This is a genomic window from Shewanella sp. 1180_01 (assembly GCF_052850535.1).
Genome location: NZ_VXCT01000005.1, coordinates 57,672 through 115,342, shown reverse-complemented (window position 1 = coordinate 115,342; position 57,671 = coordinate 57,672). Strand labels below are relative to the sequence as shown.

Here is a 57,671-nt window from a genome sequence, read left to right as displayed (position 1 = left end):
ATTAGTCAAGGCTGTAGTACACTGTGCTACAGCCTCACTTATTTTAACAGGAGTCACAATGGCAGTTATCGGTCGGATCCACTCGGTGGAATCCTTTGGCACAGTCGATGGTCCAGGCATACGGTTTATCACCTTTATGCAAGGCTGTTTAATGCGCTGCCAATATTGCCACAACCGTGACACTTGGGATCTTGATGGCGGAAAAGAAGTTCTGGTCGATGAGTTAATGAGTCAAATCATCAGCTATCGGCCTTTTCTCGATGCCAGCAATGGTGGTGTTACGGCCAGTGGTGGTGAAGCCATTTTACAGGCAGAATTCGTCGCCGAATTATTCACAGCCTGTCAGCAAGAAGGTATTCATACCTGTTTAGATACCAATGGTTTTGTACGTAAGTACACGCCAGTGATTGATGAGTTACTCGACCACACTGACTTGGTCTTGCTCGATATCAAGCACATGGACGATGAAAAACATATTGAGTTAACCAAAGTCAGCAACCATAGAACATTGCAATTTGCGCAGTATTTGGCAGAGCGTAATCAAGCGACTTGGATACGGTATGTGGTGGTGGGCGGATTTACCGACGATGAAGCATCGGCATTACAACTGGCCGAGTTTATCAAGCCCATGAAAAACATTGAAAAGGTAGAATTGCTACCCTATCACGAATTAGGTAAACACAAGTGGGAAGCCATGGGCGAAAGCTATCAACTCGATGGTATATCACCACCGAGCCGAGAAACCATGGAAAAGATCAAAGCCGTATTTGTTGGGCAAGGGATTAACGCGATTTATTAATCCACAGTAATAGAAAAGCCAAAACGGATAACAGCGGCAACGGCCTAAAGTTCTTCCCAATAACTGGCATCTAAACGCTCAAAGGCTATTTTTAAAATCAGTGCCATATCGAGATAACAGGCTTTAGCGCCTAAAGTTTGGCAATTGATACCCATGGACGACAACTTCGCACTCAACTGGTTACTCCAGTCGAACAGCGTTAACGGTAATGGATGGCGCGCTCGCCAACCTAACCACAGCAGCCCCTGTAACGGTAAGCTGATGAAAAATAAACCGAGAGTGACAGCTTGGGGCAGAAATGCCCAACCGTGAATATACAGCTGGCTCATACTCACAAAAAACGCCAACACTGGCATCACCAGTATGGCGAGCTGAGTAGCTCGGACGACCCGATACTCAGGGAAATAAAAACCCAGTTGTCTAACCATAGGCCAAGTCTTCATATATTGATGACCATCACCTAAGGTTTTGAGGATCTTAATGCTCAATTTTAGACACCAACTACAATGGAATACTGCTTTTACCATAGCACAATCTGGCGAATCGCCCCAAGACTGTTATGGTAAAAACACCGCAGATCCTAATTTTTTTGAATCGTTATATTAAACACAATGGCAAAGGGTTTACACATGTCAAATAATCTGGTTTTAGTTCTCAATTGCGGTAGCTCTTCTCTCAAATTTGCCGTCATTGACGCGCAAACAGGTGACGATCAAATTTCTGGCTTAGCCGAATGTTTTGGTTTAGAAGACTCGCGCATTAAATGGAAAATCAACGGCGAAAAACATGAAGCGGCCCTAGGCGCATTTACGGCTCACCGTGAAGCAGTTGAATACATTGTTAATAAAATCCTTGCGGAACAGCCTGAATTAGCTGCGAAAATTCAAGCCGTTGGCCACCGTATCGTTCACGGCGGTGAAAAGTTCACTCGCTCTGTGATCATCGACGAAAGCGTGATCAAAGGTATCGAAGATTGTGCTTCACTAGCCCCCCTGCACAATCCTGCTCACCTTATCGGCATCCGTGCAGCCATTGCCTCTTTCCCTAAATTGCCACATGTTGCTGTATTTGATACCGCTTTCCACCAAAGTATGCCAGACAGAGCTTATGTCTACGCCCTGCCTTACAAGTTATACCGTGAACACGGTATCCGTCGTTATGGCATGCATGGCACGAGTCATTTATTCGTTAGCCGTGAAGCGGCAAAAATGCTCAACAAGCCCATTGAAGAAACCAACGTTATCTGTGCTCACTTGGGCAACGGCGCGTCAGTCACGGCTATCAAAGGCGGCAAAAGTGTCGACACGTCTATGGGTTTAACCCCATTAGAAGGTTTGGTCATGGGCACACGTTGTGGCGATATTGACCCTTCAATCATCTATCACTTAGTTCATCAACTGGGTTACACCTTAGAAGAAGTGAATAACCTGATGAACAAGCAAAGTGGTCTGCTGGGTATTTCCGAGCTGACTAACGATTGTCGTGGCATCGAAGAAGGTTACGCCGACGGTCATAAAGGCGCGACCTTAGCCTTAGAAATCTTCTGCTACCGTTTAGCCAAATACATCGCCTCTTACACTGTGCCACTGGGCCGTTTAGATGCAGTCGTCTTCACCGGCGGCATTGGTGAAAACTCAGACTTAATCCGTGAAAAAGTACTCAACATGCTGGAAATCTTCAATTTCCGTGTTGATAGCGAACGCAACAAAGCGGCACGTTTCGGTAAGAAAGGCATCATCACTCAAGATAAAGGCACGATTGCCATGGTGATCCCAACGAACGAAGAATGGGTTATCGCCGAAGATTCAATTAAACTGATCAACAAATAAGAATGACCTAAGCCGTTTGCTCACCCAAACGGCTTTACGCTTTACATAGCCATACTCACAAGCAAATTTGCAGAAACTCTTCTGCCAAAAACCATCGAAACTAGAGGTTTTTATGTCTCGTAATATTATGTTAATCCCCATAGGTACCGGAGTCGGCCTGACCTCCTTAAGCCTTGGGATGGTTCGCGCACTGGAGCGCCACGGAGTTAAAGTTCAGTTCTTTAAGCCGATTTCCCAACTTAGACCTAATGATAACGGCCCAGAACGCTCAACCACTATTCTGAGCAAATCGCCGACGGTGAATCCGTTAGAGCCCTTCGACATGGCCCATGCCGAAGCCTTAATTCGTGCTGACCAAACCGACGTATTAATGGAGCAAATCATTGCCCGTGCGTCCGATTGCGCCAGCAACACTGAGACCTTAATTGTTGAAGGTTTAGTGCCAACCCGTAACCATCCCTTTGCCGACGATGTGAACTATGCCATCGCTAAAGCCATGGATGCAGACGTGATTTTTATTGCCACGCCGGGTAGCGATACTTCAACTGGGTTGATGAACCGCCTTGAAATCGCCTACAACTCTTGGGGCGGAAAAAAGAACAAACGCCTGATTGGCGCTGTAATCAACAAGATTGGTGCCCCCGTTGACGACGAAGGTCGCGCGCGCCCTGATCTCTCTGAAGTCTTTGATCACCAAGGTGTTCAACGCTCTGATGCGGCCAGCATGTTCCAAATGCCAGGTAAAAGCCCACTGCGTATTTTAGGCAGCGTGCCATACAACCTCGATCTTGTTGCACCACGCGCCTCGGATCTGGCGAAGCATTTAAGCGCACGCATTCTTAATGCCGGCGAAATGCATACTCGTCGTCTGCGTAAAGTGACGTTCTGTGCCCGCAGTATCCCTAATATGGTGACCCATATTAAGACTGATTCATTACTTGTGACCTCAGGCGATCGCTCAGATGTCATTGTATCAGCCTGTCTTGCGGCCATGAACGGCGTGAAAATTGGTGCCCTACTGTTGACGGGTAGCTACGAGCCAGAGCCAGAAATTCTTAAGCTGTGTGAGCAGGCCTTTGAAACAGGTTTACCTGTGTTCTTAATCGACAGCAACACTTGGCAAACCTCGCTCAACATTCAACGTTTCGACCATGAAGTCCCCGTAGATGACGCGGTTCGTATTGATCTGGTGCAGGATTATGTGGCCAGTCACATCGACCAAACTTGGATTGAAAGCGTCACTAAAAACTCGCCCCGTGAGCATCGCCTGTCACCACCCGCTTTCCGTTACAAACTCACGGAATTGGCGCGCGCCGCCCACAAGACTGTGGTGCTGCCAGAAGGTGATGAGCCACGTACCATTAAAGCGGCGGCCATTTGTGCCGAACGCGGTATCGCTCGCTGTGTGCTTTTAGGTAAAAAAGATGAAATCCTGCGTATCGCCGCACAGCAAGATGTGGTTCTGGGCGAAGGCGTGATCATTATCGATCCAGAAGAGGTGCGCGACAGTTACGTAGAACCTATGTTGGAACTGCGTCGCAGCAAAGGCTTAACGGAAGTCGTTGCCCGTGAACAGTTAGAAGACAACATGGTGCTTGGCACTATGATGCTGGCGCAAAACGAAGTTGACGGTATTGTATCTGGCGCGGTTAACACCACAGCCAATACCATTCGTCCACCACTGCAATTGATCAAAACGGCACCGGGCTCAAGCCTTGTTTCGTCCATCTTCTTTATGTTGATGCCAGATCAAGTGCTTGTTTACGGTGACTGCGCAATTAACCCAGATCCCAATGCAGAGCAATTAGCCGATATCGCCATCCAATCAGCGGAATCAGCAAAAGCCTTCGGTATTGAGCCAAGAGTGGCGATGATCAGCTACTCAACCGGTAACTCAGGCACAGGTTCAGATGTGGATAAAGTGCGTGAAGCAACGCGTATCGCCAAAGAAAAACGTCCAGATCTGATTATTGATGGTCCATTGCAATACGATGCGGCGGTTATGCCAAATGTTGCTCGCTCTAAGGCACCTGATAGTCCTGTCGCTGGCCAAGCCACCGTTTTCGTGTTCCCAGACCTCAATACCGGCAACACGACTTACAAGGCTGTACAGCGAAGCGCGGACCTGATCAGTATCGGTCCTATGCTGCAAGGTATGCGCAAACCTGTGAACGACTTATCTCGCGGCGCGTTAGTCGATGATATCGTCTACACTATCGCCCTAACGGCAATTCAAGCAGCACAAAACGACGCAGCTAAAGGCTAACACAGCGAAATCTGCATAGCGTTACGCGCAAAAAGCACTGGTACTGACCGGTGCTTTTTTTATGCTCAAATTTAGCTTAAGCAAGGCTATCGCGCTGCGACAATGGCTCAATAGCAAAGCCAACATGGCAAAAATACGCAGACTAAATACGAGGAGAAACGAATTAAGCGGTGTGAATAAGGTGAGCAAACAGCGAAAAATATCCACAAGTTAAAGTGGAACATGGCGGAAAACTGAAAAGCGTCACTTTTTAACCAGCAGATAAAGCAAGATAATATCAGTGACTTACAAAGTATCACTGAAGTCTTCAACATAGTTTTCCACAGTTTCTGTGGATAACCTTTTTATATGCCTTCTAACTATATGCCACACTCAATAGGCTTGAGTCAACGCATTTTCCCAATAGATCGCAAATAACGACAAAACTTGTGCATTAGAGCTAAAATCGCGATACTCAGAACAAATTCCAATAACTAAAATTTATGCGAACTCTATTATTTATCTCCCTGCTGTTCCTCTTTGGTTGTGGCGATCCATCGACGGAAAATCAACGCCAGTTATCGCCCGAAGAAGTGAGCTTAGGCTTTTTTAAAGCGATTTATGTCGATCGCGATGTTGAACAAGCCAAGCAATTTGTCGATGAGCCAATTAAACAAGTGCTCACCCATTACTATATTGCCGCCGCAGTGCAGCGCAATATGCTCGGCCTGTCGATGACCAATGTTGAAATGGAAATTGATGATATCGATATCGACTTTTTCCGTAAATTTACCAAAGATGTCATTGTCGTGATCAAAATGAAAGGGCTTAAAGGCGGTCAGCCGTGGATTGATGACAGGACCATACGTCTTCACAAGATTGGCAGTAAGTGGACTATCGTCGAGCTGATGCCAGAAAAGCGCAAAGTAAACGGTTAATCTCCCTTCCCGCTCGCCACTTTTATTGTGCATGTCTTGTCATGTGCTCAATCCTAGCGCCGATTTCAGCTAAAAAAATAGCAACCCTAAGGTTGCTATTTCAATGTGCTTGTTTTGTTACGTCCGACTCATAAGTACCGTCAGTCTAATCGTTATCGATTAGGCCTGGATCACTTCTTCTTCGCTTTCAGCAGGTAAAGACGTCAGTACATCGTCTTTCACTTGATAATAAGCATTTTCGTATTCATGAACTTCCATAACAACTCCTGCTTGATTGGGTAAGGTCGCAGAGGCATGTCATTCTATGCTGACATTTTGCCTATGAGGAAAGGGATATATTCCGTGGGCAGGAGTATAACAAAGCCAAAACTATAATTACAGAAAACTTTCAGTTTTGTTTCTTCCTCGATGACATTTAAGGCGTGTTATCACTTATAAAGCTTAAAACCTGTACCGAAAGCTGAAAGCCTTTCATCTTTGACGATGATATTTAGCCGCCCATGACGCCATTTAAATGCTGCCCTATATGCACAAACGCTATTAACAGAAATCGCTTACAAACAATGAATCTAGGGAAGTGTGACGCTAGCTGCTATCAATTAAGTAATGACGCGAGTAGGAGGTAAGATATGAACGCACTTATTGAGCTTGAAGCCACCACACTAACGACATTATTTAGCCACGGCGATATATTAGGGATCCGCATGTTTATGGAACACATGAATATGCCATTAGATGTTCAGGACAGGCTTTATGATGAAATTTCCGCCCTCAAACACTTAGATCAACATCAAGTCAGTAAAGTGATTGAAACCTTTGGACAATCGCAGCTCTCTGAACGATTAAGCTACTGACGGAGCGTTTAAGCGAATGATTGGGCGATTATATAACTGAGTGATAATTTACTGAGTAGCCATTTGCTCAGTAACAATTTGCTCATAAACAAGTGACCGCGTAGAAAGCTAAACACTTAACCTAATCTAACTGCAAGCTTGTCTTGAGTTTGCACATCCATATTTGTTGCACTTTTAAAATCAGCAATTAAATTTTCCATTTAGCTTCATTAAAAACCGACAAAAAAGGCCAGTTAAAACTGGCCTATTAAGCTAAATCAAGACTAGGTTTGAGCCGATAAACGGTAACGCAGCACCTTAAGCGACTTCTCTTCAGACACATCCATAAATGCTGGCGGATTGGCTAAGCGCTCTATGTATTCGAGTGCTGGCGCCGCATCTGCGACCTGCTGGCGTAGGAAAGTGGTATCGAGCTCGGGTGCATTGAGGCAGAGTAACACTTCACCATTATCGGCAAGTAACTCAGGTAAGCGCCTGATTAAACGTACATAATCCTTAGTCGCGACAAAACTGCCCTTTTGATTGCTCGGTGGATCGGCCACAATAATGTCGTAGGGACCGAGCTTTTTCAGTTTGCCCCAAGATTTAAAAATATCATGGCCTAAAAAACGTGCTCCCGCACTAAAGCCATTCAGCAAATGATTCTGTTTGCCTATGCCTAATGCGCCTTTGCTCATGTCCATATTGACCACTTCATCGGCGCCGCCTTGCAATGCCGCCACCGAGAAACCACAGGTATAGGCAAATAAATTAAGCACTTTTTTATAGCGGGCATTTGCTCTCACCCACTCGCGGCCGTTGGCCATATCGAGGAATAAACCGTGGTTTTGTCCGCGCATTAAATGCACCTGAAAGCGTGCGCCATTTTCACTAACAATATGCGGCTCAGGCACTTCGCCTTGCAGCACTTGAGTAAAGGTCTCGCCCGCACTGCGGTATTGGTAGACTAAATTCAGTTGGCTATCAGCACGAATGGCCTGCCAACGCGCCGCAATGGCCTGCTGGCATGTGGCTAAATCGTCATCGGCTAAGGGAGTGAAACTGGTCAGCAATAGCACTGGCGCAAACCAATCTAAACATAGGTGTTCACAACCCGCGTAGTGTCCTCCGCGGCCGTGAAATAACCGCACTGCATCATCACCTAATTCAATTGTCGCTAGCGCTTGTATAAAACTTTGCATCTTCTATTACTTACTCTCTGTTGTACTTATATCGGCGTCATCGCCATCGGAACTTGAGTTTTCCGTGTTGCTGGCCACGAACTTATCGTCAACATCGTCCGATAATAAAATGGCTAACCAGTTACCACTTTTACTCGATTCGAGGGCAATTTTAACCACCATAGTCAGCGGCACCGACAGCAACATGCCGACAGAACCTAGCAACCAGCCCCAAAAAATTAACGATAAAAACACCACTAAAGTCGATAAGCCTAAGCCGCGGCCCATAAATTTAGGTTCAATCATATTGCCCATCACCATGTTGGCACCAACATACAAAAGCGCAGTACCGCCCGCTGCCGCAGGGCCAAGCTGAATGAAGGCTAATAACACCGCAGGAATGGCGGCGATGATAGAACCGATATTGGGAATGTAATTAAATAGGAAGGCGATCACCGCCCATAGCATGGCGTAATCCACACCAATAATGGTTAAACCGACACCGACGATAACCCCGGTCGCTAAACTCACTAGCGTCTTGATCACCATGTACTGATTAACCGATTGCAAAAAGCGGTCAATCTGCTTGAGGCGCATATCGGGATCGTCCAGCGCCAAATGCAATTTTTTGGGTAACGATTGGGCTTCAAACAGCATAAAGACGATGGTTAAGATGATCAGAAATAAATTCGCCATCACATTGCCAACACCCGACAGCATATTCGTCGTCATAGACAAGGCCATGCCAGGGTCAAAATACGCTAACACTTGATCCTTCGAAATCTGAATATTGAAGGAATGTAACTTATTTAATATCCAAGCAAATTGCTCGACTAACTGCACCCGATATTGGGGCAATTGCTTGGAGAACTCATTAACTGAACTACCGACAACCGAGGCTAACCAGAGGCCCATCAGCACAATAAAGCCCATCAAGAGGAGCACCGCAAGCCATTTAGGCACACGGAATTTTGTCATTAAACCAATCGCGGGATTACAAATCACCGCCAAAAAACTGGACAGCACAAACGGCACCACAATCGGGCTCGCCGCCTTAATCCCTGCCAAAATAATCACTACAAAGGCCATAACCGCAAAGCCACGGTAAGCAGCGGAGGGCGCATTAGGTCGCGTCATTTATTAAAAATCCTTCTTGATCTTAGATAAAATTGTTAGGCTAACCCGAGAACACACTTAACCTCAGAAACCTTAGCTTAAGATAGCCATTTGCCATTATGAAACCAGAAACCGCGATTATACGCATTAAAAACTTAAGACTTCGTACTTTTATCGGCATTAAAGAAGATGAAATTCAAAATCGCCAAGACGTGATCATCAATGTCGTGATCCATTATTGTGCCGAGCGTGCCCGTAACAGTGATAATGTTGAGGATGCACTCAATTACCGCACTATCACCAAGAAGATCATTGAGCTGATTGAGAATAACCGTTTCTCATTACTCGAAAATCTTACCAGCCAAACGCTGGCCATCGCCAGTGAGCATCCTTGGGTTGAATTTGCCAGTGTCGAAATCGACAAACCCCATGCCCTGCGCTTTGCTGATTCAGTCTCTATGGAGTTGTGTTATCAGAAATAATCTCGCTAGAAATAGCCAGATTAAGTGATCGTTGCACACCGTATTTCGGTATATATCCTCAGAGCTCAACCGATAAGAGAGGTTCCATGAATATACTGATCACTGGCGCAAGCGGCTTTATTGGCCGCCAATTAGTCGAACGATTGGCGCCCCATCATCAACTGACGTTATTAACGCGTTCAGTGCAACAAACGCAAAGAATACTCGGTAATCAGCACCATTACCTTGAGAGCCTCGATGCGCTGAGCGACCTGAATCATATCGACGCCATAGTGAATCTTGCGGGCGAGCCGATCGTCGCTAAGCGCTGGAGCAAAAACCAGAAGCAGCGGATTTGTGATAGCCGTTGGGATATCACGGCAAGATTAACTCAGCTAATACAGCAGAGTAGTAATCCGCCTAAGATCATGGTGAGTGGTTCGGCAGTGGGTTATTACGGTCGACATGATGATAAATTGCTCGATGAATCCAGTGGTGCCCATGTTGAGTTTAGCCATGACATCTGCCGAAAATGGGAACAAGAAGCGCTTAATGCAAATACTGAACAAACCCGCGTCTGCATTATCCGTATCGGGATTGTGTTAGGAAAAGGCGGCGCATTAGAGAAAATGCTACCGCCCTTTAAGCTCGGACTCGGTGGCCCAATTGGTCATGGACGTCAAGGCATGAGCTGGATCCATGTGCAAGATCTCATCTCCCTTATCGACTTTTTACTCAGCCAAGAACATTGCAAAGGCGTATTCAACGCAACGGCCCCCAACCCAGTCAGTAACGCTGTGTTTACCAAAGCGCTTGGAAAAGCACTCAATCGCCCTGCCCTTATCACGACCCCGCCGCTTGCATTACGCTTGGCTATGGGTGAAATGTCGGAGCTGCTGACCGAAGGACAGTTTGTTTATCCTAAACGCGCCCTCGAAGCCGGTTTTCACTTTCAATTCAGTGACCTCGACAATGCCTTAACCGACGTGTTAGCCAAATAGGCTAGCACGCTGATGCTAACAATCCCGCGGAATCATGCTGTAAACATCGACATATTCGGGCGCTAATGCGCACGAATTTCGGTGCTAAGGCTTGCTAGATGTTGACGTAAGCACAAGTGCCACTTTAGCAACACTAGAAAAACAATATCATAACATCATGATTTGTAATGTGATTTAGCGACATTACGACACTTTTCTGCTAAACTCGCCTCCATTCGGTCATAGGAGGCACGCATTAATCGCCTCAACCTTGACCACAGATAGACTCAGCAACACCTCATAAATAGACAGTTATTTATGCTCAAGAACAGGCTATTTAATCTGCTGTTCTTGGCCTGTAAACCATAAAACGAAACACACTCGCGCTCACTCATCCTTTAAATTTTTATCGGATTGACACTGATCTGTCCTCGACATCAAGCGCTTAACATCCAGCATTAGCAGGTACTTAATAACAAGATGGGTGACTCCTCAATGGGCATTGTGCTCACTGAAATGCCCACACTAAGACAGTTTGTAAGGAATTTTCATGCACACGACCTATACGATTGGCGAGCTAGAATCATTTTTAATTGCCATTTTCGTGCTGTTTATCGGCCACTCCATCAATCGCCATGTACGTGTCTTTAGGCAATATAATATCCCCGAACCCATAGTGGGTGGCCTCGTTGTCGCCGCGGGTGTCGCATTTCTTCACTTTCAAAATATCAGTCTCGACTTCAGCTTATCGCTGCAAAATACCTTAATGCTGATGTTTTTCAGCACGATTGGCCTCTCGGCAAACTACAAGCTGTTACTCAGCGGTGGTAAAAAAGTCTTTATCTTTCTGGGTGTTGCCTCGATTTATATTGTTATCCAAAATGCCGTCGGCGTGAGTTTAGCTAATCTGTTAGGGCTAGACCCGATTATGGGCCTTATCGCAGGGTCAATTACCCTGTCGGGTGGCCATGGAACGGGCGTCGCTTGGTCACAAACCTTTGCGGAAAACTACGGTATCAACACTTTAGAGTTTGCTATGGCCGCTGCGACCTTTGGCTTAATCATGGGCGGAATTATAGGTGGCCCCGTTGCGCAGCGATTAATCGGTAAACATAATCTTGTTTCTCGCTATGGGATTGGTCGCAAGCATCACAGTGAACATCCGCATTTAGTGACTTACGATCAGTTAGAAGAAGATCAAGTCACAGCCAAAACCATATTAGAAACCCTGTTTGTACTGCTGCTGTGTGTTGCAGGCTCAAAATGGCTCACGCTGTGGATCAGCCAATCGGGCATAGCTTGGCTCAAAATGCCCGACTTTGTTTATGCTCTCTTCCTTGGCGTTATCATCGCCAATATCACCGAACTCACCCGCGGCTATAAGCCCCATACTGAAAGTATCGATGTCATAGGCACAGTCGCTTTGTCACTGTTCCTTTCTATGGCTTTGATGACCTTAAAGCTATGGGAGATTTTTGATTTAGCCATCCCGCTGCTCGTCATCTTACTGGTGCAAACCGCAGTACTGGCGGTGTTCGCCTATTTCGTGACATTCAAAGTGATGGGCAGTAATTACGATGCGGCGGTGATCACTGGCGGCCACTGCGGCTTTGGTATGGGCGCAACACCTACGGCGGTAATGAACATGGGCGCGCTCGTCTCGCGCACAGGGCCGTCGCCCCAAGCCTTTATGGTTGTGCCTATCGTCGGGGCTTTCTTTATCGACATCGTTAACTTGATTGTCTTGCAGGGCTATCTGAGCTTTATGAAGTAGTCGCTTTTGAAGACGTTGCTTAAAGTAAAGCATCATTGAATCAACCAGCTAACAAAAGGGCGCCTCATTCGGCGCCCTTCTTTATGGTACAACATCACGTAGACTAGAATCCGTGCATGCTAAAACTCGCGCATAAGGCGCTCAGGTCGAGGCAAGTAATGATCAGCATAATCAAGGGAGAAAACCACTGAGCTTGAACGGCCTACAATCTCATCGCGTGGCACAAAGCCAATGACCCGAGAATCAGCGCTGTTATCTCGATTATCACCCAGCGCTAGGTAATGCGCGTCTGGCACAGTGACAGGTCCAAAATTGGCGAGCTTTGAGGGGACAGGATTAAGGCGAATACTGTGGGCCATACCGATTAAGTTCTCCTGCATTTCGGTGACATCAGCGGGAGCATAAGGACTCAATGCTTGGGATGAGTAACTAAGGGGTTCGCCATTCAAATACAAACGATTATCCCGCATCATCACAGTATCGCCTGGCACAGCAATCACCCGCTTAATGAGTTTTTTATCGGCCTTTTTCGAATCGAACACCACGATATCACCGCGGGCGGGATCCGCAAGTTTGACTAAGGCGATATGGGTAAATGGCACCCTAAGATCGTAGGCTATCTTGTTTACCAGAATGCGATCGCCCTCGACGATAGTCGGCAGCATAGAACCCGATGGCACTGTATTCCAATCGGCCACAGCGCTCCTGAACACTAACATTAAGCTGATAAACAGAAAAAAGGAGCGGTTCTCCTTAAGCAGTTTGGTTATTCCTTTGAACATATATTTCCTCTCTATGGCATGTATAAGCTAGTCGCTGTTCTCAGTTAAATAGACCCATTGCGTTACACTAAGTTCTGTTGCTACCTGCTTAAGCACAGATCAATTTGTAAGCCGATGTAAAGACGCATGTTCATATTCATATTCATATTCATATTCATATTCGAGTCATGCTCAAACTCAGCAGAATCAGCAAGACAATAAAAAAGCACTGAGCTTATGCTGCATCAGTGCTTTTTATTGTTAACGCTGTCTACTTAAGTCATAAACTTATAGTGTTAGCCCATGCAAGCAACCACTAGCTGCCCGCCTTTAATAGCTCAGAGCAAGATTGGCTAAGCAATTGTCGGCAACGCCACACCCCAAGTAAGGCCACGATTAAGGCGCCAGAAACAGGGGCGATTCCCCACCAAGGCCAGTGCATATACACATTAAGCTCAAACACTTGCGTCTTAAGTAGATATAACGCAAATTCGGCCACTATGACGGCTAACACGCCTGCAATACCGCCAAGCAAGGCAAACTCTAAACCCGTTGCACTGCGCAATAGCCATCCCGAAGCGCCAAAGGTACGCAGCACCGCCAGTTCCCGCTGCCGAGTTGCCATGCCGGCTTCAGTCTGTGCAATCAAGACTAACGCACTGGCCAGTAAAACTAAGGCCAGCACTAAGGTGAGCGACAGCGACACTTGCTCTATGATCTGCCGTAACTGCCCCACCATAGCGCCCACATCGATGATCGATATGGTCGGGAATTGCTGAATAAGCGCAAGGATCACAGCATCCTTAGGCGTACCATCGGCACTCAGCGCTTGGCCGTTTGTTGACTGGTCATTCGTAGCTTGCTGATCATTCAGATAGAAACTCGCCATCGAGGTATAAGCAAAGGGCGCGAGAGCTTCTTGGGTGAAAATCATAAAGAAGTTCGGCTGTAGCGTTTCCCAGTGCACGGCACGAATACTGGCAACCTTAACTGTGAGCTCTTGATTATCAATCACATAAGTCAACTTATCGCCAATGCCAATACCTAAACGGTCCGCCACGCCAGATTCCACCGACACTTCATCGGCCGCTTGATTAAAATGCCCCTCTAACAGTTCGTTATTGGCTGGTAGCGTATTGCGCCACGTTAGGTTTAACTCGCGGGAAATACCCACTCGGCCCTTTTCACCCGCTTCAGACTGTTCATTCGAAATCAGCGCTTCACCGTTAATTTGAGTTAAACGGCCACGGATCACAGGATAAATGTCCGTCGCAACAATGCCCTTAGCCGTCATAAAATCATTTAAGGGCTTAGCATCGTCGGGGGCGATATTAACGAGGAAGTAGTTAGGTGCATTTTCGGGCAACTGTTTTTGCCACTCGTTGAGCAAATCTTGTCTTAATGCCAGAATCGTCAATAACAATACCAGTGCGGCGCTAAATCCCACCAATTGCACCGCATTTTGCCGCGCACGACGTCTGAGCCCTGCCAGTGCCAACTGTAAGGGATTGGTGGTCTTCATACCGACACTGTGGCCTAAACGTATCATCACAAAGCCAAGCACACTTAACAGCACACCGAGCAGCAACACGGCCGCGACCACAGTCAGGGTCAAAGCCCAACTTTGGGAATACAAATAGCCCAGTAACGCCATCGCCCCTAAGCTCAAAAGTAGATGCAGCCACATCCCTAGCTGTAAGCCTTCTAACTGACGCTGTAGCACTCGTAGTGGCGGAATAGCCAGTAAGCGCATCAGTGGATAAGCCGAAAACATAAAGGCGCTGATAAGTCCTGTGCTTACACCAAGCAGTAATGGCCGAGTGAGTGGCGGCGAATAGGCGGCAATTTCGGGCGGCAATAAATAACTGATCCCAAAATCGAGTAACACACCACCGATAATGCCAAGCACAATCCCCATTAACGTCACTAAAAATAAGTGAGTGCCGAACAACAACCGAATTTGCTTTGACGAGGCGCCAAAGGTTTTCAGCATGGCCACCACATCGTAATGGCGCTGACAATAACGCTGGGCGGCAATGCCTATCGCGGCGCAGGCCAGTGCAATGCCCATCAAACTAGCTAGCAGTAGGAAGCGCTCAGCTCGCTTAACTGCTCCCGCAATCGGCGAGTCACCGGATTGCACATCGACCCAGCGCTGGGTGCTATTGAGAAGCGGTTTAACACTTTGCTCAAAGGCCGTAAGCGAGGCTTCATCGCCAGCAAATTGATACAGATAGGTCACGCGGCTGCCCGGTTGAATCACTCCCGTTTTGGCGACATCTTCCATGCGCATCAATACCACGGGCGATGAAGCAAAAGGATTAAAGCCCGCGTCGGGTAAGCGGCTTATTTCATTGCTGAGCACAAATTCGCTGTTACCTAGTTCGATGGTTTTAGGATAACCGAGGAGTCCACCTAAGCGAGTCTCAAACCAGATTTCACCCGCTTGAGGTAAAGTCTTGGTTTTACCGCTGGTGAGTTCAATGTCACCCTTGAGTGGATAACCCGTTTCAACGGCGCGAACTGTGACTAACTGAAACTTATCACCCGAATAGACCATGGAATTAAATTGCATGTTCGTCACATGCTTAAGCCCAAGATCTTCGGCATTGGTTAAAATCGCCACATCAATTTTAACCGGCGAATCGATAATCCGATCGGCGGCAATAAACTGTGAAGCTTGGCCAGTGATCGCCACTTGCAGGCGCTCACTCACCCGCGCTAACCCACTCACAGACAGTACCGCGAGCGTAATAGCGAGGATAATCAATAACAATTGCCCTTGCTGTAACTCGCGCTTAAACAGGCGCCATGCCAGACTTAACTCCATTGTTAAGCCTCCTTAGCATCGGCGAGCGGTGCTGTATGCGCCGTATCTTCCTGTAAATGGCCGTTATCCATAACCAGCTGCCGCTCACAACGCTTGGCCAATAGTAAATCGTGGGTGACGAGGATAAGAGTGGTGTGGCTTTCTTGATTCAGCTCAAACAACATATCGGCAATTTTATGGCCGTTAACGCTGTCCAAGTTACCCGTGGGTTCATCGGCAAACAGCACTGTGGGCTCACAAATAAAAGCACGGGCAATCGCCACCCTTTGCTGCTCTCCGCCCGATAGCTGTTTGGGTAAATGGGTCAAACGATGGGATAAACCGACCCGCACCAGCATGGCTTGGGCTTTTTCCTTGGCATTGCTCACGCCCGCAAGCTCGGCGGGTAACATAACGTTCTCCAGCGCGGTTAAGGTATCCACTAACATAAAGGATTGAAAAATAAAGCTGACCTTCTGTTTACGCAGCGCGGCTTTTTGCTCTTCATTCAGTGGGGATAACGCCACACCATCGAGCCAAATTTCACCAGAGGTAGGCGTATCAAGTGCCGCAAGCAGCCCGAGCAGGGTAGACTTGCCCGAACCCGACGGGCCAAGAATAGCCACACTCTCACCTTGCTTGACATCTAAGTTAATGCCCTTGAGGATAGTGAGCGTTCCTTCCTGAGTAGTCACTGATTTTTCGAGGTTAACAACATTGATGGCACTGTTTTTTAAGATGACGTTAGACATAGGATCCTTCTTATATAAATCGTTCTGGTATCAATCGAGAGCGAAGACCCTGGGGGCATTCATCCTATTGAGTGTATTCATGGCCACGCCAGCGCACGCGGCAAAGGTGTTGATCCTCGGCGACAGCTTAGGCGCTAGCTACGGCATGGCAGAGCAGTCAGGCTGGGTGGCGCTGCTGCAAAAAAATCTGCCCGAACATCAATTTACAAATGGCTCAGTGAGTGGCGAAACCACAGCGGGCGGCTTACGCCGATTACCCGCCTTACTCGATTCCGTCGCCCCCGACCTTGTGGTCGTTGAACTGGGTGGTAATGATGGTTTACGTGGATTCCCCCCAACGCAACTTAAAAATAATCTAATCCAAATCATTACCCTAGCCAAAGATAGCGGCGCAAAAGTGCTGCTGACCGAGATCATGGTACCGCCTAACTATGGCCCTCGCTACACCCAAAAGTTCACCCAAGTGTATCAAGACATATCCAAAACACAGGATATCGTGTTGATCCCCTTCTTTATGCAGGATATCGCGCCCCATCCAGAATTAATGCAGCGGGATGGCATTCACCCCAACGAAAAGGCGCAGGCGCAGATAGCAACTTGGATGCAACCATGGATAGAAGATGCGTTAACCCAATAAAATAGCTGCTATTTTAAGCTGTCGAACCGCTTACTTAGCTAAACTCATGCTCAACGGATAAAAACGTGTTCTAACGCAAGATTAACCCTATAGATAAACAGTAAAATTCGTGTTAGCAAATGGTTAACTCAAACAAGGAGTCAATATGTCCCTTAGCCATCAGCAAAAAGTGTACATACCCAAGGAAGCCCGTACCAATCAATACATCACAGCCGAAATCAAGGTGACGGATGAACTACTGAGTCAATATCCTGATTATCAAAGCTGTTATCAAACCTTAAGCCGTTTGATATTTAATTTGGCAGAACAACACGATCTGCGTAATGTCCACGTGATCACTAACGATAAACTGCCTGTTGTCCGTTACCATACCGAAGCCTATTGCTTCCAAACCACTGAACAAATTCTATTTTTTTATAATCCAGCCTATCACGAAGCCCAAAATTTATTCTCGCAAGAAAACTATCGCGCCCGTAAACTGCGCATTGTCTTCCTTGCCACGGGTGAAGATATCCGCAGTAATTCCGCCAGTTTCCACATCAGAGTGCGTGAATTACTGACAGAATTGATGCCTTTAATGCCGATAAGCGATCTTAAAGTTAAGGTCCGCGACCATCAGCATTTATCCTATGATCTGTTCGCAAAAGCCAAGGGCTATAAAGAAACCTATGGCTATAAACTGCGTGCCATCGGCCCAAGATATAAAGCCAGAAAGTGCGAGTTACCAGAGAACGTCAGCTCTCTCACTTATGTGACAGTAAGCTTGCCACTGAGCCGCAAACTTAAGCAGGGTTTATTACCTGACTCGGCAACCGACTTTACGCCGTTATATCAACATCTTGAAGATTGCTTCCTCAAAGCGGCAGCCAACAGACAACTGACGCGTCTTGCCATGATAGCAAATGGCTTAACCCCGCTGGTGCGTAACAGTAAGTTTGAAAAACTCGACAGCAAAGCCGAAGTACAAATGATAGGGTTCGATCCTAATGCGACTGAGCAGCAAGTGATCCGTCGCTGGAATGCCGATAACTTAGTCGAAGCCGCGCACTTCACCATAGTCGCGGGCACCAAAGACTGTGATGATTCAGGCTTCGGACGCTTTATGAACAATGTCGAAACAGCCCTGAAGGCCTTCGCCGCAGATATCGGTGTAGACCCAGAGCGTGAAGATCTCGTCGTACGCTTCCATCAACATATCAGCTATCAAATCTGATTAACGCGACATTCGATTCGCTAAAACCCAAAGGGCGCATTAAGCGCCCTTTTCTTTCTGAATGTATTCAAGCTGATATCGGGTGATAACCTAGCTTTTCAACCAATGCTTTATGATAGTCACCACTTTATCGTAATCATCATCAAAGCTATGGCCACCGTCTAACTCCATCACAGTCACATTCGGCTGTTTTACTACTGGGCACAAATGCTTAGGGGCATCATCGTCTTTGCCGTATAAGCACAGCATAGGCACTGTCGTCTGCTTATTCACCTCGGGCAACGTCAGATAGCTCGCGGACTCATTGCTAGAAGTAACGATTTCACTCATATGCACTTCAAAATCCGACGTCTGCGACGGTGACAATAACACCCCGCCGAGGATCTTATGTCGATACTTAAGTGGCAGCTCATTAAGCACAAAAGGAATGATTTCGGCGCCAAAGGAATAGCCAACCAATACCACCTTTTGTGTGCCAAATTCGGCCTCGAACTTATCAATAATGGCCATAGTATCTTGAGTCACGTCCTTGGGATCTTTTTGTTTCCAGTAGTATTTTAGCGAACTCCACCCCACCACTGGCCAGCCCTGCTGTTGCAATAACTGGCTCACACCTTGATCTAAATTAGCCCAGCCACCATCGCCACTCATAAAGATGACTAAGGGCGGCTTTTTCGCACTCGCTTTGTCATTTGCGCTGCTAACGACCGGCAGAAGTGTCAGACCGAGTGAGTCAGCAAAGTCATCAGCTAAGACACTAAAGCTACTGCAAAACATCATCATAAGGCTGAGTATTTTCACAAAGGATTTATTCATCGTTCACCTACTTTTTAAATACACCGGTTGCACCACGACTCGTTAATGTCACTAAACTGCCCACCACAATTGGCAGAGATAATCCGCCATAACAAATCAAATACTTGGCCTCCCACGTTGGATTAAACTTATCCTTGTATCTTCTAAGCCCCTGAAAGTTATAAAACTTATTACCCTTCTTATACACAACCTTCGCTAGCTTAGTCCAAAATGGCACTAACGCTCTGTCGGTCAAGCCTGACATCGGCGCCATCCCGAGATTAAACCTCTGATAGCCTTGCTGTTTTCCCCATAGCAATAGTTCAGTAAACAGAAAATCCATGATGTTACTGCTCGATAATTTAGGCTCGTAACGCATTAGATCGACAGAAAATTCAACCTGAGCAGCACTAGCCCAAATATTTGAAAACGCCACGAGCTCACCGTTTGCATACACTAATGCCATAGGTGTCGAGCACAGATAAGCGGCAGAGAAATAGCCGACCGAAAACCCCTTTTCGCGCCCTTGCTTCGCCTTTAACCAAGTCGATGATATGGCTTCTAATTGCGGCAGTATGGCCCTCACTTGACTCGCCTCAATCACAGCAAAACTCAAGCCTTCACGCTGCGCCTTGGCATGACTCTGGCGCAAACTCCGATAGCGACTCGACGGTAAGTCAAATTGGTCGAGCTGAACAATCGCCTCATCGCCTAATTTATATAAACCTAATCCTTGCTCTAAAAAGCTCGGCAGGTATTTTTGCGTCACTTGATAAAACACCGGCCAACCATCGTAGGCATCGCATAACTCCCTAAACTGCCACAATAAATCATCAAATTTATGTTGATTACCAATTGGATCACCCATTACCACCCAGCAATGTCCAGCCCTTGCATACATAAGAAAGGCGTCTTTATCCTCGTTAAATAGGATTGATTTATCTTGCACTAAGGCTAAATAGCCATGACTGCTCGGCGACTGCGCGACAATCTCCATCGCCTGCTTTAATGAAGGCGTGTCCAGTTGTGGTGATTTAAGCTGAGTTCGTGACGAGAAATAGCGCACGGCAAAGGCAAGCACGATAAAGATAGCAATCGCTCCTCCTCGCAATGCTCGTGATACATGGCTATCGGGGGAGAAGGTAAACCAGAGTGAATGATCATAATCAACATCTTGATAGGAGAAAAATAATACCCAAATCATCAAGAATAAGGCGGCAGAAAGTGATAACAGCCAACCCAAAGAGTATTTAATCCCGACGACTGAACCCTTTCGATAAAACAAATTCTCACATGGCAACATCAATGTGTAAACTAATCCGATCGCGAGTGATATTTCCCATTCCGCGCCCTTAAGCATAATAAATAACATGCCCACCAACAGCAGCTTTTTCGTTAATTCAAAGGCATTATGGTAGCGTTTAAATAACCCATGGGATAACAACAATAGCAAGACACCACTCACACTCAAAATGATGCTCGATATTTCGATGATCGGCAGCGGTACTAACTCGCCCAACCAGTGATACTTATGAATAATAGAATGGTTAACCACTGACAAGAGTAATAATAAACCTGAGCTAAATACACTGATACTCAGTAGCGGTGGTAACAGTTGGCGGATAAATGCAATTCGAGTATTTAATTTTACAATTTTATCTTTATTTGACCGCGCGATCGTAATAACAAAGTATGCCAAAGAGATTAAAAATGGAATAATGTAATAAATGATCCGATAGATAATAATGGCGCCGAGGATTTTCTCAACCGGTAAATATTGCGATAAGGCCACAGTCACGACGGACTCGAACACCCCAATACCACCCGGCACATGGGCAAGCACCCCAAGCGCATTCGCAACAAAGAAAATACTTAAGACCTGTATATAGCCCAAATTTTCTACCGCGGGCAGTAAGCTATAAAACAAGGTTCCTACGACAATCCAATCAAGTGAAGACACCAACAACTGTCTTAAAGATACAGATAACAGAGGTGGCGTAATTTCAAAGCCACGAAAGTTAAATGGCTTTTTCCGCAGCACACTCATCAGTAAATAGCCTAATACACTGAGCAGCATGCCAATACCGAGCACTGTCGTTAATGAAAATAGCCATGTTGGCAAAGGTAAGGCTGATAATTGTTCAGAGGGAAAGCATACCAGTGCAATACCACAAATAAAAAAGAGTCCGAGGAAGAATGTCACTGAACATGAAATGACTATTTGAGTGATTTTATTACCACTTAAGCCAAGTTCGGAATAAAACTTATATCTTATCGACGTCCCCGTTAACAGAGAGAACCCAATAGTATTGGAGAACGTAAAACCCAGAAAAGAAATAGGGACTATTTTACGATAAGGTATCTCCTTATCGATATTCCGAACGGCAATAAAATCGTACAAGGTTAATAAAGAGTAACTTTCCACTGTGAGTAGTGCTGCACATAACAACTCAACAAATGAAAATCCTTTAACCTCTTTAATAATGTCACTTAATTGATATTCTTGCTCTAAATTATAAAGCAAGAGTAATGAGACAGTGAATATTATAAGGCTAATAAACACCCGCACTCGTCTCCCCATGTTAATCTCCAGCACCTAAGACTGATTCAGCTAAGGTTATTTAACGTCAACATTGAAACAGCATTAAAAATTAATTAACTTTAGTTTAATTTGTAACACCACTTTATCGACGGGATTTTTAACATAGGGATTTTTCATTCGCAATGGATTTACGCATTTGCTGCATGACGTTTTATTAATGTGCTTAACAAGCTGATAGCAATAGTGAGTTAATGATTTTAAATTGAGGGGGGGATAATATAAAAGCCAAAAAAATCTGCAATAGATACGCAGCTTTGGGCGTTAAGCGAAACAAAAAAGTGTGAATACTCAAAAAAGTATCCACACTAGATTCCGTTACATTGGACGGTTTTTCTCGATAAGACGATTAAAAATGGCATTCACAGATAAAGATGCGCCATGGGCAATTTTATCGGCAAGTTTCTTTCTCACCTGATAACGCATCTTATACACAGTGCGCTCTGCGGCAAGTGACATAATTACATCATCACTGGTCGAAATCGCATCAACTAACCCTAATTCAATGGCTTGCTGGCCGTACCAATGCTCGCCCGTGGCTACTTTCACTAAATCCAACTCAGGGCGATATTTACCGACAAACGCTTTGAATAAGATGTGGGTTTCTTCGAGTTCTTCTTGAAACTTCTGTCTTCCCTCATCGGAGTTTTCACCAAACACTGTCAAAGTGCGTTTAAAATTACCGGCGGTATGTTGCTCATAATCAATTTCATGCTTTTTCAGCAAACGATTAAAGTTAGGCAGTTGAGCAACAACACCAATTGAACCAACAATTGCAAAAGGCGCAGCATAAATTTTATTCGCAACACAGGCCATCATATAACCGCCACTGGCAGCCACTTTATCAACGCAGACTGTTAGCGGAATATCGGCTTGGCGTAAACGGTCAAGCTGGCTGGAGGCTAAACCGTAGCCATGCACCATACCGCCACCACTCTCGACATTAACAACCACTTCATCGCCTTTTTCCGCGATAGCTAAAATGGCACTAATTTCTTCACGCAGTGACGCAACCTCAGCGGCATCGATACTGCCCTTGAAATCGATCACGAACACTTTGCCCGTGCTAGTATCATCAGCAGCTTTGTCTTTCGCCTTTTCTTCTGCCTTTAATTGCTTTTCATAGGCTTTGAATTGCTTCTTTGAAAGGAGTTCTTCTTTTAAGCCATGCTTCAGTTCTTCTAACTCTTCAGACAGGTTAGTGATCCTCAGCTCGCCCTTATCTGACTTATGTTTAACAGTGGAAGCCAACACCACAACAATAACCGCAACGATTGCGACCACTATAGTGACGGCTTTCGCCAAAAACATTCCATACTCGTATAAAAATTCCAAAGTGCTCTCCGTTAGGGCGTTACATCAATCAGTCAATTGCGCGCTATTCTAACAGCCTAAAGGCCCATAAAAAAACCCAGCATTCGCTGGGTTTTTCCGATTAAGCGCAGATTAGTTAGGACAAGTCGCAATGACATCACTGTTTGTCACTAAAATCGTCGCATCGCCTTTACCTGCAGTCGCAGCATAGGTTGCTACTTGAGTCTGCATTTCAACGGTAGCAGCGGCAGCCATACCATCTGTAGCGTCCGTTTCACCTGGGCTCACAATCGAACTATGGTGACCTTTAGAGAAACGCACTACGCCATGACCTTTACTGGTACTATCGACACATGGTAGGCCAATAGCAGAGATCAGCGGCTCAGTGCCCGATAACGGGAAGTTATCTACACGGTTCGGTAACACTTGATCAGGTAAGTTACCGTTGCCATCACCGGCTATTTCAATTAAATGAACAGGTAGACCCGTCGCTTTTAACGTAGCGGCATGGTTAATTGGATCAGCAGAATCCACAGCCGTTTGAACCGCAAAGGCAAACGTTGGAATAAACTGGGCATATACTGCCTGCACCAGTGCCGCATATTCAGGACTCCCCACCTCATATCCAGCAGTATTAGCCTTATCGACCAGCGCTTGGAAAGTCGCAGATGCCTTGATATTGCTAAACAGCACTGGACCAAAGGTTGCTGAACCCGCAAATGATCCTGCTAATCCCCCTGCAGGCGCTGCTAGGGATAAGGCATTGATACCATAGGCATTTGGCAAGGCATCGCCGGTTGCAGGGTTCTTCATGCCAGTGCTGGCATAGGTCGCAAAATCGGTGCCGACAATCGCGCCTAAACTCAGACCTTGAGCACTGATTTTAGACACGTCAAATACTTGTGGCTGACCTGCTTGTGCTAAGCCCTGTGCTAATCCTGTTAGAGCAAGACGAACACCTAAATGGTCCATCGTCGCTTGACGGAAATTATCACGCACCGACAAAGTGCTAGAGATATTCACGAATACCAACGGATTACCATTTTTAAAGGCGTCTGGTGTACCGACTACAGCCCCAAAAGAAGGATCGGTCGCAGAGACGTCATAAACCCCATCGCCGTTAGCATCGAACGAACGCGCCCCATGCAGTGGCATATCGATAGCAATAGTTGCAACGCCCATGGCCGCATACGAACCCGCATAGGCCAGTGACATTTCTTTGCCGCCACCTAAACCGTGCAGTGCGATTGTGGTTGGCCAACCCGCTGTCGGCGGAGTAAAGGGAATACCTTGTTGCTGATAAAAGTCCGCTAATCTTGCCGCATTAGGCATAGAAATCAGTACAGGTACGGTTTCATATCCTTTAATCGCTGGAATTGGGTTGAACTTAGTCAAATGCTTAGTTTTATCTACCGCTGTACCATCGTCTAACAACCAAGTTTTACCCGCCATTAGAGACGGATTGGCTAACGCATCGGCAGGGTTCGCAATACCATTGGCCACGGCTTGCATACCAAAATTATTTTGGCTGAGTGTACCCGCTTGCAAAGCTAATAACACAGATACAGGGCTATCGCCTTGTGCTTTCCAATGACCATTAATTAATGGTTTTCCTTCTGCTGATAAACAACTGACCGAAGAGCAGTCACCGTAAATCGGCAGTTTAATTTTGGCGGTATACACATCGGCTAAACTTGATACCACGTAGGCAGCTCCAGCAGCCGGTGTTAAGCCCGCAGCTTGTGCAACGGTATAACCGGCAGGCGTTGGCATCTGAGCAAAGCTGGGGGCATAAGGCGCGCCCTTTGCCATCAGCAGCTTAGTCGTTTCATAGACGTTAGCGACAGACTGAGTCGTAAACAGCCCAGAGTAGCTTATGGTCGAAGGATCGACATTATGGGCCGCAGCAATGCCTTTCTCATAGCTGTTCACTAAGGTTTGCAGCATCAATTGATCGGGCGTTTCTAATGGCAATGTCGTGATGTCTAACTTCAACAAACCATAGGTAGTTGAAGGCGCAATACCACGACCTTCAGAATCTTGAATAAGATTAGTCGTCGCATAAATATACGACTGCCCAGCTTTGAGTGGCTTAAGCGGCACGATCACCACTTTATTGCCTGATGCGGTGGATACAAAGTCAACGCCAAACTGAAGTTCTGCTCCGACTTTACACGCTGAAACTGACGGTTTAGCAGTACATTCAGCATCAGAAGACAATGGACCACCGACAGTGGCCTCAAACATTCTTACTGCGCCAGGTTGTGCAACCGATGCCGCCATTAAGGTCAGCGGTGTGCCGTCGTGTTTTTTCGCTAAATCAATATCAATGGAAATCGGTGATGTTGTCGACCAGCCATCTAACGCCCCAAGCGCGATTTGTGGATCAACATAATTGCCTGAGCTTTCACCCGGAATCGATAATGTGCCATCCTTGGTACCACTGAATAGCAAATCATTCGGTAATGGTACTTTTGAATTAGCAGGGTCGAACACCATGTGCGATTCAGGGACGAGCGGTTCTGTCTTATCCTTGAGATCGTTATAACTGTCCTCACCACATCCTGTGAGGCCCAGTGCAGATGCAATCGCAACACCCAAAATGAGTCTTTTCATCTTTTTTCCCCAAATCTTGTTGTAATAGTTTTGTTTTCCCCAAGAAATTAGTCACAATAGCTTTTAAATCTGTGACCAATAGGGCTTATGTTAGCCCCTAACTCATTTCAAGTTAACGTAAAAATATTGAGTTAGCCACAAGTTTGTCACAAACATTTTAGCCATTTATAACAAAGTTTCATTCATTTGTTTGAAACATGCGTTTATCACTTCGGCGACTCTAGAAGTGGCGGGCATTCTCGCCAAGAGGAAAAAGAGACTCATGTTGGAATATCAAGCAGCAAAAGATTTACTCAAAGGCAAAACAATTTTAGTGACAGGCGCTGGCGCAGGCATAGGTCGCACCGCTGCCATTGAGTTTGCAAAGCACGGCGCCACTGTGATTTTACTCGGTAAAACAGTGAAAAAACTAGAAGCGGTTTACGATGTAATCGAACAAGCCGGTTATCCAAAACCTGCCATAGTGCCATTAGATCTTAAGGGCGCGACGGAGCAAAATTATCGCGATATGGCCGATACCATAGCCGAGCAATTCGATCATTTAGACGGCTTATTACATAACGCGAGCCTGCTCGGTGCCCTAGGCCCGTTTGAACACATAGATATTTCATCACTCGAAGACGTACTCAAAGTGAACGTCACGGCCCAAGTTATGCTAACTAAAGCATTACTACCTGTGATGCGCCAAGCACCCAGTGCATCGATTATCTTTACGTCGAGCAGTGTGGGTCGTCAAGGCCGCGCCTACTGGGGACCTTATGCCTTCTCTAAGTTTGCCACCGAAGGCATGATGCAAGTCCTCGCCCATGAGTGCGATGGCACCTCGGTTCGGGTCAACAGTATCAATCCAGGTGCAACCCGCACTGAGATGCGCGCTAAAGCCTACCCAGCTGAGAATCCACTGGATCTCAAAACCGCAGAAGAGATCATGCCGACCTATTTATATTTAATGGGTCAAGATGCTAGCGCAGTGAATGGTCAGCAGTTCAACGCTCAGTAATCGCATCGCTTATCGGTTTAGCAGTATGATTCAGCAATAATAAAGGGCCTATTGATGGCCCTTTATTATTTTAGATATTCGCAAGATGGAGCTCTGTATTAATCCATGGGAATAAACAGCATAAAAACGCCGCACCGCCAATCTTAACTTAACTGAATTTTTGCAAAATAAATCATCGTTTTAGCTTTAGCGGCTCTGCTTGATTCATCAAGCAAATTCTGCGTATCTAGCGGTGAGTCAGCTAACTCATGGCTTGAGTAATAACTTACCCACAACTCATTTCCGTCAATCACAACGCCCGCATAACTGGTATCGCCCTTCGATGGCAGTGTCAGTAGTTCTTGAACCACGCCAGTATCAGGATGAATTTCAACTAAAGCCGTTCGAACTTGTTCATCGTATAAGCGCACCACAGCCAACAGGCGGGATTGATACATCAACATCACTGGCCCACCAATGCGCTTATCGAGTTCTTGCCATTGCCAATCGGTGAATGGCGCGCGACTGTGACCGAGTAAACCAACAAATTCAGGGCCCCAAACGGGATCGCGCCTCAAGAGACAAAAGCCGCTGTCTTGATCAAAAACAATGGCTGTTTCGTTGACATAACCTTGATTATTAAACACCTTTAGCCAAGTCTTGAACTGCACGCCATCATCACTCTTATACAACCGAGTGTCACCATCAGGTCCTGGGCGATAGCCCACACCATAGAGCGTATTTTGATGCTCGGTTAAACGCCATAACCAATAGCCCTTATCAGCTATCTTTAGCGCATCCGACCACACTCGCCCATCGGCTGAGCGCCAAAGATGTGATTGAAGACCCGACTTATCATGTAAGGTCCCGCCACCGAGTAAAAGCAATTCCCCTTGATATTCAATCAGTTTACCGTCGCGTAAATCAGCCTCTTCCGAACGAATAAGTGCCACGCTCTGCCACGTCTCGCCGCCATCCACTGAACGTAGAATACGCAAAGCGCCATCGGGTGACACATGGGCAGTCCCTTCACGGAAAACACAAAAAAGTGCTTCCTGAAACGCGATTAAATCGGTAAACGCATTATGGGCAGCTTGCTCCCAAATCCGTCGCACTGAAATTAGCTTCATCCATTCACTCCTCAATCCAGCTGACTCTTGTTATAACATAGCTGCAAATAACAGAAAGCAAAAAGGCCGCTAAGCGGCCTTTTTCATTGGGATAAAACAACTTAGCTGCGCTGACGCGATGGCTTAGGTTTTCCCGAACCGGTTACTTTATGCTTACGTACGGCGCGGCGAATTTTAGCACTCTTCACCTGAGCACGGGCTACGCTGTGTTTATCGGCAGCAAGCATAGTGCGGGTTTCTGGTTCTAAACCTGCCAATTTACGCAAGTAGTTAACTTGCTCCATTGGCAATTCAACCCAGCCACCCCGTGGCAGTGATTTTGGCAATTCAACCATACCGTAACGGATACGGATCAAACGGCTCACTTGCACTTCTTGGGATTCCCACAGACGGCGTACTTCGCGGTTACGACCTTCGCGTAAACACACATGCCACCACTGGTTCATGCCTTCGCCGCCCGCTGGCTTGATGCTATCAAACTGCGCAGGGCCGTCTTCTAACATCACGCCGGTACGTAAACGTTGCACTGTCGCTTCAGGGATTTCACCGAAGGTACGCACTGCGTATTCGCGGTCGACTTCGTTCGATGGATGCATTAAGCGGTTCGCTAATTCACCATCTGAGGTAAACAGTAATAAACCTGAGGTGTTGATGTCTAAACGACCTACCGCAACCCAGCGTGAATCACGCACTTTAGGTAAGCGATCGAATACCGTTGGACGGCCTTCAGGATCTTTACGACTACAAATTTCGCCTTCGGGTTTATGGTATGCCAATACTCGACAGATCACGTCTTCGGCAGACTTTAACGAAATCGATCTCCCATCGATACGCACTTTGGCATCGGCTTCAATCCGATCCCCAAGGCTAGCAATTTCACCATCAATACTAACTCGGCCTGCAGCAATCCATGCCTCCATCTCACGACGGGAGCCATGGCCTGCACGGGCCAAGACTTTCTGCAATTTTTCACTCATTAGTATTTTGCTCTTCTGACTGTTCCGGCGTTAATTTCACACTTGAAAAAACCGCCTGCAATGACTCAGTATCCGACAGCGGCGGTAAATCCGCTAAGGTGTCTAAGCCAAAATATGCTAAAAATTCTAAGGTAGTGGCATACAACGCGGGTCGCCCCGGTACTTCTTTATGGCCAACTACTTTAATCCAATGTCTATCTGACAAACTTTTTATGATGTGACTACTAATGGCCACACCGCGCACCTGTTCAATATCGCCGCGAGTCACAGGTTGACGATAAGCAATCACCGCCAAGGTTTCTAATGTCGCACGCGAATATTTAGGCGCCTTTTCTTGCCACAGGGGCTGCAAAAAAGGACTCAAGACTTCTAAGGTCTGGAAGCGGTAACCCCCAGCGACTTTCACAAGTTGCACACCTCTGTCTTGATAATCCTGCTGCAGCTCATCCAATGCAGCTTTTATTTTGTCTCTGGAAACCGTGAAATCCACCAATACAGTGTCTTTCAACATTTTCGCCGACAAGGGTTTCCCCAATACAAACAAACTCGCTTCAATAAGCTGTTTTAATTGAGTCGGATTTATCTGCATCAATTAATAGGCCTTAACGTAAATAGTTGAAAACGGTTCTGTTTGGTACAATTCAACCAATAATTCTTTGACTAATTCCATCAGTGCTAAGAAGGTCACGACCACGCCTGCACGGCCTTCAGCTACGGTAAATAAACGTTCAAATGCCGTAAAATCTTCCGAGTTCAGCATGGCTAAAATCTGGCTCATGCGCTCACGGGTCGATAACTGTTCACGCTTAACGTGATGATCTTCATTGGCATCGATACGTTTGAGCACATCGCCAAAGGCGCGGGCAATTTCAAACAACGAGACTTCTGGCGGGATCATTAACGGCTTAATGTCAGGTGCTGCCACTGCTTTGGCTTGAAACACATCCCGCTCGAGCCGCGGCAAATCATCGAGTTTTTGCGACGCTTCTTTAATCACTTCATAGGCTTTCAACTGACGGATCAATTGCGCCCGAGGATCTTCCTCAACCTCATCTTCAGCCACCATACGCGGCAGCAGCAAACGGGATTTAATCTCGGCAAGCGTTGCCGCCATCACTAAGTAATCGGCAGCAAGTTCAATTCGAGCCTGAGTCAGCAACGTAATATATTCTAAATACTGCGCGGTGATTTGCTGAATGGGTAAATCGACAACGTCTAATTTTTGCTTACGGATCAAATATAACAGTAAATCCAATGGCCCTTCAAAGGACTCAAGGAACACTTCCAATGCCTCCGGCGGAATAAACAAATCCAGCGGCATTTCGGTCATTGCCTGACCACGAATAACGGCTAAGGGTAAACTCTGTTGCGTGCCCTGCATCCGCTATCTTGCTCCGTTAACGCTGCGCTAGCCAACTTAGGCTAACGCCAAACGCGCGATTATACCTGTAAATCTGCGGCGATAAAACTGCCAAATGTTCACTGCCGCTCGCCGCATCGCTCACTCGCATCCACTACAGATAAATCTATTGCGCTGGATTTAGAGAAAAGGCGTGATATCACCCGCGCCTTCACGCAAAATCTCGGCGCCATCTTCAGACATATCAATCACTGTCGTCGGCTTTTCGCCTAAATAACCGCCATGGATAATCACATCCACTTGATGCTCGAGCAAGTCGCGAATTTGTTCAGGATCAGACTCGGCAAATTCTGCATTTGGCATCACTAAACTGGTCGACATCAGCGGCGCATCTAAGGCTTCAAGCAATGCCAGTGCGATCACATTGTCGGGCACGCGAATGCCTATGGTCTTTTTTTTGTCATTTTGCAGACGACGCGGCACTTCTTTGGTCGCTTTAAAAATGAACGTATAAGGCCCAGGTGTGCAACTTTTTAGAATGCGATACGCCTGATTATCCACTTTGGCGTAGGTCGCAAGTTCAGATAAATCGCGGCACATCAATGAAAAGTTATGATCGTTCTCGATTTGACGAATTCTCGCCATCCGCGTCATCGCATCTTTCTCACCAATCAAGCAGCCTAAGGCATAGCCCGAATCGGTGGGATAAACAATCACACCGCCCGCTTTTAAGGCGGCAACAGCTTGACTGATAAGGCGTGTTTGCGGATTTACTTCATGTACATAAAAAAACTGACTCATGGTCGTTCCACCCAAGATTCCGATTGCCAGACCCAATCAATACCTTGGGGCTGATACAGATTTTTTCCTAATTCGATCCAATTACTTGGAAAGTGAAAATCACTCCCTATCGATGCAAGCAATTGATTTTGTAAGCTCAAGGCCACAAGGTTGGCCCTGTCGTCTAATGTTTGCTGGCCAAGTACCACTTCCATGGCATCTCCACCCGCTTCTTTATATTCGCGCACTAAGCGCTTAAGCCATTTTGCCGATAACTTATAACCACTGGGATGCGCCAACACAGCTAATCCACCCGCGTTATGAATGATATCGATGGCGCTGGCCATATCACCCCAATTATTGGGGACATAACCGGTTTTACCGCGGGCAAGATAGCGTTTAAATACGCTCGGCATATCCACAGCATGACCATTTTCAGCCATCCAACGGGCGTAATGTCCACGGCTCAATGCCGCTTCACCCGCCAACGCCTTGGCACCTTCGTAAGCGCCTTCAATACCGGCCTTGGCTAATCTATGGCCAATTTCTTGAGCGCGTAATTCACGTAACTCACGCTGGTTTTCTAAAAATGCTAATAACGCAGGATTATCCGCATCGAAGTTAAGCGCAACTATGTGAATATCATAACTGTTCCAGCGAGTAGAGATTTCTACGCCAGAGATCAATTTCAATGGTTCTGCTTGCGATAGATTAAAGGCACGGGCTTCGGGTAAACCTGCTACCGTGTCGTGGTCAGTAATCGCAAATAACTGCACGCCCTTTTCAAGGGCTCTAGCCACCAATTCAGACGGAGTTAACTGACCGTCGGATGCGGTCGTGTGGCTGTGCAGATCAGCCAATATGCTTTGAGTATTCATGGGGCTATTGTACGTGAATTTGTTAATAAATGCGCTGCTATCTCGCATTTTGTGGCTGTGTGACTTAAATTTTCTGCGTCATTAAAGTGAATAAATCGCAGAAAATGAAAAATATTCAATTGACATTCGACCCCAGCTAAGGTTTTCTATACACCAATAACTGAATTAGCGAGACCCTTTTGAATGACACACATTAACGCTTCATTAAACATCATTTGGTGGTGGCACTTCCCAACTTAGCGGGTGGTGTGAAGCTCTGTGCTCATTTGAAAGTGACCAGAATCAACAAGAAGCCCGCAGAAATGCGGGCTTTTTTGTTAGGTGCGAAAAATGTCGGCAGACTCGGGTAACAAGATTAAGAAAGCGAGATAACTCATGATGTTAAAGACATTTTATAAGGTAGCTGGAGTATGAACATGCCCAAACAGACATTCGCACGCTCAAGCACACTCAAGGCGGCATTAACCTACCACAGCGATCCACTGCGCTTGTATCAGCACATTACCCAAGATGCGCCCCATACTATGTTGTTGGAGTCGGCCGAAATCGACAGTAAAGATCACTTAAAAAGCATGGTGATGACCCATGCTGCCATGATGATCCGCTGCGACGGTTATCAACTGACCTTTACCGCACTGACCGACAATGGCGCGAGCTTACTTGCCCCAATCGAAACCTTCTTCAGCGCGAGCGGCGATCGTGCTGATATGAGTGCCAGTCTAGTCCGTGATAACTTGACCTTAGTGGTGACGCTGCAAAAAGACACTAAGCTGCAGGATGAAGATGCACGCTTAAAATCGACCTCGCCACTCGATGGCCTGCGGATGTTTATCCAGCAGATTGATTGTGGCGCTCATACTGACAGCCAAAGTAAACCCGCCTTTGAGGATCTGTTTTTAGGTGGCGTACTGGCCTACGACTTGATTGATACCGTCGAACCGCTGCCAGCCGTACCGAACCGCGATAACGATTGCCCTGACTACTTATTTTACCTCGCAGAAACCTTAATCCTTATCGACCATAAACTGAAACAAGCCGACATCATTACCCATAATTTCAGTCGTGATTCCGCCCAGCATACCGCCATCACCGCAGCGCTGAGCGAGCGAGTTCAGCATCTAAGCACACAATGTAAAGCCCTCGGTAATTCACCTGCAGATGTGCCGACACTGGTCGCCATCGACGCGACTGAGCAAGTCAATATTTCCGATGAGGTGTTCAAACAAACCGTTATCGATTTGAAAGAACACATTATTGCGGGCGATATTTTCCAAGTGGTGCCATCGCGTAGTTTTAGTTTACCTTGCCCGAATACCTTAGGGGCTTATCGCGCCCTGCGTCTAACTAACCCAAGCCCTTACATGTTTTATTTCAGGGGCCAAGATTTCACGCTTTTTGGTGCTTCACCAGAAAGTGCGCTTAAGTACGAGGCCAGCAGTAATCAAGTCGAAGTCTACCCGATTGCCGGCACCCGCAAACGCGGAAAAACCGCCACGGGCGAGATTGATTTTGACTTAGACAGCCGCATTGAACTTGAACTGCGTTTAGATAAAAAAGAACTGTCAGAACACTTAATGTTGGTCGATTTAGCTCGCAACGATATCGCGCGCATCAGCCAAAGCGGCAGCCGTAAAGTCGCCGAATTATTGAAAGTGGACCGTTATTCCCACGTGATGCACCTCGTCAGTCGCGTAACGGGTCAATTGCGCCAAGACTTAGATGCGCTGCATGCTTATCAAGCTTGTATGAATATGGGTACTTTAGTTGGCGCGCCCAAAGTAAGCGCATCACAACTGGTTCGCCAAGCGGAAAAAGCCCGCCGCGGCAGCTACGGCGGCGCTGTGGGTTACCTTAATGCTCTTGGGGATATGGACACCTGTATTGTGATCCGCTCGGCCTTTGTCAAAAATGGCACCGCCTTTATTCAAGCGGGCGCGGGCGTCGTGTTTGATTCGGATCCCCAAAGCGAGGCAGATGAAACCCGTCAAAAAGCTCAAGCCGTGATTTCGGCAATCAAAATGGGTGCAGGACTGCGAGTCAATGAATCGCCAGTAAATGACGCGTCAGCTCAATCGACTTTTGTGCTATCCACTTCAGTACAATCTAAATAGGAGCCAAACATGAAACTCTATCTACTCGATAACTTTGACTCCTTTACCTACAACTTAGTGGATCAATTTCGCAGCCTTGGCTGTGAAGTGGTGATTTACCGCAACGATGTTGCCGCCGACTTTATCGCTGAAAAACTGCTTAACGAACAAGAACCCGCAGCCCTAGTGTTATCGCCAGGTCCTGGTGCGCCCCATGAAGCAGGCTCTATGATGGCGCTTATCGCCAAAGTCGCCGGTAAAGTGCCTATGCTGGGTATCTGCCTTGGGCATCAAGCTATGGTGGAATATTACGGCGGCACAGTGGCGCACGCGCCTTTTGTGGTGCATGGCAAGGCAAGCCCGACTTTCCATGATGGCACTGGCGTATTTGCCGGTTTGCCCTCTCCCCTCCCCGTTGCCCGTTATCACAGTCTCGTTGCCACTCACGTGCCTGATTGCTTGCAAGTGATCGCAACCACTGACGCTATGCCGATGGCGATTCTGCACCCTGAGCACAGAGCCGTTGGCTTTCAGTTCCACCCAGAATCGATTCTGACCACCTTAGGCAGCACACTGCTCATTCAAACCTTAGCCTTTCTTACCCAAGACATGACAACAGGAGTAACCGCATGAGTACCAACCCTATTCAGCCTTTACTCGACGTTTTATACCAAGGTAAAAGTTTAAGCCGCGAGCAAACCGCCGAACTTTTTGGCGCGTTAATTCGCGGTGAGATGAGTGAAGCAGCGATGGCGGGAATGTTAGTTGCGCTGAAAATGCGCGGAGAGACTATTGATGAGATCAGCGGCGCTGCCGATGCCATGCGCGCCGCTGCCAAACCTTTTCCTTACCCTGAGCGAAACAACAATCCGCTTCATAATGGCATAGTTGATATTGTTGGCACGGGTGGCGATGGCTTTAATACCATTAATATTTCCACCACTGCGGCCTTTGTTGCCGCGGCGGCAGGCGCTAAGGTCGCCAAACACGGCAATCGTAGCGTGTCGAGTAAATCAGGATCATCGGATCTTTTGGCGCAGTTTGGCATCGACTTAACTATGTCGCCAGAGACAGCCAGTCGTTGCCTCGACGCATTGAATCTGTGCTTTTTGTTTGCGCCCCACTACCATGGCGGGGTAAAACATGCGGTGCCCGTAAGACAAGCACTGAAAACGCGCACTTTATTCAACGTGTTAGGGCCGCTTATCAACCCTGCAAGGCCTGAGTTTATGTTACTTGGCGTGTATAGCCCTGAGTTAGTCTTACCGATAGCGAAAGTATTAAAGGCGCTTGGCACAAAACGCGCTATGGTAGTGCACGGCAGCGGTTTAGATGAAGTCGCGCTGCACGGCAACACCCAAGTTGCTGAGTTAAAAGACGGCGACATCATAGAGTATCAACTCACGCCCGCCGATTTAGGCGTGCCTTTAGCGCAAATATCAGACTTAGAAGGGGGCGAGCCCGCGCAGAATGCCTTGATTACCGAGGCGATTTTAAAAGGCGGTGGCACTGAAGCACACGCCAATGCGGTCGCCATCAATGCCGGCTGTGCTTTATATGTCTGTGGAATTACTGATTCAGTCAAAGCCGGAACCTTACTTGCGCTCGCTACCATTCAAAGCGGCAAAGCCTTTGAATTGTTAAGCCAGCTCGCAAAAGTCAGCGGTGAAGCCCTAGTCAACGGTCAAGAAAGAGGAAGATAAGCGAATGTCTCAAGTAGAAGTGACTCCAACAGCAATGACTCAAGACCTGCGTACTCAGCCAGAGGCAGCCACAAACGCTATGCCAAAAAGTAATGTGTTAACCCGTATCGTCGATACCAAAGCGGCCCATATTGCCGCCCTGAAACTGCGTTTTCCTGAGGCGAATCTGTCGCCAAAAATCTCTGACCGCAGTTTATTTGCCGCACTCAAGGCACCCAAGGCGGGTTACATTTTAGAATGCAAAAAAGCCAGTCCATCCAAAGGACTTATCCGCGATGTGTTTGATGTAGAAGCCATCGCCGATATTTACGGTAAATATGCGGCGGGCATTTCGGTATTAACCGACGAGCAATTTTTCCAAGGGGATATGGACTATATCCCTAAGGTGCGCGCTCGGGTCAACCAACCAATTCTGTGCAAAGATTTTTTTGTGGACGAATACCAAATCAAACTCGCCGCCCACCAAGGCGCCGATGCGATTCTGTTGATGCTGTCCGTACTTGATGATGAACAATATCAAGGTCTAGCGAAAGAAGCCGCTAAGTATCAACTCGATGTACTGACCGAAGTCAGTAATGAAGAAGAACTTAAGCGCGCCATCGCATTAGATGCGCCGATTATCGGCATCAACAACCGTAACTTAAGGGATTTGAGTACCGATCTCGCTACCACAGAAGCGCTGGCGCCACAGATTGGCAGCGACCGCGTGGTGATCAGCGAATCTGGCATTTACAACAATGAGCAAGTGCGCCGTCTGAGTCCGCTGGTTGATGGCTTCCTCGTTGGCAGCTCGATTATGGCCGAGACAGATATCGATTTGGCCTGCCGTAAATTGATCTTCGGTCACAATAAAGTCTGCGGCCTCACCCGCGTGGAAGATATTCGCGCCGCAGCAACAGCAGGTGCTGTCTATGGCGGACTGATTTTTGCTGAAAAATCCCCACGCGCCTTAACCCTTGATGCAGCAGAACAACTGCTCAGGGAGTATCTCGCATCCGATGCCCCCGCCATTGAATTTGTCGGCGTGTTTGTTAATGCCGCGCCAAGTACTATTACCGATATCGCCGCCAGTTTGCAGTTATCTGCCGTACAGCTGCACGGCACGGAAACAGAACTTGAAATCGCACAGCTCGCCGAGCGACTTGAGCAAGCGGGACTCACTACCCAAATTTGGAAAGCCGTCAGCGTCGATGCGCAAACGGGTGAGCTTGGTTACATACCTCAGGGAGCACAGCGTTATCTCTTTGATAGTAAAACGGCAGGTCAATTTGGCGGCTCGGGCCAAGCCTTTAATTGGCAAAATATTGATGTGAAGTCCTTAGGCCAGCAAAAGGCCCATGCCATGTTGGCGGGCGGACTCAATCCAGGCAATGCGGCAAGTGCCAATGCCCAAGGATTTTACGGTTTAGATTTTAATTCTGGCCTAGAAACCGCCGCAGGGATTAAATCGGCGCAACTTATCCAAATGGCTTTTACCCATTTACGTCTTTAGCCTATCGCGCTAAGCAAGAAGCCCTAGATGCAGTTGGTGCTCGACAAGCGTGATGCTCGACAAAAAATATGAACCTATTAATGCCAGTGACCAAATAGATAACGGCTCAGTTAACACGTTTAACACCAAAACGCTGTTAGCACCATCGAAGCCACTGACAAACTGATTGATAAGATAAGGAAAAAGGTATGTCAAAGTTAAAGCTTAACCCTTATTTCGGCGAATACGGCGGCATGTATGTGCCACAGATTTTAGTGCCAGCCCTTAAGCAATTAGAAACTGCCTTTGTGGAAGCGCAGGAAGATGACGACTTTAAAGCCGAATTTACCGATTTACTAAAGAACTACGCGGGTCGGCCAACGGCGCTCACCTTAACCCGCAATCTAAGCCCCAATCCTATGGTAAAAATCTACCTCAAACGAGAAGATTTACTCCACGGCGGCGCCCATAAAACTAACCAAGTGTTAGGCCAAGCACTGCTTGCTAAACGCATGGGCAAAAAGGAAATCATTGCTGAAACTGGCGCAGGACAACACGGCGTTGCCACCGCCCTTGCCTGTGCGCTATTAGGCTTGAAATGTAAAGTCTATATGGGCGCGAAAGACGTTGCGCGCCAATCACCTAACGTATTTAGAATGCGTTTGATGGGCGCGGAAGTCATTCCTGTCACCTCAGGTTCTGCCACCTTAAAAGATGCCTGTAACGAAGCGATGCGCGACTGGTCTGGCAGCTACGAAAAGGCCCACTATTTGCTCGGCACAGCTGCGGGGCCACATCCGTTCCCAACCATAGTGCGTGAATTTCAACGCATTATTGGCGAAGAAACCAAGAAGCAAATACTGGAACGTGAAGGTCGTCTGCCCGATGCGGTTATCGCCTGTGTGGGTGGCGGCTCTAACGCTATCGGCATGTTTGCTGACTTTATTGACGAGCCGAGTGTCGAACTGATTGGCGTCGAACCTGCGGGTAAAGGCATAGACACACCAATGCACGGCGCGCCGCTTAAACACGGTAAGACAGGTATTTTCTTCGGTATGAAAGCGCCTTTGATGCAAGATAGCGAAGGCCAAATCGAAGAATCCTACTCAATTTCAGCTGGATTGGACTTCCCATCCGTTGGCCCGCAGCATGCGCATCTTAATGCCACAGGCCGCGCCCGTTATGAATCGGCTACCGACGATGAAGCGCTAGAAGCCTTCCAACAACTGGCTCGCTGTGAAGGGATTATCCCCGCATTGGAATCGGCCCATGCTATCGCCTATGCAGTGAAAATGGCGCGCGAGTGCACTAAGGAAACCATTTTAGTGGTCAATCTTTCCGGTCGTGGCGACAAAGATATTTTCACCGTTTCTGACATTTTGAATGGTAAAGAGGTATAACGAACATGAGTGATACATTGACTAACCCAGGCCTTTACCAAGCGGCCCGTTACCAAGCCACCTTTGCCAAACTCAAAGCCGAAGGCCGTGGTGCTTTTGTCCCCTTCGTCACTCTTGGTGATCCTAGCCCTGAGTTATCGCTGAAAATTATCGATACCTTAGTGCAAAACGGTGCCGATGCCTTAGAACTGGGCTTTCCGTTTTCCGATCCCTTGGCCGATGGCCCTGTGATCCAAGGTGCTAACCTGCGTTCTTTAGCGGCGGGCACGACTCCAACGGCGTGTTTTGAATTACTGGCGCAAGTGCGTGCTAAATATCCTGAACTGCCAATCGGTTTGCTGCTGTATGCGAACTTGGTGTTTGCTAATGGCATAGATGCGTTTTACGCCAAAGCGCAGCAAGCGGGTGTGGATTCAGTGCTTATTGCCGACGTACCCGTGGAAGAATCGGCGCCCTTTAGCGAAGCGGCTAAAGCCCATGGTATTGCGCCAATTTTTATCGCGCCGCCCAATGCCGACAGTGAAACCCTTGCACTGGTTAGCGCCAGCGGCGAAGGTTACACCTATCTCTTATCCCGCGCAGGGGTGACAGGCACAGACACTAAAGCTGGCGTTCCGGTGGAAGAAATTCTATCCAAATTGAAAACTTTTAACGCGCCGCCACCGCTACTCGGCTTTGGCATTGCCGAACCCGCTCAAGTAACCGCCGCAATCAAAGCAGGCGCAGCAGGGGCCATTTCTGGCTCTGCCGTTGTGAAGATCATCGAAACCCACCAGCACGATGAAGCTAAGCTACTGGCGACACTTGGCGATTTTACTCGCGCCATGAAAGCGGCGACCTAAGTTAATCAAGATTTCAATCTCTGAGATAAATTACTGATTGAAATTGATAAACTAAGTCACTGATTTAAATTGATAGCCTAAATCGCTAGCCTGAATCGCTAGTGCTTAAGACGCGATGAAAGAGAAAAATCAACAGAATAAGTGGGGCACATTCGCAGCCTCACTTATTTTGCTTTAGATTGACCGACTCCTATGTTTACCCTGCCTTGCTCACCTCACTGTTGGTGTTCTCTTACGGCTCTTATCTTTATCAACAATCACGCCTCCCCCTACCGTGACAAGAAATCAAACTGATAGCTTAGCGGTTATTTAGTCGCAGTTATTTAGTCACAGTTCCTCGGTAGCATGTCAGTATCGAAATGAAATGGACTTTATATGCAGTATCGGATCTATATACTCGAGCTAACTCCATGTGGCAATGGTGTTGAAGGTGAAGTCGCAGGTAAATGCGACAATGGCGCGCCGATTTGGTTTTATTACCAAGGCAGCGCTCAAAAGGCAAGAATGCGCTTTCCGGTTAACCAATGGGTGACGGTTGAATTACTCGGCCAACTAGCAAGTGTTCAAGTTGACATCATTGAGCAAGCTCCACGCCTACCAATTCAATTGAACTTTGAAACTTCAGGACAAATCGTCGACATCAGCCAAACACCCGAAGATACGATTTACCTGTCGCACTCAAACCTTGCACTCCCCTTTGATAATGAACTTGGCAAATCCCCTATTTCGCTCGGTCACTGGGTCAATGTGACGGGCGAGCTTTGGGTAACAAATGGAATGAATTGAGAGTTGATCCCTGCGCTAACTGTGAACGTACAGATAGGCTAGCTTTGGCTTTAATGATTGGGCTTTAATGATTGCGCTTTATCGGTGCAATACCTAGAATGTCGCCGCGCGGGCTAAACTTCATCAATCGCTTAAATACCTTGCTTCCGCTATTGAACCCAATTGGGAAAGCAAATGAAGTCGATAGCGGAATTGACAGTGTTAGCCTGTGATAAATCATTCGCCTGATGAATTTCCAATAGAGGATCCGATGACTATTTCTAAATCTTTGCCCGATGACAAACCTCGTAATTTTTTGGGCACGCCTAAATTACCAGCCAAGTACGCCACGGTTGTAATGCCATTTTTTCTTTCTATTCTAATGAGTTGTATCGTTTCTGGGATCAGTACTTTCAATGGCGTTGGCGCTTCACCGCAGTTTATCGAACTCTGGCTCGGTGCTTGGCTGATCTCATGGGTGGTCGCCTTCCCGACACTGCTGATGGTGTTGCCATTAGTGCGTAAAATTACCGGACACTTTGTCGATTTACGCTAGCTTTACGATTTAGCCTTTCGAACTTGCATTCTGAGTTAACAGCCACATTTCAAAGCCGTCTTAGGACGGCTTTAGCTTAAGTTCATGCCCTTAATAAACGCGCACAGCCGCTATCCATGCCGAGATAACCGTCCTATTTACAGCTCCAGCCAATAGCAGTTTTAAGCGAATAGCTCTCTGAGAAAATACCAAGCTAAGCGAATACACCTGGGGCAATGCCTCTAAACTCATTTATCAGAGCCAATACATCTGGGCCAATGTATCTGAGCCAATGCATTTAAACTTAACCCACACCCGACTCATTTACCCAGCGCCTTCAGCGAGGCTCCAACCTGCGCTTTACAATGGATTTACACTGACTGTTTAGCGGCACCTATCCCCATTGGACTCAGCCGACATTACCGCAATCTAAATCAATTCCCCTCGATTAATAAACCAACACAAATATCGATATAACCACTTGTATTTATAGCCTTAAAAGTCAAGATGCTCGTAATCTCCCCGATTATACGCCCCTTAATTTTAGCCTTTTTGCCAGTCAATTATCTTGCCGTCACATACGTCATTAACCGTACTCAGCCCGCTTATCCGTAAGTTAAAAGTACTATTTCACACCACCACCCAAATGAGAATGATTTGCATTTGAATATTTTCACGTGCTAATTTACTCGCCGTTGTCGGGACAGAGACAGCAGGGAAATAGCCTAAGGACTGCGCTAAACATAGCGAATTAACCACAGCAAAATAGATAGCCAAACAGGCTATTTTGACAGCCGCATTAACTTGGTTTACGTCCTTAGGTAACTGATTACTGGATCGGCAACACGCAACAACATGCTGCCAAAGGAGACGTAAGTGACTACACAGCAAAGGGAAATGGATCGCGAAATTTTTGATCTACTCGGTATAGGCATTGGTCCATTCAATCTTGGCCTCGCCGCCTTATCAGAACCTATCGACGGCTTTAACTGTTTATTTTTAGATGCTAAAACCAGCTTTGACTGGCATCCGGGCATGCTACTCAAATCCTCAAGACTGCAAACCCCCTTTATGTCGGATCTGGTGACTATGGCCGATCCCACCAGCCGTTACAGTTACCTTAATTTTGCCAAGCAAACGGGCAGACTCTATCCCTTTTACATTCGCGAAAATTTCTTTTTACCCCGCCACGAATACAACTTGTACTGCCAATGGGTGAGCCAACAACTCAGCAACCTTAAATTTGGTTTTAAGGTCACTCAAGTGGATTACAACGCCGGTGAAGGGATTTATCGAGTCACAGGTTTTGATAGACGCAGTGGCAAAACCCATACCTATCAATGCCGAAAACTAGTGTTGGGCACAGGAACAGAGCCTTATCTGCCAAAGGATTCCCCCATTCAAGATGCGCGGGTCATGCATACCGCCAGCTATATGCAGCAAAAAACCTACCTGCAGAGTCAGAGTGCCATCACTGTGATTGGCAGTGGCCAAAGCGCGGCTGAAGTGTTTTACGATCTACTACAAGACATTGATACCTATGGCTATCAACTGAATTGGATGACACGGTCAGCACGTTTCTATCCCTTGGAATACACTAAGCTGACGTTGGAGATGACCTCACCAGATTATGTCGATTACTTCCACGAATTAGCACCGGAAAAACGCTGTGCTTTGATCGCCAGTCAAAAATCGCTCTACAAGGGCATTAATGCCGAGCTTATCAACGACATCTATGACTTGTTATATCAAAAGCGCTTGATTGCGGATTTCCAGTGCCAATTGATGACCAATGTGGCGTTAACCCGTATTCAAACTGATCCAGATGCACTCAAGTTACATTTCCAGCATCAAGAGCAAAATACCCCTTTGAGCCAAACCACGGGTGCAGTGGTGTTAGGCACTGGCTATCACTACCGTTTACCTGAATTTATCAAAGAGATAAAGCAACAGATCGAGTTCGATGATGCGGGACAACTTGCGGTACAACGCGACTACAGCATAGATATTCGCGGGGATATTTTTGTCCAAAATGTCGGTTTACATACCCATGGAATAAGTTCCCCGGATCTGGGAATGGGCTGTTATCGCAACGGCATCATCTTAAAAGCCGTGCTTGGTTATGCGCCCTACCACATCGAAGAACACATCGCCTTTCAAACCTTCGATCCGGCCAAACTTGCCAATCATCAGCCCTGCGGCAGCAATGCAATTAACACACTGAATCTTAACCCTAAACATTTCCCTAAGACGTCGCCGCACAGCAATACCGCTGATGCATCGCCGCATCTCTACCCAAGCCAAACGCCGACTTCGAGTATGAGCGCAGGCGCGGGAACCAAGATGTCGGTCTTGATGGCGCCAAACAAGGAGGCGCAATAATGGCGAGTCATTTCTGTGATCATTGTTTAACGCAGCTATGTTTAACGCAGCTATCAGCGATGACAAGCATCAATGGTTTCCAGTTCAGAGCGTTAGATCTTAAGCAAGACACACCAACACTCCAGTCTTGGTTTAACCAAGAGTACGCGCAGTTTTGGGGCATGCAAGGCTTGAGTCTCGCCGCCATAGAAAACCTTATGACAGCCACGCAGCACAAGTTTGCCTTGATAGGTGAGTGGCAGGGCAAAGCGCTCTTTATGGTGGAGCTCTACGATCCCGCCCACGATGAAATCGGTCACCACTATCCTGTTGCGAAGGGGGATTGCGGTATGCACCTGATTATCGCGCCGCCCGATGGCTGCCCAATCAGCGGCTTATCTTTCAAAGTGATGGATGCGATAGCGCAGCTTGTGCTTGAAAAATTGGCCTTTAGCCGCCTTGTGGTTGAACCCGATCAACTCAATGGCAAAATTCATCGCTTAAATAGCCGAGTGGGCATTCGCTATGAAAAAGCGATTCAATTAAGTACTAAAGCAGCTTACCTCGGATTTTGCACTGCGGCCGATCGCCAGCTGGCATCGAACACGCCCTCTTCGACGGGCTTAGCCCAGACAAGCTCAGTGCTGCCAAGCTCGCTCGCGGCGCCCGTAACCTCTCCCATGACATTATTGACTCTTTAGGTGAACTAGATGAACTTACCCACAAAAGCCTTACTAATGGATCCATTGACAACGCAGGATCATCCAACTCACGCAGCGGCGGCTCAACTCAATCCTGCGCTGTCGTCAACATCAACTTCTATGCCGGAGCACTTGACCCCCGCCTATTGGCAAGCGGCTAATCGGCATTTAGTGAAGAAAATTCTCTGCGAATTCACCCACGAGAAAATCATCACGCCGACCCTATACGGGCAAAAGGCGAGGCTTAACCACTATGAACTCAGGCTCAAAGACAGCACTTACTATTTTAGTGCGCGGCACTATCAGCTCGATCATCTTGCTATCGATGCAGATTCCATCCGCGTTTCAGTCGCAGGTCAAGAGCAAGCCCTCGATGCGATGTCGCTGATCATTTCCCTTAAAAATGACTTAGGGATCAGCGAAACCTTACTGCCCACGTATTTAGAGGAAATCACTAGCACCCTCTACAGCAAGGCGTACAAGTTAGCGCATCAGGCGATTCCCGCTGCCACGCTGGCGCGAGCCGATTATCAGAGCATAGAAGCAGGTATGACTGAAGGCCATCCGGTGTTTATTGCCAATAACGCACGGATTGGCTTTGATATGCAGGATTACCGTCAATTTGCCCCAGAAAGCGCGATGCAGATGCAGTTAGTCTGGCTTGGCGTGCGCAAGAGCAAAACCACGTTTGCCGCCCTCGAAAACTTGAGTCACGACGCGTTACTCAAGGAGGAGCTTGGCCAGCAGTTCACTGACTTCCAACAACGTCTTAAAACCCAGCAGCATGATCCGCAGGACTTCTACTTTATGCCTGTGCATCCTTGGCAGTGGCGCGAAAAAATCGCCCGCGTCTTTGCCGGCGACATCGCCCGTGGCGATCTGGTTTATCTTGGCGAAGGCAGCGAACAGTACCAAGTACAGCAATCGATACGCACTTTCTTCAGTCTTTCATCGCCACAAAAGTGCTATGTCAAAACCGCGCTTTCCATCTTAAACATGGGCTTTATGCGCGGCCTGTCGCCCCTATACATGAGCTGCACACCGCAAATCAATGCGTGGGTGGCGAACTTGGTTGAGAGCGACCCTTACTTTACTCAGCAAGGGTTTGTGATCCTTAAAGAAATTGCCGCCATAGGTTACCACCACCATTATTACGAGCAGGCGCTCACCCAAGACAGCGCCTACAAAAAAATGCTCTCTGCCCTATGGCGCGAAAGCCCACTGCCGCACATTGCGCCTAAGCAAAATCTGATGACCATGGCCGCCCTGCTGCACACGGATCATGAAGATAAAGCGCTGATTTCGGCCTTGATAACGGCCTCAGGCTTGCCTGCCAAAGACTGGCTGAACCGTTACCTCAACTTGTATTTATCGCCCTTATTGCACGCGTTTTTTGCCTACGATCTGGTCTTTATGCCCCATGGTGAAAACCTGATCTTAGTGCTGGATGAATATGTGCCGGTCAAGATTTTAATGAAAGACATAGGCGAAGAAGTCGCGGTACTCAATGGCACCTCGCCGCTGCCTGATGATGTAAAACGCCTTGCGGTAAGCCTTGAGGAAGAGATGAAGCTTAACTACATCTTACTGGATATTTTTGACTGTATTTTCCGCTATTTAGCACCGCTGATCGATGAGCAAACCAGCGTCAGTGAAAACCAATTCTGGGAATTAGTGGCGGACAATGTACGTGACTACCAAGCTCAACATCCACATTTGGCCGCCAAGTTTGCCCAATACGATCTGTTTAAGGACAGCTTTGTACGCACCTGCCTCAATCGTATCCAATTGAATAACAACCAACAAATGATAGACCTCGCCGACAGGGAGAAAAACCTGCGCTTCGCCGGCGGTATCGATAATCCCTTGGCGGCCTTTAGGCAAAGCCATGCCTTTAAGCGCCCCAAACTTGGCAGCGCTGAGTCGAAAACATGTTAACGCGCAATATAGCGAATAGACCCGACACTTATTGAAACTTGACGAAACGTTTGTGTGGGCCACTTGTTGGCCCGCTTTATTTAACCCCAACCTAAATGGAATTAAAGATCACCATTATGAAGACTTTCCCTCTCTCCAGCATCGCACTCGTCTGCAGACAAGCCATCGTTAACCCAAAGCTATTGCTGTGCTCAGCCATGTTAGCCAGTGTGCCCCATGCCGTAGCAGACACTGTGGATGCGGATGGTAAAACCAAGAAGCACCAAAAAGAGATTGAAATCATCAATGTCATTGGCGCTAAGGATTTACACGACAATCGCTATAAAACCCAAGCGATGAACACAGCGACAGGGCTCGATTTATCCTATTTAGAAACGCCGCAGTCGGTCACGTCTATCACCCGTCAAATGATGAACGATCAACAGCTTAATAGCGTGATTGATGCCATGACCAGCGTTGCCGGGATCAATGCCCGCCCAATGGATAATGACAGATACAGTATTAGTGCCCGCGGCATTGCCGTGACCAGCATACTGTACGATGGCGTGCCAACCACCTACGATACCCGCTTCAACTATGGGGATAATCTCATCGACACCGCCATCTATGAACGAGTTGAAGTGGTACGCGGCGCGACGGGACTCATGACGGGAGCCGGTAATCCATCGGCGGCCATTAACCTTATCCGTAAGCGCCCAACTCAAGAGTTTATGGGCAGCACATCGGTAAGTGTGGGCTCATGGAATAATGTGCGCGGTATGGTCGATCTTTCGAGCGGCTTAAATGACTCAGGGTCGGTGCGCGGTCGCGTAGTAGCCGCCTATCAGGATAAGGATTCGTTCCAAGACAGATACGAGCAACAGCGCACTACGCTATACGGCATAGTCGAAACCGATATTGGCGATAGCACCTTATTCACCCTTGGTGTCGATTACCAAGATGCCACACCGAGCGGCACTATGTCGGGCGGTTTACCACTTTTTTACAGTGACGGTAGCCGCACTAACTATGATCGCGCCACTTCAACAGCGCCCGATTGGGGCTCGGCGCATACCCAAGGCCTCAACACCTTTGCGAGTCTCGAGCACAGATTTGATAATGGCTGGAACCTAAAAGGGACTTACACCTATGGCGACAACTCATTGGAGTTCGATGTGCTATGGGCCACAGGCTATCCCGATCCTGTAACCAATATCGGCGCAACAGCAGGCTCTATTGCCTATGTCGACGGCAGTCGCACCCAACACAATGTGGATTTGCGCGCCGAAGGACAATTCCAGCTCTTTGGTCAGGAACATCAATTGATGTTTGGCTGGAATGGCCAACGCCAAGAGTTCGCCAATCCCTACTATAATCCCACAGTAAAGGCGCCACCACTGGGAGATTTTCGCGATCCGAACTTCCAGTACCCTAAACCTCAATGGCAAGATACCTCAGACATTGGCTCATCTGGCGAAACCAAGCAGAGTGCCGCCTATGTGGCGACGCAGCTAAATCTCAGCGACGCTTTAGCAATCCTCGTCGGATTACGCCTCAATGAGTGGGAAACCGACCAAGATAACTTTAAAAGCCTATACAATTTCAACATCAGCAACGAACTCACCACTTACTTCGGCCTCACATACGCTCTGACCGAGCAATATTCGCTTTATGCCAGCTATACCGACATTTTTGCGCCGCAAACTAAACAAAGAATCGATAAAAGCTATCTAGATCCGGTCAAAGGGAAAAACTACGAAGGTGGGATTAAGGCGAGCCTGTTCGATGAGGCTTTAGATATGTCGCTATCGGTGTTTGAGATCAGGCAAGACAATCTTGGAATCAGCACTGGCAATGTGATCCCTGGTACCACAACACAAGTGTATGAAGGCGTAAACGGTACAAAAACACAGGGATTCGAATTTGAATCAACAGGTAAAATCACTGATGACTGGAATGTTTACTTAGGCTACACCCAGTTCACCACCGAAGATCCTAAGGGCGAGCGCATCAATACCACATCACCACGTCAGCAGTTAAAACTCTTCACCACTTATACCTTTGGTGGTGATTGGCATAAATTGCAAATTGGTGCAGGGGTTAACTGGCAGAGCCGCGTCTACCAAGAGGCTGATAAACCGGTAGGCAATGGTATAGACAAGATTAGAGTCGAAGTCGAGCAAGGCTCCTATGCACTGGCAAGTTTGATGGCAAGTTACGCCTTCACCGAGCAACTTAAGCTCAGCGCCAACCTGCACAACGCCTTAGATAAAACCTACTACAGCCAAGTCGGTCAATACAGCCAGTTCCAATACGGTACACCGCGCAGTGCCAGCTTAACCTTGGACTATCGCTTCTAAGTCAGACCTTTATTGAGATAGTTCGAAAACCCTTGTGAGCCTAAATCTTGGGCTCACAAGGTCCTCATCTATTGGACTTATCAATAATAGCGGGGCTTATCAATCACAGCGGCAATGAATTACAGCCATTAAGGAGTCACTATGGCAAGCCAACGGGGAGACACCAGACTGCAACTATTACGCGATACCTCGCCAAGCCAAGACGCTTTGAATCAAACCATTTTGACACTCAATCAGCTGTTACATCAGCGGGCGCCCTTCTATGGCGAGCACCTTAGCGCAACGACCTCACCCACGGGACTCAGTTTCGATGAATGGAGCCGTGCCGATACCTATCAAACACTGCTAGCGCGTTTTGCCATCGCACATCCTAGCGCCGAAACTCAGAGTGAAACTAAAACCGAAAACGAAACCGAGACGGATAAAACAGCTGCAACCAGCCGAGCGCCCGCTTTCGCCAGTAAAAGCGCCTTGGTCAGTAAAAACGCAGAGGCCAATCGAAAAGACACTCGCAAAGCGCTGCATTCACTTTGGGGCCAATGGTATTTCGGTCTCTTAGTTCCGCCTATGATGGAATGGATTTTCAACGCCCCAAAAGCCGCATTCGAGTCTGTTCACTGGCAGCCACGGTCCGTGTTTATGCAGCTACATGCCAGTGGCCGAGTGGCCAAATTTGAATTTAACATCGCAAAACACCAGCCAAATACCGCTTTGACCTTTAAAAAACATCACGGCATCGAGCCACTTTCCCAAACCAACACTAAGCCAAGTATCAAGATAGACACTGAGGTGCACTCGCCATTAAGCCCATATAAGCCGCCAGTTGATAAAGAACTTGTCCTACAAGGTTTTATCTTAAACTTACTGCAGCCGAGTGTTGAGCGCCTGCTCACTCTGAGCCCTGTACCCGCCAAGTTATATTGGAGCCACTTAGGCTATCTTATCCACTGGTATCTTGGGGAACTGGGACTTACCGAGCAGTACAGCCAGCAACTAAAACAAGCCCTGTTTCGCCGCACGACCTTTTTAGATGGCAGCACAAATCCGCTGTATAACAGCATTAACTTACTCAACGAACCAGAGCGAGACAGCGCAACACCGAATACAGTTGCGAGAATAGTAACGAGTACAGCATCGAGCTCAACGAGCCCCAAAATCCACTGCATTCGCCGTACTTGCTGCTTAAGGTATCAACTCGCCAACACTGGCCAATGCCACGATTGCCCACTACTAAGTCGCCCTAACGCTAAGACAAACGCCGCCAAACAAGCACAAGTCTAACTTGCCCATGAAACCCATTTAATGGGCAAGATCGCAATCCTAGGCCCATGGTGCTTTTGCCCTTATGTTGCACATGCTACACTCAAGCCCATGTCTCTTTAACATGATTATTTATGAAACAACTGCTTGATTTCCTGCCCCTCGTCATCTTTTTTGCCGTTTATAAATTTTTCGATATTTATATCGCCAGCGGCGCATTGATCGCAGCCACCGCGCTTCAATTGATCGTGACCTATGCGCTATATAAGAAACTTGAAAAGATGCACTTAATCACCTTTGCTATGGTGACAGTGTTTGGCACACTCACTTTAGTGTTTCACGATGATTCTTTTATCAAGTGGAAAGTGACCATTATCTATAGTTTGTTTGCTATCGCCTTAGGTGTCAGCCAATTGCTCAATAAATCGATATTAAAGTCGATGTTAGGCAAAGAAATGCAAGTAGAAGACAAGATTTGGGCTCGCGTAACTTGGTATTGGGTCGTCTTCTTCGCCAGCTGTGGCCTAGTCAATATCTATGTCGCCTTTAGTTTACCATTAGAAACGTGGGTCAATTTTAAAGTGTTTGGTTTAACCGCTTTAACCTTAATTAATACTGTCCTGACCGTATTTTATCTTTATAAACACCTTCCCGAAGATCAACGCAAGGAACTCAAATAATGTGGTATATGATTTCAGCTCAAGATTTTGAGAACAGTTTAGAAAAACGTTTAGCCGCTCGCCCTGCCCATTTAGCTCGCCTGCAAGCCCTCGCCGATGAAGGTCGTTTACTGATCGCTGGCCCACATCCAGCCATTGACAGCGAAAACCCAGGTGATGCTGGCTTTAGTGGTTCACTGGTTGTCGCCGATTTTGAATCCTTAGTGGCAGCAAAACACTGGGCCGATGCCGATCCTTATATCGAAGCGGGCGTGTATAAAAGCGTGGTCGTTAAACCTTTCAAACGAGTCCTGCCCTAATGAAAATAGTGTCCTTTAACATCAATGGTCTGCGCGCGCGCTTGCATCAATTACAAGCCTTAATCGACAGCCACCAGCCCGACATTATCGGCCTGCAAGAAACCAAAGTGCACGACGAAGCGTTTCCATTAGCCGACGTCGAAGCCATGGGATATCAAGTGCATTACCACGGCGGCAAGGCCCACTATGGCGTTGCTATGTTGTCTAAAGTCGCGCCAGAAAAGCTGCAAAAAGGTTTTCCAACCGATGACGAAGATGCCCAGCGCCGCATGATTATCGGCACTTTTGCCCAAGCGAATGGTCGTCCGTTAACCGTATTCAACGGCTATTTCCCCCAGGGCGAAAGCATAGACCACCCAACAAAATATCCTGCTAAACGTAAGTTTTATCAGGACTTAATGCACTACTTGCAGACAAATCACAGCAACGATGAAGATATCGCCATCATAGGTGATATCAATATTTCGCCGACCGATTTAGACATAGGTATTGGTGAAGTCAATCGTAAGCGATGGCTGAAAACGGGTAAATGTAGCTTCCAACCGGAAGAGCGTGAGTGGTTAAAAACCTTGCAAGACTGGGGTTTAGTCGACACTTTCCGTCAATTACACCCAGAGCGCATCGAACGTTATTCTTGGTTCGATTACCGCAGCAAAGGTTTCGATGACAACCGCGGCCTGCGTATTGATGTGATTTTAGCAACACCTTCACTGGCAGCACGTTTAGTCGAATCCGATGTCGATTACGATCTTCGCGGCATAGATAAACCCTCAGACCACGCGCCCATTTGGAGCACGTTCAAAGAGGCCTAATCCGCTAGGGATTAACCATCTCATAGACATAAAAACATCGGCATATGCCGATGTTTTTGTTTGAGAGTGACTTAAGCAGAATGAGATTGGCACAAGTAAGTTAAAAATGAACAGCATACATCGCAGAAAAGTTGTGAGCTTAGCTTCAGTCACAGATTAATCGTGAGCCATGGCATTCACTCATCGACGCGGTGAATAGAAACCTAGGGTTTCTGAGCTTATGAACGAGAGCCATGGTCGTTCTCATGCATCCCTGCATTGCACGACATTCAGGCGTCCTGCCTATCAGATAGCGAACTGGCAGTTAAACAGGGACGTTGTTCAAGTCCATCCTTGGATGCAGGGCCGCCCGTCTGATGTGAAAGGATTCACAAATGTCACGATGGCATGAACGCCAAAGAGCGGCCATAGGGCGGACGGTCGTCTCGCAAATCACCAAGGCTCAACTGTTTAGCATCGGCGAAGCCTGTTTATTTTACAGAAATACATAGCAAGCTTTTGGACAGAAATGCGTTGGAAAGTAGTGTTTGGGGAGCAGTAATTTCAGTTGTTAGAAGTTTAGCGTTTACGGGTATCCACTCGCACAGGCTTGCCATGGCATTCGCTCGTCGACTCGCAGCCAGTCCATCCTTGGATGCTCGACCACCCCGTCCATGGGGCGGACGGTCGTCTCGCAAATCACCATGGCTCACCTTTCGAGCATTCGCGTAATCTGTAGATTTACAAGATATACGCAACATACTTTGGGACAAAAACGAGCTAGGGTTTTAGCTCTAATTCGTGACAATCAAATTAAAATTTCTATGGGTTAAAGTCCGGCTCACACTGGTTTGAAGCCGCGATACGGCGGATAATAGGTCGCTGTACAGCCGATTGTCAGCGCGTGATTTCCAAAGCTGCGAATGACTATATGCATCTCTTGTTAAAGGCCGATATAGATATCGCAAAAAGCACAATTAGAAATGACGCAGCGGCGAATGCAGCGAGTCCAGCGAACCAATCTGCCCAGCCGGGATAAGTTGCTTGTAACAACGGCCTTAGGACAAGGTCGGCCAGCCCTGCAGCTCCAACTATACCAAACACAGCTGTCAACCATCGGTCCATTCGGGACCGTCGCTTTTCTGCGGTATAACGTCTCTCATCTAGGTACCATCTAGCTTGCTCTTTACCTGACGCGATGAGTCCTATTGTTCCCGCAGCAGTCATCAAATACTCAAGCGCATCAGTAATCTCTCCCGCTTGGCTTGACTTGTGAATTACAGAATTGGCTTTGGCCAAAGTTTCGTACGCATACACAAGTTGTTCATCTGTTAGGGGACCTTCTGCTATGTCACATGCACGCGCAATACGAATATTGTGGTACTCGAAGTGTTCTGCTCTAGCCTGGTTCTCTAGCAGTCGAGTCCTTGTGTTGGGATTATCCCAAGTATTGTCAGATTCGCCGGATGGTCGTAACCACGTCCAGAGCAAAATTGCTCGATTACCGTGTAAGCAATAGTCGTTAAATAGACGAAGGTCTGGAGGAAGCTGCGGAGTATCATTCACTCCAGCAGAGCGGAGCAAGATACGCGATATAGACTGGCCGTATGAGTCAAATAATTGGTCCTTGGACTTAGGCTGACCTACGAATCGCATTAAGGAAATCGAAGGTCGACCTTGCCACAACTGAACACCCACTACATCGTCATTCTTTCTGTAACTTGTTGAGACTACCAGTGAAGCTACAGCATTAGCGTAGATGGATCTGCAAAGGTCGATCGTTCCCTCCCACTCCGTTTGCTCCTCCGAGCCCGCTATTTGATGAAGGATCCATGGCTCCCCATCCAAATCGAAACGTCGTCCTTCCTTAACGAGGGAATTGTCGAGTGCAGTTCTTGCGGTTCGTCGCATCTTCTTAACGAGCTTACGTGCCTTTCGGCCAAATACACGTTGCCCACCAATGGACATTTCACTCTCGTATGCATCAGGCAAAAGCAGATCACCATCTATTTTTTGAAGTGCCGCTTTTACCCAAACAGATTTAAAGTAGCGCTGGAACAAATTGACTACATCACTGATGAAATCTTCCTCGCTCAAGTCGCCCCATGTAGTATCGAGTTGAAAGCTAATACACATGAGTCCGTCAGCATGAAGCTTTAGGGATGGGTAAACTGGCAGAGTCAAGTCTTCATTTTCCAGTACTACTGGTGGTAGTGCGGCTCGCAAATACGGAGCTACTTGCCCAACCTCATCGCCTTCGATCCGGCGCTCGTGAAATGCAAGCTCCAAGCAGAAAGCTAGATCCTTGGCGGTATACTGTGGCAAAGAGTCGCTAAACTGAACCGTCCAGCTGTTCTCCCACCGACGTCCCTGTGGACGAAGCCATTCGACCTGAACCTCGCCATATTCATCAAGATATATGGCCTTCAAATCCGAAAAACAAACAGTCCTTACTATGCCCGCCTCGAGAAGTGCCTTAGCCGTTTTAAGAAGATCTACTTTGGTGACATTAAGGCCAATTGCGTAATTATAGAAGCAGTTCACTTGCTGTATCCGCATGTTTCCCGGTTCGGTCTTCATAGATAGCACTCCAAACTGTGAATTGTAAGGCTACTTACATAGCCGAGGAGCTGTGCGATAACGCTAAAAACAGAGGCGTATTTATACGTCCGCCCAATTTTGCTTGTGTACGTTTTGCATGGACGATGAAAATACTCTGTGGGAAGCTTAACGTTTAATAACATACTGTTATTAAACGTTAACTACTAGCGAATGGCAAGGGGATATCAGTGAGAGTTGCTTTAGAGGAAACCGCAAGCAAAATTGCGATTTGATGAACAAGAACATGATATGAGGCAGTAACATTACTAAAATTTGGTCAACATTCTGATATTGAACTTAGCCATGTCACGCAGTTAACTCGTTATGGGGCAATAGCTTTTTTAGCTGAACTAACTGCTAGAGGGTTGGGGAGGATTGGCATTGTTGCACCTGTGACCTTCTAAAACAGGATGTTTTAGTTGAGCCCTCAGGGACGAGTTTATGGCGAGTCACAGGGGAAACAATGACAATGAATGCTACACAACTGACGATATAATTATCTTGCTTTGGGGCAATATCTTTTTAGCTAAACGAACAGCGAAAGGGTTAGTTAAGATTGGCATTGTTGCACCAGTGCCCCTCTAAAATAGGGACATTTAAGTAATACAAGGAGGTCGTAATATTGGGGAAATAGTGACAATTAATGCTAAGCAACTCAGTTATCTGCTTTGAGGTATTTCGAGATTGAAATGACGGAAATCTAAGATTTCCGCCATTTTCAGATGATACGCGAATACTTAACATGAGACTCAGTATCGGGCGTTATTACTCTCCTACCCACGCTGAAAACTGGCAATGCCGACGACTCACATTAAAGGTGAAACTAGCTAGTGCGGTACTGCTTTAAAATGCCATCTAACTCGACCGAAGCATGGTGCAGATCATTGGCTAAGGTCACACTGCGCTGGGCCGTTTGTTTGATGGTTTCCGACTGATGGCGGATTTCATTCAATTGTCCGGCAATGTCGCGCGCGGCGACACTCTGCTCTTCCGCCGAGGCGGCAATTTGGCTGCTCATATCAAATACCGCATTCACCGATTGCGCTATACCTTGAACATCGTCACCGACGGCGATGATCGCGCTGCGGCCTTCATCGGCCTGATCGACTATCTCCATGGTAATGCTAGATAAACGACTCGTGCCAGACTGTAAGCCTTCAATCATAGACTGAATTTCTACCGTGGCCTGTTGAGTTCGACCCGCTAAGGTACGCACTTCATCGGCGACCACGGCAAAACCACGCCCCTGCTCACCGGCACGGGCCGCTTCAATGGCCGCATTTAAGGCTAACAAGTTGGTTTGCTGCGAAATACTGTTAATCGTCGTAACCACGGCATCGATGCTCGCCGCATCCTTAGACAGTTGTTCAACCGATGAAAACGCTGCGCCAATCTTAGTTGAAAGTAAGCCAATACTTTCAACTGTCTGGCTAATGCGCCCACGACTGGCCGACATTTGGGTTGAGTTTTCTTTAGTCTGCAGCGAAGTATTGCTCGCGTTGATAGAAACTTCTTCAATCGCTGAAGTCATTTGCGCCATCGCCACGGCAACGGAATCGAGGAATTGATGTTGGAAACCAATCAGCTCATCACTGGTGGCCGCCTGTTGATTAAATTCATCGGATGCTAACGACAAGGTTTGTGCATTTTTACCAATGGCTGACACCATTTCACTCATGTTATCGGCGCAGCGGTCAATTTCGCGGGCAATCAAACTGAAATCGTCAGTGCCAAAGAAGTTTAATCTAAAGCTCAAATCACCGTCGGCTAAGCGTTTGATGGCTAAGTACATGTCCCACAAGCCACCGCCGAGTGAGGTTGAAATCCAGTAGCTCAGTTGGAATAAGGGCAACAAGCCAACTAATGCTAACCAGAACATAAAGTTAGCATCGCTGCGCGCATCAGCTTCCCACTCATGAACATTCTGCGTCAGTTGTAAGGCTTGCATGCCTGACACGCTGGCGCTGGCCGTCACTTTATCCCCTTGACGCTGCGCTTCACTTTGCCTTGAAGTCACAGTTAAACCGTATTGACTGGCAAATTGTGACAGAGCATCAGCCTCTAGCTTTTGCGCCGTGGCAACTTGCGCTAAGGTATCGACGCTCGCTTGAACGCGGGCAATAGAAGCTTGCTCGACATTTCGGTGCGCATGTTGATAGTTGACGAGTGCCACGGCAGCCGTGATCAACGCCACCATAGAACACACTACCCAAAACTTTCCGTTGAGACTGAACTTGATCAATATGGCATCAATGGTGCGAAACTGGATTTGTTTCATCTTGATAATTCCTAAGAACAAAATGCTATTTGGCACTAAATCAGCATTATAGCCCAGATCGCTTCGACAGCTATGTCAGTAATAAGATCTGAGCAGGTATTATGCTAATCCGCGCTAGCCACTTGACTACGCGTGGCGGCAGACCACTTTTGTGTCAAGCTAACCAACTGCCCCGTTAACAGGCTCATGCTAAAACCTAATAAGCCACCAATGATCAACGACGGCACGACATTGGCCACATCACCCGCCATGGCAAAGGTAGTGCAACAGCCAATAAATGCGCCGGGAATAAAGCTAAGCTTTTGATAACTTGCCTGTAAACACATAGCCGATGTGGCTATGCCGGTAAAAATATACCCAAATACGGGCGAAATAAAAAAGCTGCTACCCGAGATAATGAGCCACGCCCAAAATACACCGGACAGATTAGTGCACCACGCCATCATCACGCCTTGAAAACCAGCCTTAGGCTGAGCAAAAAAAGTGCTGCAACCTAAAAAGCCAATCCAAGTGACCAGATGAAAGGCATCTGCGACACCACACCAAATAGCCGCCAATAGGCCGGCTGAAATAGCGACTTGCCAACGATTCTCCATGGATGACCCCTTTATAATTCTATTCACGGAAGTTTATCTGTTGGTTAAATTACCTCTATTTTGGTAACAAAAACCTGATCTATTGCTAATTTTCGGCATTAATGCCCGTAAAATCGCTAACAAGCAAATTTTTTGTGGTAAAAAAACGAAAAAAGCGCTTGTTAGGCGCTTTTTTGTTCAAATGGCGTTCAGTTAACTCTCTTGCCGACACTTACACTCGCAATAGTTTACTCACGGGAAGATCGCGGATCCTCTGCCCCGTCGCCGCAAAAATTGCATTGGTTAAACTTGGGGCAACGGGTGGTACACCCGGCTCACCCACGCCTGCAGGCGCAGCATCGGACTCAATAATGATGATCTCAATATCGGGTGTTTGGGGGATCCGCAGCAAAGGATAATCGTGGAAATTCGATTGCTGCACTTTGCCCTCTTTGTAAGTGATTTCCCCCATCAAGGCTAAACTCAGGCCAAATACAATCGCGCCTTCAGTTTGGGCTTTTACCCTATCTGGATTGACTATCGTGCCCGCATCGATAGCAGCGATGGCATTCAGCACTTTAAGCTGTTTATCCTCACTCACTTCCACCAGCATGGCCACGGCGACATAACTGACAAAACTGCGGTGTACGGCAAACCCCCAGCCCTGATTTTTACCCGCTTTTGGCGCCATAGCTTGGGCTTTTTCGACCGCGTCAATTACCCCAAAATAGCGGCTCACGTCCACGGGGTGACGATTGAGGTCTTCGCCATAGTTGCCGTATTTAAACTGTTGGTCGGTAAAGGTCTCACGCCTTGCTTCACCTAACAGGCTGCGCCACATTGCAGGGCAAGAAACCTGAGAACGATGAGCCATTTCATCGACAAAACTGCCGACACTAAAACCGTGCTGAATGTTACACACAGAGCGCATCCAACCAATACGGCTATGCGCCTGCGCTTTTACCGCTTCGTATCTTAAATTCGGCAAAGCAAAGGGTACATCCACAAAGCCTAAATCCAACTCACCACCAGAAGGATATTCCACCCCTTCAGCAAAGGTTGAACTGATCGATGGGAATCCCGTACGGGCTAAAAGCGCGGTCGGTTTGTTATTGGCATCGAACAGCGCCTGATAGGACTGGGCGCTGATAGCATGGTAGTAACCGTTTTGGATCTCATCCTCGCGGCTCCAACTCACTTTAATTGGACGCTTGAATTGCTTCGATAACAGCGCGGCTTCAACGCTAAAATCAGGTTTAGATTTACGCCCAAAACCACCACCCAAT

The 57,671-nt window shown here is 47.3% G+C and carries 47 protein-coding genes and 1 other annotated feature (1 of these 48 only partly in view); of the genes, 27 read left to right on the top strand and 20 right to left on the bottom strand.

Annotation, left to right across the window (positions count from 1 at the left end; all coding sequences use genetic code 11):
- Positions 1–58 precede the first annotated feature (58 nt).
- Positions 59–799, top strand: coding sequence for a pyruvate formate lyase 1-activating protein (gene pflA / locus FW758_RS05000; RefSeq protein WP_063884797.1), 741 nt, complete (start codon positions 59–61; stop codon positions 797–799).
- A gap of 44 nt (positions 800–843) precedes the next feature.
- Here pflA and yfbV read toward each other — a convergent pair whose 3' ends face one another.
- Complete coding sequence (yfbV, locus tag FW758_RS04995; protein WP_086010619.1) at positions 844–1,287, bottom strand: terminus macrodomain insulation protein YfbV; 444 nt, start codon at positions 1,285–1,287, stop codon at positions 844–846.
- Between the two features lie 141 nt (positions 1,288–1,428).
- Between yfbV and ackA the strand changes: the two genes are divergently transcribed.
- The 4 genes from ackA to FW758_RS04975 all read left to right on the top strand — a co-directional run bounded on the left by ackA (position 1,429) and on the right by FW758_RS04975 (position 6,665).
- Entirely contained in the window at positions 1,429–2,628 is a 1,200-nt protein-coding gene (gene ackA, locus FW758_RS04990; RefSeq protein ID WP_446444802.1) for an acetate kinase, read from the top strand.
- A gap of 112 nt (positions 2,629–2,740) precedes the next feature.
- Positions 2,741–4,894, top strand: coding sequence for a phosphate acetyltransferase (pta, locus tag FW758_RS04985; protein ID WP_446444801.1), 2,154 nt, complete (start codon positions 2,741–2,743; stop codon positions 4,892–4,894).
- 482 nt (positions 4,895–5,376) lie between these two features.
- Positions 5,377–5,811 carry a hypothetical protein gene (locus FW758_RS04980; RefSeq protein ID WP_226060367.1) on the top strand — a complete coding sequence of 145 codons (435 nt, stop codon included), beginning with the start codon at positions 5,377–5,379 and terminating at the stop codon, positions 5,809–5,811.
- A gap of 629 nt (positions 5,812–6,440) precedes the next feature.
- Positions 6,441–6,665, top strand: coding sequence for a hypothetical protein (locus FW758_RS04975; RefSeq protein WP_446444800.1), 225 nt, complete (start codon positions 6,441–6,443; stop codon positions 6,663–6,665).
- A gap of 263 nt (positions 6,666–6,928) precedes the next feature.
- Here the strand turns inward: FW758_RS04975 and FW758_RS04970 are convergent, their stop codons facing one another.
- The gene (locus FW758_RS04970; protein ID WP_446444799.1) at positions 6,929–7,846 is read right to left on the bottom strand and encodes a class I SAM-dependent methyltransferase; all 918 of its coding nucleotides are present in this window, start codon (positions 7,844–7,846) and stop codon (positions 6,929–6,931) included.
- A gap of 6 nt (positions 7,847–7,852) precedes the next feature.
- Positions 7,853–8,962 (bottom strand): AI-2E family transporter, encoded by a 1,110-nt coding sequence (locus FW758_RS04965; RefSeq protein ID WP_446444798.1) that lies wholly within the window; start codon positions 8,960–8,962, stop codon positions 7,853–7,855.
- Between the two features lie 98 nt (positions 8,963–9,060).
- On the opposite strand from FW758_RS04965, the gene folX reads away from it, so the two are divergent.
- From folX to gltS, 3 genes are all read left to right on the top strand, one after another.
- Positions 9,061–9,423, top strand: a complete 363-nt coding sequence (folX, locus tag FW758_RS04960) for a dihydroneopterin triphosphate 2'-epimerase (RefSeq protein WP_006082167.1) — start codon at positions 9,061–9,063, stop codon at positions 9,421–9,423.
- Between the two features lie 86 nt (positions 9,424–9,509).
- A complete protein-coding gene (locus FW758_RS04955) occupies positions 9,510–10,403 on the top strand; it encodes a TIGR01777 family oxidoreductase (protein ID WP_432396874.1) in 894 nt (297 codons plus the stop codon).
- A gap of 529 nt (positions 10,404–10,932) precedes the next feature.
- Positions 10,933–12,156, top strand: coding sequence for a sodium/glutamate symporter (gltS, locus tag FW758_RS04950; protein WP_006082169.1), 1,224 nt, complete (start codon positions 10,933–10,935; stop codon positions 12,154–12,156).
- A 119-nt stretch (positions 12,157–12,275) separates the two neighbouring features.
- On the opposite strand, the gene lepB is transcribed toward gltS, so the two are convergent.
- The 3 genes from lepB to FW758_RS04935 all read right to left on the bottom strand — a co-directional run bounded on the left by lepB (position 12,276) and on the right by FW758_RS04935 (position 16,478).
- The gene (gene lepB / locus FW758_RS04945) at positions 12,276–12,938 is read right to left on the bottom strand and encodes a signal peptidase I (protein ID WP_115334342.1); all 663 of its coding nucleotides are present in this window, start codon (positions 12,936–12,938) and stop codon (positions 12,276–12,278) included.
- Between the two features lie 295 nt (positions 12,939–13,233).
- Entirely contained in the window at positions 13,234–15,747 is a 2,514-nt protein-coding gene (locus FW758_RS04940) for an ABC transporter permease (protein ID WP_446444797.1), read from the bottom strand.
- A gap of 2 nt (positions 15,748–15,749) precedes the next feature.
- Positions 15,750–16,478: an ABC transporter ATP-binding protein gene (locus tag FW758_RS04935; RefSeq protein ID WP_006082172.1), complete on the bottom strand. Its 729-nt coding sequence runs from the start codon at positions 16,476–16,478 to the stop codon at positions 15,750–15,752.
- 79 nt (positions 16,479–16,557) lie between these two features.
- Here FW758_RS04935 and FW758_RS04930 point away from each other — a divergent pair, with 79 nt between their 5' ends.
- Both FW758_RS04930 and FW758_RS04925 read left to right on the top strand, forming a co-directional pair.
- Positions 16,558–17,115, top strand: coding sequence for an arylesterase (locus FW758_RS04930; protein WP_115334341.1), 558 nt, complete (start codon positions 16,558–16,560; stop codon positions 17,113–17,115).
- A gap of 145 nt (positions 17,116–17,260) precedes the next feature.
- Positions 17,261–18,328, top strand: coding sequence for a DUF3083 family protein (locus FW758_RS04925; protein WP_006082174.1), 1,068 nt, complete (start codon positions 17,261–17,263; stop codon positions 18,326–18,328).
- Positions 18,329–18,418: 90 nt separating this feature from the next.
- Here the strand turns inward: FW758_RS04925 and FW758_RS04920 are convergent, their stop codons facing one another.
- The 4 genes from FW758_RS04920 to FW758_RS04905 form a co-directional block, all read right to left on the bottom strand.
- Positions 18,419–19,144 (bottom strand): AcvB/VirJ family lysyl-phosphatidylglycerol hydrolase, encoded by a 726-nt coding sequence (locus tag FW758_RS04920; protein WP_006085420.1) that lies wholly within the window; start codon positions 19,142–19,144, stop codon positions 18,419–18,421.
- Between the two features lie 7 nt (positions 19,145–19,151).
- Entirely contained in the window at positions 19,152–21,704 is a 2,553-nt protein-coding gene (gene mprF, locus FW758_RS04915; RefSeq protein ID WP_446444796.1) for a bifunctional lysylphosphatidylglycerol flippase/synthetase MprF, read from the bottom strand.
- A gap of 336 nt (positions 21,705–22,040) precedes the next feature.
- The gene (gene sohB / locus FW758_RS04910) at positions 22,041–23,057 is read right to left on the bottom strand and encodes a protease SohB (protein WP_115334338.1); all 1,017 of its coding nucleotides are present in this window, start codon (positions 23,055–23,057) and stop codon (positions 22,041–22,043) included.
- A 111-nt stretch (positions 23,058–23,168) separates the two neighbouring features.
- On the bottom strand, positions 23,169–25,652 hold the full coding sequence (locus tag FW758_RS04905; protein ID WP_446444795.1) for a VolA/Pla-1 family phospholipase: 2,484 nt from the start codon (positions 25,650–25,652) through the stop codon (positions 23,169–23,171).
- A gap of 262 nt (positions 25,653–25,914) precedes the next feature.
- On the opposite strand from FW758_RS04905, the gene FW758_RS04900 reads away from it, so the two are divergent.
- Positions 25,915–26,652 (top strand): YciK family oxidoreductase, encoded by a 738-nt coding sequence (locus FW758_RS04900; protein ID WP_006085424.1) that lies wholly within the window; start codon positions 25,915–25,917, stop codon positions 26,650–26,652.
- A gap of 143 nt (positions 26,653–26,795) precedes the next feature.
- Here FW758_RS04900 and FW758_RS04895 read toward each other — a convergent pair whose 3' ends face one another.
- The 6 genes from FW758_RS04895 to rnm all read right to left on the bottom strand — a co-directional run bounded on the left by FW758_RS04895 (position 26,796) and on the right by rnm (position 31,756).
- Complete coding sequence (locus FW758_RS04895) at positions 26,796–27,761, bottom strand: hypothetical protein (RefSeq protein WP_012089552.1); 966 nt, start codon at positions 27,759–27,761, stop codon at positions 26,796–26,798.
- A 101-nt stretch (positions 27,762–27,862) separates the two neighbouring features.
- Complete coding sequence (gene rluB, locus FW758_RS04890) at positions 27,863–28,738, bottom strand: 23S rRNA pseudouridine(2605) synthase RluB (protein ID WP_006082181.1); 876 nt, start codon at positions 28,736–28,738, stop codon at positions 27,863–27,865.
- A complete protein-coding gene (scpB, locus tag FW758_RS04885) occupies positions 28,731–29,327 on the bottom strand; it encodes an SMC-Scp complex subunit ScpB (RefSeq protein WP_012089553.1) in 597 nt (198 codons plus the stop codon). Before scpB ends, rluB begins: the two co-directional genes overlap by 8 nt.
- Before the next feature lie 3 nt (positions 29,328–29,330).
- On the bottom strand, positions 29,331–30,119 hold the full coding sequence (locus FW758_RS04880) for a segregation and condensation protein A (RefSeq protein WP_011847143.1): 789 nt from the start codon (positions 30,117–30,119) through the stop codon (positions 29,331–29,333).
- A 159-nt stretch (positions 30,120–30,278) separates the two neighbouring features.
- On the bottom strand, positions 30,279–30,899 hold the full coding sequence (locus FW758_RS04875; protein WP_006082184.1) for an L-threonylcarbamoyladenylate synthase: 621 nt from the start codon (positions 30,897–30,899) through the stop codon (positions 30,279–30,281).
- Positions 30,896–31,756, bottom strand: a complete 861-nt coding sequence (gene rnm / locus FW758_RS04870; protein ID WP_041411197.1) for an RNase RNM — start codon at positions 31,754–31,756, stop codon at positions 30,896–30,898. The genes FW758_RS04875 and rnm overlap by 4 nt, the downstream gene beginning before the upstream one ends.
- A 210-nt stretch (positions 31,757–31,966) precedes the next feature.
- Positions 31,967–32,074, top strand: a sequence feature (Trp leader region).
- Positions 32,075–32,172: 98 nt separating this feature from the next.
- On the opposite strand from rnm, the gene FW758_RS04865 reads away from it, so the two are divergent.
- From FW758_RS04865 to xthA, 16 genes are all read left to right on the top strand, one after another.
- The gene (locus tag FW758_RS04865; protein WP_446444794.1) at positions 32,173–33,867 is read left to right on the top strand and encodes an anthranilate synthase component 1; all 1,695 of its coding nucleotides are present in this window, start codon (positions 32,173–32,175) and stop codon (positions 33,865–33,867) included.
- Positions 33,868–33,876: 9 nt separating this feature from the next.
- Positions 33,877–34,479: an aminodeoxychorismate/anthranilate synthase component II gene (locus FW758_RS04860; protein WP_446444793.1), complete on the top strand. Its 603-nt coding sequence runs from the start codon at positions 33,877–33,879 to the stop codon at positions 34,477–34,479.
- Positions 34,476–35,549, top strand: a complete 1,074-nt coding sequence (gene trpD, locus FW758_RS04855; RefSeq protein ID WP_115334335.1) for an anthranilate phosphoribosyltransferase — start codon at positions 34,476–34,478, stop codon at positions 35,547–35,549. The genes FW758_RS04860 and trpD overlap by 4 nt, the downstream gene beginning before the upstream one ends.
- 4 nt (positions 35,550–35,553) lie before the next feature.
- The gene (gene trpCF / locus FW758_RS04850; protein ID WP_446444792.1) at positions 35,554–37,041 is read left to right on the top strand and encodes a bifunctional indole-3-glycerol-phosphate synthase TrpC/phosphoribosylanthranilate isomerase TrpF; all 1,488 of its coding nucleotides are present in this window, start codon (positions 35,554–35,556) and stop codon (positions 37,039–37,041) included.
- 188 nt (positions 37,042–37,229) lie between these two features.
- Positions 37,230–38,420, top strand: a complete 1,191-nt coding sequence (gene trpB / locus FW758_RS04845; protein WP_115334333.1) for a tryptophan synthase subunit beta — start codon at positions 37,230–37,232, stop codon at positions 38,418–38,420.
- A 5-nt stretch (positions 38,421–38,425) separates the two neighbouring features.
- On the top strand, positions 38,426–39,262 hold the full coding sequence (trpA, locus tag FW758_RS04840) for a tryptophan synthase subunit alpha (protein WP_115334332.1): 837 nt from the start codon (positions 38,426–38,428) through the stop codon (positions 39,260–39,262).
- A gap of 375 nt (positions 39,263–39,637) precedes the next feature.
- Positions 39,638–40,048 carry a glycerate kinase gene (locus FW758_RS04835; protein ID WP_413473244.1) on the top strand — a complete coding sequence of 137 codons (411 nt, stop codon included), beginning with the start codon at positions 39,638–39,640 and terminating at the stop codon, positions 40,046–40,048.
- A 250-nt stretch (positions 40,049–40,298) separates the two neighbouring features.
- Positions 40,299–40,583 (top strand): DUF2798 domain-containing protein, encoded by a 285-nt coding sequence (locus FW758_RS04830; RefSeq protein ID WP_115334330.1) that lies wholly within the window; start codon positions 40,299–40,301, stop codon positions 40,581–40,583.
- 855 nt (positions 40,584–41,438) lie between these two features.
- Positions 41,439–42,944 carry a lysine N(6)-hydroxylase/L-ornithine N(5)-oxygenase family protein gene (locus tag FW758_RS04825; protein WP_446444791.1) on the top strand — a complete coding sequence of 502 codons (1,506 nt, stop codon included), beginning with the start codon at positions 41,439–41,441 and terminating at the stop codon, positions 42,942–42,944.
- Positions 42,944–43,624, top strand: a complete 681-nt coding sequence (locus FW758_RS04820) for a GNAT family N-acetyltransferase (protein WP_446444790.1) — start codon at positions 42,944–42,946, stop codon at positions 43,622–43,624. The genes FW758_RS04825 and FW758_RS04820 overlap by 1 nt, the downstream gene beginning before the upstream one ends.
- A gap of 9 nt (positions 43,625–43,633) precedes the next feature.
- The gene (locus FW758_RS04815; protein WP_446444789.1) at positions 43,634–45,562 is read left to right on the top strand and encodes an IucA/IucC family protein; all 1,929 of its coding nucleotides are present in this window, start codon (positions 43,634–43,636) and stop codon (positions 45,560–45,562) included.
- Positions 45,563–45,657: 95 nt separating this feature from the next.
- Positions 45,658–47,901 carry a TonB-dependent siderophore receptor gene (locus FW758_RS04810; RefSeq protein WP_446444788.1) on the top strand — a complete coding sequence of 748 codons (2,244 nt, stop codon included), beginning with the start codon at positions 45,658–45,660 and terminating at the stop codon, positions 47,899–47,901.
- Positions 47,902–48,042: 141 nt separating this feature from the next.
- On the top strand, positions 48,043–49,182 hold the full coding sequence (locus tag FW758_RS04805; RefSeq protein ID WP_446444787.1) for an IucA/IucC family C-terminal-domain containing protein: 1,140 nt from the start codon (positions 48,043–48,045) through the stop codon (positions 49,180–49,182).
- A 113-nt stretch (positions 49,183–49,295) separates the two neighbouring features.
- Entirely contained in the window at positions 49,296–49,841 is a 546-nt protein-coding gene (locus FW758_RS04800) for a septation protein A (RefSeq protein ID WP_012587356.1), read from the top strand.
- Positions 49,841–50,140, top strand: coding sequence for a YciI family protein (locus FW758_RS04795; protein ID WP_006082200.1), 300 nt, complete (start codon positions 49,841–49,843; stop codon positions 50,138–50,140). Before FW758_RS04800 ends, FW758_RS04795 begins: the two co-directional genes overlap by 1 nt.
- The gene (gene xthA / locus FW758_RS04790) at positions 50,140–50,952 is read left to right on the top strand and encodes an exodeoxyribonuclease III (RefSeq protein WP_011847158.1); all 813 of its coding nucleotides are present in this window, start codon (positions 50,140–50,142) and stop codon (positions 50,950–50,952) included. The genes FW758_RS04795 and xthA overlap by 1 nt, the downstream gene beginning before the upstream one ends.
- 906 nt (positions 50,953–51,858) lie before the next feature.
- Here the strand turns inward: xthA and FW758_RS04785 are convergent.
- From FW758_RS04785 to FW758_RS04770, 4 genes are all read right to left on the bottom strand, one after another.
- Complete coding sequence (locus FW758_RS04785; protein WP_446444786.1) at positions 51,859–53,511, bottom strand: hypothetical protein; 1,653 nt, start codon at positions 53,509–53,511, stop codon at positions 51,859–51,861.
- A gap of 844 nt (positions 53,512–54,355) precedes the next feature.
- Positions 54,356–55,810 (bottom strand): methyl-accepting chemotaxis protein, encoded by a 1,455-nt coding sequence (locus FW758_RS04780; protein WP_446444785.1) that lies wholly within the window; start codon positions 55,808–55,810, stop codon positions 54,356–54,358.
- 104 nt (positions 55,811–55,914) lie between these two features.
- A complete protein-coding gene (locus FW758_RS04775) occupies positions 55,915–56,406 on the bottom strand; it encodes a DUF1097 domain-containing protein (RefSeq protein ID WP_006085447.1) in 492 nt (163 codons plus the stop codon).
- A 211-nt stretch (positions 56,407–56,617) separates the two neighbouring features.
- Positions 56,618–57,671, bottom strand: partial view of a molybdopterin cofactor-binding domain-containing protein gene (locus FW758_RS04770; RefSeq protein WP_446444784.1) — the 3' end only. It continues 1,193 nt past the right edge of the window; 1,054 of the gene's 2,247 nt are visible here — the last part of the coding sequence; the start codon falls outside the window, past its right edge; its stop codon occupies positions 56,618–56,620.

Coding starts and splice junctions, on each gene's coding strand:
- pflA (WP_063884797.1), top strand. CDS start 59: ATGGCAGTTATCGGTCGGATCCACTCGGTGGAATCCTTTGGCACAGTC.
- ackA (WP_446444802.1), top strand. CDS start 1,429: ATGTCAAATAATCTGGTTTTAGTTCTCAATTGCGGTAGCTCTTCTCTC.
- pta (WP_446444801.1), top strand. CDS start 2,741: ATGTCTCGTAATATTATGTTAATCCCCATAGGTACCGGAGTCGGCCTG.
- FW758_RS04980 (WP_226060367.1), top strand. CDS start 5,377: ATGCGAACTCTATTATTTATCTCCCTGCTGTTCCTCTTTGGTTGTGGC.
- FW758_RS04975 (WP_446444800.1), top strand. CDS start 6,441: ATGAACGCACTTATTGAGCTTGAAGCCACCACACTAACGACATTATTT.
- FW758_RS04970 (WP_446444799.1), bottom strand. CDS start 7,846: ATGCAAAGTTTTATACAAGCGCTAGCGACAATTGAATTAGGTGATGAT.
- FW758_RS04965 (WP_446444798.1), bottom strand. CDS start 8,962: ATGACGCGACCTAATGCGCCCTCCGCTGCTTACCGTGGCTTTGCGGTT.
- folX (WP_006082167.1), top strand. CDS start 9,061: ATGAAACCAGAAACCGCGATTATACGCATTAAAAACTTAAGACTTCGT.
- FW758_RS04955 (WP_432396874.1), top strand. CDS start 9,510: ATGAATATACTGATCACTGGCGCAAGCGGCTTTATTGGCCGCCAATTA.
- gltS (WP_006082169.1), top strand. CDS start 10,933: ATGCACACGACCTATACGATTGGCGAGCTAGAATCATTTTTAATTGCC.
- lepB (WP_115334342.1), bottom strand. CDS start 12,938: ATGTTCAAAGGAATAACCAAACTGCTTAAGGAGAACCGCTCCTTTTTT.
- FW758_RS04940 (WP_446444797.1), bottom strand. CDS start 15,747: ATGGAGTTAAGTCTGGCATGGCGCCTGTTTAAGCGCGAGTTACAGCAA.
- FW758_RS04935 (WP_006082172.1), bottom strand. CDS start 16,478: ATGTCTAACGTCATCTTAAAAAACAGTGCCATCAATGTTGTTAACCTC.
- FW758_RS04930 (WP_115334341.1), top strand. CDS start 16,558: ATGGCCACGCCAGCGCACGCGGCAAAGGTGTTGATCCTCGGCGACAGC.
- FW758_RS04925 (WP_006082174.1), top strand. CDS start 17,261: ATGTCCCTTAGCCATCAGCAAAAAGTGTACATACCCAAGGAAGCCCGT.
- FW758_RS04920 (WP_006085420.1), bottom strand. CDS start 19,144: ATGAATAAATCCTTTGTGAAAATACTCAGCCTTATGATGATGTTTTGC.
- mprF (WP_446444796.1), bottom strand. CDS start 21,704: ATGGGGAGACGAGTGCGGGTGTTTATTAGCCTTATAATATTCACTGTC.
- FW758_RS04905 (WP_446444795.1), bottom strand. CDS start 25,652: ATGAAAAGACTCATTTTGGGTGTTGCGATTGCATCTGCACTGGGCCTC.
- FW758_RS04900 (WP_006085424.1), top strand. CDS start 25,915: ATGTTGGAATATCAAGCAGCAAAAGATTTACTCAAAGGCAAAACAATT.
- FW758_RS04895 (WP_012089552.1), bottom strand. CDS start 27,761: ATGAAGCTAATTTCAGTGCGACGGATTTGGGAGCAAGCTGCCCATAAT.
- rluB (WP_006082181.1), bottom strand. CDS start 28,738: ATGAGTGAAAAATTGCAGAAAGTCTTGGCCCGTGCAGGCCATGGCTCC.
- scpB (WP_012089553.1), bottom strand. CDS start 29,327: ATGCAGATAAATCCGACTCAATTAAAACAGCTTATTGAAGCGAGTTTG.
- FW758_RS04880 (WP_011847143.1), bottom strand. CDS start 30,119: ATGCAGGGCACGCAACAGAGTTTACCCTTAGCCGTTATTCGTGGTCAG.
- FW758_RS04875 (WP_006082184.1), bottom strand. CDS start 30,899: ATGAGTCAGTTTTTTTATGTACATGAAGTAAATCCGCAAACACGCCTT.
- rnm (WP_041411197.1), bottom strand. CDS start 31,756: ATGAATACTCAAAGCATATTGGCTGATCTGCACAGCCACACGACCGCA.
- FW758_RS04865 (WP_446444794.1), top strand. CDS start 32,173: ATGCCCAAACAGACATTCGCACGCTCAAGCACACTCAAGGCGGCATTA.
- FW758_RS04860 (WP_446444793.1), top strand. CDS start 33,877: ATGAAACTCTATCTACTCGATAACTTTGACTCCTTTACCTACAACTTA.
- trpD (WP_115334335.1), top strand. CDS start 34,476: ATGAGTACCAACCCTATTCAGCCTTTACTCGACGTTTTATACCAAGGT.
- trpCF (WP_446444792.1), top strand. CDS start 35,554: ATGTCTCAAGTAGAAGTGACTCCAACAGCAATGACTCAAGACCTGCGT.
- trpB (WP_115334333.1), top strand. CDS start 37,230: ATGTCAAAGTTAAAGCTTAACCCTTATTTCGGCGAATACGGCGGCATG.
- trpA (WP_115334332.1), top strand. CDS start 38,426: ATGAGTGATACATTGACTAACCCAGGCCTTTACCAAGCGGCCCGTTAC.
- FW758_RS04835 (WP_413473244.1), top strand. CDS start 39,638: ATGCAGTATCGGATCTATATACTCGAGCTAACTCCATGTGGCAATGGT.
- FW758_RS04830 (WP_115334330.1), top strand. CDS start 40,299: ATGACTATTTCTAAATCTTTGCCCGATGACAAACCTCGTAATTTTTTG.
- FW758_RS04820 (WP_446444790.1), top strand. CDS start 42,944: ATGGCGAGTCATTTCTGTGATCATTGTTTAACGCAGCTATGTTTAACG.
- FW758_RS04815 (WP_446444789.1), top strand. CDS start 43,634: ATGAACTTACCCACAAAAGCCTTACTAATGGATCCATTGACAACGCAG.
- FW758_RS04810 (WP_446444788.1), top strand. CDS start 45,658: ATGGAATTAAAGATCACCATTATGAAGACTTTCCCTCTCTCCAGCATC.
- FW758_RS04805 (WP_446444787.1), top strand. CDS start 48,043: ATGGCAAGCCAACGGGGAGACACCAGACTGCAACTATTACGCGATACC.
- FW758_RS04800 (WP_012587356.1), top strand. CDS start 49,296: ATGAAACAACTGCTTGATTTCCTGCCCCTCGTCATCTTTTTTGCCGTT.
- FW758_RS04795 (WP_006082200.1), top strand. CDS start 49,841: ATGTGGTATATGATTTCAGCTCAAGATTTTGAGAACAGTTTAGAAAAA.
- xthA (WP_011847158.1), top strand. CDS start 50,140: ATGAAAATAGTGTCCTTTAACATCAATGGTCTGCGCGCGCGCTTGCAT.
- FW758_RS04785 (WP_446444786.1), bottom strand. CDS start 53,511: ATGAAGACCGAACCGGGAAACATGCGGATACAGCAAGTGAACTGCTTC.
- FW758_RS04780 (WP_446444785.1), bottom strand. CDS start 55,810: ATGAAACAAATCCAGTTTCGCACCATTGATGCCATATTGATCAAGTTC.
- FW758_RS04775 (WP_006085447.1), bottom strand. CDS start 56,406: ATGGAGAATCGTTGGCAAGTCGCTATTTCAGCCGGCCTATTGGCGGCT.